This is a genomic window from Legionella lytica (assembly GCF_023921225.1).
GTDB classification, from domain to species: domain Bacteria; phylum Pseudomonadota; class Gammaproteobacteria; order Legionellales; family Legionellaceae; genus Legionella; species Legionella lytica.
In genome coordinates, this window is record NZ_CP071527.1 from 1,255,515 (window position 1) to 1,311,967 (window position 56,453).

The window sequence follows — 56,453 nt, forward strand, 5'->3', positions numbered from 1 at the left end:
TTAGGTTATGAGTATACGCCTGCTGCGATTGCTTTAGCTGGTCGCTAAGGTTTATCTCTGCTTATTTTTCGATGTGCCGCAGACAAGTACGGCACGTCGAAATTTTCTTATTGAGGATAATAAATTGAAGCCTCATCTGGCTTATGACTATCAGTTTTCTCGCTATTTGAGTTTTGCGCCGCTAATTCAGAGCTTTTCGTCTGATTGGCAGAGGGAAATAATATATGGCGCAATGAACGCGGAGGTTTAAACTCTTTTAGCATGGATGGTTCAGGTTTCTCGTCAACAACGCCATCATGGCAGACCATATACAGCGGCACACGACAAGGTTGTCCATTACTTAATAAGTACTCAGAATAGATTACATAACTTAAGGGATAAAGTATTCTCAGATCATCTGAAGTCATTTGTTCTGGTTTAGGTGGTTTTTTCCATGTAACCGTTTTTGTGTTGTTGAAGAAATTTAAATGGTTAAGTGTCAACACCATGGTGGTGTTAAGCTGCGCCTTGCTTAACCTCTGTAAGCGTGTAGCTGGCGTGTGATGGCCTAGAAATAAGTTATCTTCGTCACCTGGCTCCTCTTCATCTCTAAGCGGTTTCATTTTTAGTAACATGGTGGGTGCAAGAATTTCAGGATAATTTTGCCATTTAAAAACCTCAGTAATGAATGGTTTCTTGGTCCCATCAGCGTGAATAGTGCTCCAAGAAATTTCGATTTTTGGATCTTTCTCATCATAATAGATTATTTCATCAATAATAAATTTCATTAGTGCATACCAATTGATCAAAATAAGTCCAATTATAATAACGATAAGATTTAATGCAAATGGTTTTAAAACTTATTTTTAAATAGGGTAAACTACTTGTTTTTGATATTAAGGATAATAATGAAAAGATTTTTTTTACTCCTGATGGCTCTAAGTTTTAATCTTTCAGCAAATCAATTGCCAGTTAAAGATAAATTAATTGTCACAAACTGTATGTATCAGAAGTTAGCAAATTTAGCGATCTTAATTACAAGGACAGATAAATATACGCTAATTGAAATTGAAATGAATGATCAAGTGGTTAACGTGTTACGTGGTAGTCGACGTGCATGTGGAGGCTTTTTAAATATTGAGCCCTATAAAAAATTGATGCTTCAACAACAGATTAATGAAAATCAGTTATTAATTAATCTAACCAACTCTCGAACTACTTTTAGGCATGATGAATATCGTATAAGGCATGATGCTCAAGTTACGCCATTATTGAAGCAAATTGATAGGAGTAATCTTTGGGGATATATGCAGCATCTTACGAGCTATGTTAATCGTGCGGCAAACTCTCAAACAGGTGTTTTGGCTGCACAATGGTTTAAAGACCAAATCGATTCTATGGCAAAAGATTATCATCGCAACGATGTTCAAAGTTATTTGGTCGCAACAGGTAAAAAGTATAAGCAGCCTTCAGTGGTAACGGTTATTGGTAAGGAAAAACCTGGTGCTGCGGTAGTAATCGGTGCACACATAGATACGCTAAAGGGAAATATGCCAGGGGCAGATGATGATGCTAGCGGAATCGCAACCATTTTGGAAGTATCCAGAATGCTTTTATCTTCAGGAATTAATTTTGATCATCCCATTTATGTCATTGCTTATGCGGCAGAAGAGCAGGGTTTGGTTGGTTCTGGTTATGTTGTACAATCATTTTTAGATAAAAAAACACCTGTCAAAGCAGTTCTGCAATTTGATCAGGCGGGATTTAGAGCCAATCCAAAAGACAATACGATTTGGTTATTGGATGATTATGTGGATTCTAAGTTGACTAAATTTTTGGCTAATTTAACTACTCATTATGTAAATATTCCTGTTTCTTACACTCATTGTGGTTATGCTTGTAGTGATCATGCAAACTGGCATTTAAATGGATTTCCTGTGTGCTATCCATCGGCGGCTACCTTAGATGACGATAATGATAATGTTCATACATCTAATGATCGATTAGAGACAATCAGTCTGGATCATTTAGAAAATTTTGCCAAATTAGGTTTGGCTTTTGTTGTTGAGTTGGGCTTGAATTAAAAATTAGAGACTAAGATAGTAAAAGTAAAATTACCGTATTACGAACGTAGTAAAGCAATCCAGGGTTCAATGCTTCGAAATCCTGGTTTACTTCGCTACTATGTTTTGGCAATGATTGGGTTTTGAGTGCTATTCGTTTTGCACTATCATCAATTTAAATACGCATCTCGCAATTGCCCTGAATTAAAAGTTTTAAGCATTTTAATTGCTGCTTGGGGATTATAATTACCTTTTGAGATTCTTTATGGATAATAAATGCATCATGTTGCCGCGGGGTACGGTTTTTTCCCTGTGGGGTTTGATTTAGTGCTAAATCACGTAAAAACTCAGAACGTGGAGTTGTATTTTTAATAATTCAAAATCTGATTGATAAGTAAATCCAGGCATCTGATGGTCAAGACCAAATTTTATATTATAAACGTTGGTCAGTATTTTTGAGTCGCGCATCGTGTCATTGAAATGATGAATAAAGAGGTGTAATAACTCAAGCTCAGATAAATAAATTTGATTAATTGAGGCACCATCTAAATGAGTGCCGAAATGATAATAATCGGTACCACCTTCATTAGCTTAGTACACAGTAAACAAGTATCTTTTCCCTGTGTAGATGTGCAAGGAAACTTAAAACCGGAGTTTGCTGATAGCAACTATGCGCAATCGGGTATGGAGAATAAAATTGTTTGTACTCAAGATACGGAACAAGGCAATGTATTTGTGGTTCAAGCAGTTAAATCAGCAACATTCCAGTTAGAATGGGCGAGGAGGTAAATTATGACAAAAGAACTTCAAAAACGGCTTATTAAAGTACTTCCCTATGATAGTCACTGGTCAGGACAATTTACAGAAGAAGCCCAATTGATCCAAAAAGCCTTAGGACCTAATTGTATCGAAATTCACCATATTGGCTCTACTTCAGTACCAGGTTTAGCTGCTAAGCCTATTATCGATATGATTCCGGTTGTTTGGGATATTACGCAAGTTGATGCCATGAATCCCTTAATGATTGAATTGGGATATGAGGTCAAAGGCGAGTCAGGAATGCTTTTTCGCCGTTTTTTTCAAAAGGGAGGTACTCAACCCTCGTTCAATGTTCATGTATTTGAGCAAGAGAGTGCTGAAATTGAACGGCATGTAAAATTCCGTGATTGGATGCATAAGCATCCCAAAGACCGAGATGCTTATGCTCAGTTAAAACAAAATTTGGCCCAATTACATCCTGATGACATTAGTGCATATTGTTTTGGTAAAGAAGATTTTGTTTCCCAGATTGATAAACGAACCGGGTGTGTCGGTTTGAGGGTAGTAAACGCATTAACTCCTCGAGAATGGAATGCCATTCGTCATTTACGCCAATTTTATTTTTTTGACCGGGTGGGCCTTGCTGATCCTTATACCTGCACCTTTGAGCATGGTGCGCATCTGCATTTTGTTTTGTATCAAGGTACTGAAATCATTGGTTATGCTCATTTACAGCTCTGGCCTGATGCTCGAGTTGCGGTGCGAATTCTTGTTGTTGATGAAGCCCAAAGAAATCATCGTTATGGGCAGCACTTTTTGCTCTTATGTGAGCGTTGGCTTAAAGAACAAGGATATAAAAGTTTGCATGTGGAGGTTTCACCAAAAGCATTAGAGTTTTATCAAAAAAATGGGTACAGTAAGATGTCATTTAATGATCCAGATGGCTATGAAGGTGATCCTCAGGATACGGCTTTAGGGAAGATTCTAAACTAATTGTTTATTCAGAATGAATGAGATAATTGTAGAGGCAAACAGAGTTTGCGCTACTTCCGCTGTTGGCTTCACAGCCCAATCTAAATCAAGAAAAGTATGGATTTATAGTGAAGGAAAATTAATGATGAGAAAAAATGGATTTTTGCTTTTACTTATTTGCAGTGTTGTATTTAGCGTTCGCCTCTATGCTACAACCATACATATCAATAACCGTTTTATTTCTTATACAGAAACAGGCCAAGGAACGCCCTTGGTATTAATTCATGCTTTTCCCACAGATAAGCGTTTATGGGAACCTCAACATGAGGGACTTAAGCAACAATTTCGAGTAATCAGCTTAGATTTATGGGGGTTTGGTGAATCTTCTTTGGTTGACGGAAATGCAGTGGCCATGGCGGATTATGCTATGGAAGTTAAAGAATTATTAGATTATTTACACATTAAGAAAGCGATTATTGGTGGAGAGTCTATGGGGGGCTATATTGCACTCGCCTTCTTAGAACATTATCCGCATCACGTGGAAGGGTTAATTTTATCGAATACGCAAGCAATTGCCGACAGTGATGAAACAAAAGCTAATCGTGAAAAAAGTGCTGTCGACGTATTGGAAAATGGTACTGAGAAATTGGTTAAGGGGTTTATGGAAAAAGCGCTAGCCCCTACGGTATCAGAACAAACTAAAGCGGTTCTTTCTCACATTTTAACCATGCAAAAATCCACTGCCCTTGCTTCTGCTTTACGCGGTATGGCATTGCGCAACCCAATGCTCGAATTATTGGCAAAGACTGCAGTACCTGTTTTAATCATCACTAGTGAGCAAGATAAAATTATTTCCCCATCACAAAGTGAGCAGATGCGGCTTTTGGCCAGCAATAGCCAACTGGTTGTACTGGCAAATGCAGGGCATTTATCTAACTTAGAGCGGCCTCAGGAGTGGAATAGGGCAGTTAATGAGTGGTTCTCTCCTTAGGGGATGAGAACCATACTAAAAGGGTATTTGGCTAAATTTTAAGGTTATACATCTAAAAGGCACAGTTGTGTTTAAATTTTTTTCACAACGTGAAAAATTGTTCAATAATTTTATGATAATTAATTGGGTTGCATTGCGTTTTAAATATCAAAACAGGTTACTCCCCCAAAATGCATCACATAGTCCTTTTAGGCTTGCTCAAAACGTCGTTCATGGATAGTGAATAATATCGTGAAATCGAGCGATCTCTGTAGTGGTATTACGATAGCCATGCGGTTGGCTTGCTTCAAAACGCAGACCGTCCCCTTCATGGACTGTTTGCCATGTATTATCAATTAAAATGTCCATAACGCCCTCTAGAACGATAACATGTTCAACAACTCCATGCTTATGAGGTGGGGATAAATGTTCACAACCAGGTAATAATTCAATAACAAACAATTCAAAATTTAATTGGCTATCAAAAGGAAATAGAGTCAATACCCGAATTTTTTCATCACTAGGGAGAAGTTGCTGGGTTTTGCCTGCTCGATAAATGGGTTCATTGAAATGAGTTTGTAATTCCTCGATAAAAGAGGAGAACGAGGTTTGAAAACCACTGGCAATTTTCCATAAAGTGGCAATGGTTGGGCTGGATTCCTCTCGTTCTATCTGACCTAACATTGCCTTGCTTACCCCGGTGGCCGCTGCAGCTTTATCAAGGCTCCAACCACGTTCTTTACGTAAATTTTTTAAAGTTAGGGCAATGTGCTTGTATAAATGTTCCATAAAAATCATCGTGCGCTATAGCGCACATAGTTAACTTAGGTTATTATGCGTTAAAGCGCACAATTTGTGAAGCAACATGATCTGAGGAGTTTATAATGGCAGCAGAGCAATTTAAGAATAAATTGGTAGCCGTACTGAACAAAAGTATTGAGCCTGGCAAAGTGATGAATGCTTTGGCACATATGTGTATTGGACTGGGTTCGGCTATTGGTCAAGAGGAGTTGCGTCTTACAGATTATTGTGATGCTGATGGCGGCTCTCATCCCTTTATTTCCGAAATTCCCTTTATTATTTTGGCTGATAGTTCCAATAAAATTCGAAAGTTGCGTGCTGAAGCAAAAGCCCAGAATATTTTATGCAATGATTTTACCGATACAATGACTGTTGGTACTTATCAAGAGCAAATAGAACGCACTGCCCAAGCGAAAGAGGAGGGGTTAATCTATTACGGGATCGTATTGTTTGGCGATTGGGATAAGGTAAGTGAATTAACTCGAAAGTGTTCTCTTTGGCGGTAAGTCATATGAAAAAAATTTTTTGGGAAAACCCGTACCAACATTCTTTAGTAACCAAGATAGCATCAGTAGAAGGACAACGCATTTTATTAGATGAAACGATAGCATTTTCTTTTTCAGGAGGGCAAGAAAGTGACAAGGCGTGGATTCATGATTATCCTGTTCTTAACTCTGAGTTCGCGGAGAATCTGATTTATTATACTTTACCAAAAGAGCATAAGCTTGCTGTTGGTGATGCAGTAAGCATGCATATTGAGTGGTCACGACGATACCGATTGATGCGTTTGCATTTTGCCGCAGAATTAGTGCTTGAGTTGATAACGAGAAAATTAGATGCGCAAAAAATCGGCGCACACATTGCTGAATCAAAAGCACGAGTAGACTTTATTTTTAACCAAAATATATCATTTATTTTTTCTGAACTCTTGGCTGACTATAATCGAATAGTAGAGGAGGATCGGCTTATTAAAACTGGATTTTTTGATGTGACGAACCAACGACGTTATTGGGAAATAGAGGGATTTTCTCGCGTTGCTTGTGGGGGAACTCATGTAAAATCTACGGGGGAGGTTGGGGCTATTAATTTAAAAAGGATTAATATTGGCGGTGGAAAAGAGCGTATTGAGATAAGGCTTGCTGAGCCTGATTTGGGTTATAAAATGCGTCTAAGCTAATTAAATCGTTAAAATACAAAAGTGCTGCTGTAAGAAAAGGGACCAGCATTTGAAAATTGCCATTAATACATTAAATGCCGCTGTTTTATTTTGGATAGATACTCGCTGAGCGGTTTTGATACTTAAGTCATCGATCTGTTTCTCAAGACGATCTGCATGAAATTGCTCCCCACCCTCAATAGCTATTTCTTCTGCAAAATTACGAATGCCTAGCAGATTTGTTCTCAAAGAAAAAGAATTTGGGGTTACACAACCCGAATGTGCGGTGTTAGCTACCTGTACTGCATCAGGTATTCCTCATAGTCGGGTGGTGGCTATTCGAGAAATAAAAACGATAGCATTCTATTTTTTACACAAAAAGGAACGCGCAAAGTTAGCGAGTTGCTTGCTAATCCTGCGGCAACGCTGAACTTTTTATTTGCTATGCAGCAACGTCAGGTGAGTATTGAAGGAACTGAAAAACCAATTTCTCCAGAAGAAAATGAGCATTATTGGGCGAGTTTACCGAGAGAGCGACAATTGCGTTTTTCTGCTTATGCCCCTACATCAGGCCAAGTGGTTTCTGATTTGCATCAGTTGGATAAGCGAAAGCAGGAATTGGACGAGCAATTCCCTAATCAACCTATTCCGATATGTGATGACTATATGGGGTTTCGTTTTAAGCCTGAAGCTTTTGTTTTTTATACAGTAGAGCCAATTTCTTTTTCACAAGTGTTTCGATTTAGTAGAGTCGGGGAGGAATGGCGTAAGGAGTTATTATCGCCGTAGTCGGTTGTTTACCGCTTGATTGGGTTGTCGTTTAAGGAAAACCTGGTTGCGACCAACCAGGCTACATCATTTTAAATTTTAAAACCTTACTTGTGCTGCGTTTTTAATGGGGGATACTAATAAATTATCTTCTTCCTTCGCTTCTTCTTCAACTGGAGAAACTTCATCACAAAACAGTTCAATGTTTTGAACTAAGTCATTAAATCGTTCTGATACCGGATCTTTTTGTGAGGAGTAGACACCATAAGAAAATGCGCCGACACAAAGTGCTGGAATTCCTATGCTGGCAAGAGCAATTACAAGGTAATCGGCGATATAATTTGCAGAAAGAACACCAAAATATAGAGCCCCAAATGATCCACCTACGGTTAAAGCCACACTCAGTAAAAGGATGTACATACATATCAAAGAAAGTTTATAGTTTACGCTGGCAAGATTACTAGGGGTATGGATTGTCGTTGGAAAGCATAAAACATTAGTCTGTAGTTCTCTACATGCGTTTCCAATATCTTTATGGTTTTCCTTTGATGAAACTAAGGCGATAAGGCCTGTAGTATTATGAATTACTAAATTTAATTGTTGCTTGGTATAAGGATCATCAGTCATCGCGAGGATGTTTTGGCATTGGGTTATGATATTAGCACCTAGTTGTGAAATAGCTTTGCTATCTTGAGTTCTCTTTGTTTGCTCTTTAGATTTTAAAAACCAATATTTGGATAGCCGTAGTTCGACATCATGCATCATATTTTACTCCATATTTTTGATAAAAAATGAAAAATTATTTTTGAATCAATTGAACTTTATGAGTTTGTTTTTTCACTCATATAAATGACTGTATTTTGCGTAACATCATATCTTCTATCTTGGTTTTGTTCTATAGGATAGCTGGTTACTCCTAATGTTAATGTGTTTCTTATTCGGGAATGTAAGTTGACGCGATAATTCAGTTTGAATAAAAAGCGCGCAAAACGGAGATGAAAAGTATTTATTATGCTGAATTAAATAGAAAAAAATGCACAATTATTAGTTGAAAATAATAGCGAGTTAGAGAGCCTTTATGGACGTGCAAATGCTTATATTAAAAAAGAAGAATGGAATAATGCTCTAGGCCCAACCAATATAATCCTTAGTGGCAGACCGCGGAGTGCCAGCAAGATACAGTGGCTTGCAATCAGGCAAATTTATGCCTAACGAGCGAAGGATACACTAAAGTGGCTTTCCTGAAATACGATTGATGTAATAACGAATTGATGAGACCGTGCAGCCCAGCGCGCGAAATTGGCGGAAACCTAGCATTTCAGTAAAACATAACCACATTGCTTTGAATGAATCGCCTTTTTTTCTGTATTTGTTAAAGCTAATTGTATTTAAAAAAAGCACGGTTAAGGTTGCATAAGTAATAAATCCCCAGGCCATGAGTAGTAGCCACATCAACGCGGTGAAGTTTATTTGTTGAAGGAAGAGGGATATTACAAATAATATCAGGGTAAGAAATTCAATTACTGGCCCGTAAATGTCAAATAGAATATAAAAAGGGAATGTTAACATACCCACAATCCCATATCTTGGATTGCAAAACATTTCCAAATGGTTGTCCGCGCTTCGTAACATACCGCGTTGCCACTTGTCACGTTGTTTCCAAAAGGCTTTCCATGTGCGCGGCATTTCAGTCCAACAAAAGGCATCTGATGAGTGCTTCACCATGTAAGGATAGTTATTTTTTCGCATGTAATGATGGATTTTGATGGTTATCTCTGCATCATAACTAAAATTCTTTGTGTCAAAACCATTCATGTCATGTAAAAGTTGTGTCTCAAAAAAGGTAAATGCCCCTGGAAAGCATAATGCTCCTCCGAAACTGTTTAAGCCCGAACGGCTATAAAGAAAAGAACGCATATGTTCAAGCGCTTGTGATGCAGAAACAAACGGTTTAGGTAACTGACGAGTGAGCATTTTTCCTCGCTCAACTCGATTATCGTTTAAACAGTAAACGGTTCCACTGACCGCAACACAATGACGGTGTGATAAAAAGGTAAAGATTAATCGAGTTAATGCCTCAGGCTCTATAATGGTATCGGCGTCAATAGTCATCATGAGCGGCGTTTGGCATGCATTTAAGCCGGCATTAACTGAATCAGCTGCACAACCCCAAGGAGAATGTTCTTTATCAATAACCATTACATTTTTATATCGTTCGGATTGATAATAATGTTTTATTTTTGAAGTTTCGATCCATTGCTTACTGGTCACCGGTACTTCATAGAGTTGGAGCTCTTTTTTTAATAGTTCTAGGGTTCCATCGGTTGATCCATCATTAACTACAATAAAGTTAACATTTTTATAGTCACTGTTTAGCCCGCTGTATAACATATTTAAAATTCGATTTTCTTCATTAAAGGCAGGGGTAACAACGGTTACTGGCATTAAGTCGAGGTGATCAATGAATTGCTCAATACCGCCATAGGTTGCTTCTTTGAATTTTCTGATGATATCGGGGGCGCAACTAATTAAAAGTATAAAGCACCAAATATTTAAAAAGGCAAAATATATAAGGATAGCAATTGTTAAAAAAACAAGGATATTTAATATCATACGTGCTCCCTTGTTATTAATACCTTCTGGGCTGTTTCATAAGCAAATCTATCTTTATCGGGGGATTGATTATTTAAAACGTCTATGCCTTTTTCGCCTTGTTCGATTAATGCGTTTGCGGCATTTACGCGAACCCACCATTCGGGATCACATAATAATTTCTCTAGGAGTTGAATGCTCTTGTCTCCAGGAATTGTACCGATTGATTTTGCTATGATTGCACGGACCTCCCAATGTTCGTCCATGGCCAGAGCATAGATCAATTCATTTTTTTCACTATCCTGGCAATGCATGAAGTAGCGAATAATTGCTATCTTTAAATCAACCACATTAATGTTAAAGTCTTCTTTAGCGATGGGAGCAATTGTTTGTTGTGGAAACTCACAAAGCAGTCGATAGCAAAATGTTTTCACATAGGCATTTAATTCTATGTGTAATCTTTCGATGATAATTGGGGATAGATCACGAGAGCCTCTGGTAATCATCTTGGCTAATAAAGATTGTTGCAAACGCCTCCCTTGAGAGAAGGTTGTGATGATATTATTAATTTGCTCCGCATCACCAAATTGCACGATGCTAAGACCGGCATTCATGGAAATAAGAAGGGTAGCATCATTGAGTAATCGAAATATTCTCTTTCGATCGTCTGAATCCAGACCGTATAAGTAACACATTGCAGCTTGATTGCGTTTGAAACTACTATACGATGAGGACCATTTCACTGCTACGGGCTTTAATACCAAAGTAAATAATTGTTTTTTGAGCTCTTCAAAGTAATCATTAGGTTTTTCTGCCAAACGTTTCATGACAATTAGGACATTAGGGACGGATTTTTTTAGTTTTTTAGCTTGTGCAATGGAAATGGGTTCTTTATTTGCCATATGAGAATGGAGTAATTCAAAAATCCATTTTAAATTGTGGCTATTTTTTTTCTTATGCCAGCTAAAATAGCATTTCGCAAAAAAGGTGAGTAATACAAATAGGGTGATTAGGATTATTTCTATTATTGCTACAATTTTTACAATGTGCAGTATTGTTTCCATGAGTATCCTTTCAGAACCTATATTTAAAGGCGACTGAGCCGTCATAAAGATTACGCACTAGATTGCTTGGATATTTCCATCGTTGATAGCCCGCTCCTAATTCTGTAATGACATGATGGTTAAAAATAGGGAAACCATAACTCGCATTGATGTAATTATTTTGAATAACAATAAAATTAACTGTTAATAAATCAGCAAGGTCAGGGCTTTTTCCGCTACCAGCACCAATCCCAAAGTAGTGATCCAGGGTACCACCAAAATATTTTCTGGCCTTTACTGTATACAAAAGAGACGTGTTTTTATGACCTTTGGGAACAAAATAATAAGGTCGAAAATTGAACCAGTAACTTGAAGGATAAAAGCTGATTGAGCTGGTATAGGTTACAAAAAAGGTTTGAGCTATTTTGGCATATTTGGCACCGCCGGACAGTTCAAAAAATTTAGGGATGTTAACGTAAGCTTCACCAGATGTTGCAACATCAGGAAATATGGCAGGTTTACTTGCAAAGGCTACGCTTAAATCAGCATAAATATTTCTATTAAATCGCGGTGAAAAGTCGAGCTCATATTGAGGCGCTTTTTGCTGTAGTCTCGATGCATAGTTGACCTTTGCCGTAGCTACTCCATAGATGGTATCTCGACTGTAATAGATGCTTGACCAATCCCAAACAGAATGTAAGTCAGAGACATAAGCGTTATCAGAGGAGATACCGATTTCATTTAAACCATAGGCATAACGAGGGCTAATGCTATTAATGTCTGCTAATAAGCCACCGATTTTTTTATCTTTAGGTGAACTTTTCTTGGCTTGTTGATAGGAGCGTGCTGCTAAAGAGTATTGGCGAAGGGTGTCATGGATCATTCCTTGCTTGATTAACAAATCGGCATTATAGGGATTACTTTTGAGTCCGCGCCTAATCACACTCAAGGCTTTCATATCATTGTGTCGGTCAAGATAAAAATTAGCCAGTGCAATGTGATATTCACTGTTATTCGGGTATTGAGCGACTAAATTTTGTAGAATAATCTTAGCTTCATTATATTTCTTTTGTGCAATGTAACTTTTAGCTTGAGCTAATTTGTCTACTTTCGGGGCTTGGCGTGCTGAATAGGCTCTTTTTGCCTTTTGAGGGGTAGTTAAATACGCGAGTTGTTTTTTTAGTAATAGCAGGGGCTGATAATTGTGTGGATTAGTTGCCATGCCTTGCCTAATTAAATCGCCTGCTTCTTTAACTCTCTTTTGCACTAAATTTAATTTAATCAAACCAATACGTGCATCCAAATAGTCTGGCTTTTGGATTAAAACGGCCCTTAAGCGAACTCTTGCTTGAGGGTAATCCTTTAGTTGAAGGTAAATAAGCCCTAATAATAATTCACTATCTAAGTCTTTAGGATTAATTTTTAAATTCTGCAATGACTTTTCTTTGGCAATATTTAGTTTGCCTTGTGCTCTTAATGTTTTTATCTCTGCGAGGCTTGTTGCCGGTGGTTTTTTCACTTCTGCAACGCGTTTGGTTATTGCTACAGCGTGTTTTGTTACTCCTATTGGTTGCTTTGCTATTGCTACGGCGTGTTTTGTTACTGCTATTGGTTGCTTTGCTATTGCTACGGCGTGTTTTGTTACTGCTATTGGTTGCTTTGTTATCGCTACTGCGCGCCTTGCTGCTTCTCCTGGGTGTTTTTTTAATAGGCCTTTAGCCGATAAAATACTTACTTCCTGGATAATCGTTGCCTTTAGTTCAATGAGCTCTTGTTGTTTAGGATTTTGGTATAGTCCAACCACAATTAAATTTGATGCCTCTTGAAATTTTTTATTAAGAATTTTTATGCGTATTAAGGCAATTCGTGCATCCATGTAAGTTGGCGTTTTAGCTAAGACGCGACTAAAACAAGAGCTGGCTTCATTAAAGTTTCTTTCTTGATAATAAATTAACCCTAATACAAACAACATATCACCATCAGTAGGATGTTGTTGCAGATAGGCTTTCGCTAATGTTTTTGCTTGCGCCAGTTTACCTTCCCGTCGTAAGCGTTGCACTTGTTGAAAAGAATAGGGCGAGGCAGCTGATAGTTTTTTATTACTTGGATTTACTAAATGATGGGGTTGATTTATTTGGATAGCTTGAGGTGAGCTCGCCATGGCATCAAAAAACATAAAACAGGAGAGAATTATTATATGCCTTTGCATCTACAGGCACCTACTGAATAGAGATAAAAAGCAATAAATCAACACGGTACTCTCCTTGTAAATTGTGCAGAAAATTGAATTATGTATCACGATGCATTAGTGAAAACGTATACCCATTGCGCCATCCGCCTCCAAATATAATCGTGTTGGAGGGGATCGTCAACACTATGTTTAATTGCTGTTTTTAAATAAATTTTTATTTTAGGGGATTAATTTGATTTGCAATAAATGGGTTGGGCTTATTAAAGCGGTTTTCCTAAGATACGATTAATCAGATAACGGAGTGTTGATACCGTACAGTTTATGGCACGAAATTGACGAAAGCCTAACATTTCGGTAAAACACAACCAGATAGATCGAAATACATCACTTCTTTTCCGGTATTTGTTAAAACTAATTACATTCAGAAAAAGCACGGTTAATGTAGCATAGGTAATAAATCCCCACGCTAAAAGCAGTAACCACATCAACATGTACCAATTAATTTGCTGAATATAAACGCATATTAAAAATAATATTAGCGATACAAATTCGATTACTGGTCCGAAAATATCAAATACTATATACAGTGGAAAAGTTAATAAGCCCACAATCCCATATCTTGGGTTGAATAGCATTCCCAAATGTTTGTCTGCGCTTCGCAACATCCCGCGTTGCCATTTATCTCGCTGTTTCCAGAAGGCTTTCCATGTGGGGGGCATTTCAGTCCAGCAAAAAGCATCTGATGAATGCTTTACTAGATAAGGATATTTATGTTTACGCATGAAATGGTGTATTTTGATGGTAATTTCTGCATCATAACTAAAATTTTGTGTATCAAAGCCGTGCATCTGATGTAACAATTCTGTTTCAAACAGTGTAAATGCCCCTGGAAAGCATAATGCACCGCCAAAAGAGTTTAAACCCGAGCGGCTATAAAGAAAAGAACGCATATGCTCTAAAGCTTGTGATGCGGAAATAAAAGGTTTTGGTAATTGATGGGTTAGCATCTTTCCATGAACGACTCGATTACCATTTAAACAATAAACAGTACCACTCACAGCAACACAATGACGGTGGGATAAAAAGGTATAGATTAATCGAGTTAATGCTTCGGGCTCTACAATGGTGTCGGCATCTATGGTCATCATAATTGGAGTTTGGCATGCATTTAAACCGGCATTAATTGAATCTGCAGCACAATTCCAGGGTGAATGCTCCTTATCGATAACCATTAAATTTTTAAATCGTTCGGATTGATAATAATGCTTTATTTTTGATGTTTTTATTAACTGCTTGCTGGCCACAGGGATTTCATAGAGAAAAAACTCTTTTTTTAATAGTTCCATTGTTCCATCAGTAGAACCATCATTGACAACAATAAACTTGGTATTTTTATAGTCGCTGTTAAGTCCACTATATAGCATATTTAAAATGCGATGTTCTTCATTAAAGGCAGGAGTAACTACAGTAATAGGCATTAGGTCGAGATGGTCAATTAATTGATCGATGCCGCCATAAGTTGCTTCTTTGAATTTTTTGAGAATGTCGGGGGCACAGCTAATTAAAAGTATAAAACACCATATATTTAAAACGGCAAAATAAGCGAGAATAGCGAATGTTAAAATAACAATGATGTTAAGCATCATATATATAATATTTCCCTTGTAATTTATGCCCTCGGTGCTCTTTTCTAAGCAAATTTATCCTTATTCAGCAAAAATACAAACGATACTTGTTACCTTATATATTCACAATAGCTAATAACTCCTACAAAAGCATTAATTGTTTACTATATTTCTTCATTTTTTAGAAAATACTTAGGGCTGGTGTTTGAAAGTAAGGTAGTGTCATAAGATTGATAAATAAGGTTTTTTATCTATTTATCGATACGTTTATTGACAAGGAGGACAAGAATACATGAAAGGTTATAACTTAGTACGTGGCATTATAGGGAGCTCGGGATTGCTCTTTATGTTTGCGCCAAATTATGCCGGGGCTGCTGAGTCGCAATCTCCTGCACCCCAAAGGATTACATCTTCACACCCAAGCATGAAAGAACTTCAATCCTGGCGCTCAGCTATTATGCGTGTCTCCCGAGCAAAAAATGGATGTTTTTCTGCTAAATACCCTAAAGCTGAATGGAGTGAGGTTCCTTGTACTAAGGCGCCGACATGATCATCACTTGGCCACTGATTGCATTACCTGCAGCAAAAGCAGCAGTAGAAGAGAATAAAGCTACAGCAAGTATCGATTTTAAAAAGGTTTTTTTTGGTGTTTTCATAGCTGATATCATCTTTATAATTTATTAATTGAATGAAACCTAATTGAATAGTGGATTACACTGCAGCCCACTCTTGTCCAGTCTAGCATCTGATTTTTAACTTAGCAGTATTTTTTAAATCTATTTATTATTTATGAACTTAAGTACGGTTGGCCAAATTAGTAGCCGAAAATTTTTATATCTGCCATTGATTATATAAAGATTGAGCAGTATAACGTTGCAGACGGCTTACAGGAGTAGATAATGCCCAAAATTGCACAAACTCATGAGTCTAAAAATTTCTCGGAAGGCCAGGGGGGAGATGCATTAACCAATCAATCTTCGAATACTCTTTTAGCAGAACTCAATCAATTGCGCCGAGAGAAAATATACTATCAAAATCAGTTGGACATTTACGAAAAACTTCATGATAAAGATCGGAAAGAGTTGAAAAACGCGCTTCTGGAACGCATGCAAGTACAAACCGTTTTGCGCGAAAATAAATCCTGGTTGAATGGGCAAAAAGAAGCATTTCAAGCTGCGATGAGTGGTTTACCGTTGACCATATCACTTAAGGCATTGGTTGATACCATTGTCGTTCAGACTAATGGTGCAGCAAGAGCCGCTTTTTATCGAATGTCATCCGCGGGTACTGGGTTGTATCATATTGTTGGTATGTCTGAAGAGTATGCAAATGATATTAATGGATTTAAAGTGGGCCCTGATTCGTTGGCATGTGGTCTTGCGATGTATAAAGGAGAGCCCGTTATTACTCCTGATGTTGAGGAGGAACCATTATGGGGGCCCTTGAGAGATTTAGCTCGCAAGCATAGCTGTCGTGCCTGCTGGTCTTTTCCCATACGAACTAAGGATGGACCAATAGTTGGTACCTTAGGTATTTATTTCCATGAGCCACGTACACCCACTGCCCAAGAATTAGAATTAGCCGCTATTCTCACGCATGCAGCGGCAATCATTATTTCTCGTGAACAGGAGTTGGTGGAGCGCACACAAGTAGAAGAAGCGTTACGTGAAAGCGAAAAGAAGTTGAAGATGTTGCTGCGTTTGCGAGATGAGTTTATTGGTAATGCGAGCCATGAGCTAAATACACCGCTTACTAGTATGATGATTTATGCGCAAATACTTGAACAGCAATTCGAAGGAGCCGCTAATTCTCGTCATACGGAAATGGTAATAAAATTACGGGAGCAGGTTGAGCGATTACATGTATTGATTCGCGATATGTTGGATACTACGCGCTTGGCAGAAGGAAAATTGCAATTAAAGATCACCTCTTTTAATTTACATAATTTAATACAAGAGAAAACTGAAAATATCCAATTGAATACGAAAAAGCACCGATTGGAACTGCAGCTTAAATCAGTCGAGCAAATTGTAGCTGACGAAGAACGTATTGGGCAGGTTCTTATTAACCTTATTTCTAATGCCATAAAATATTCCCCGTTAGGGGGGAAGGTTGTAATTTCCAGTGAAACAATGGGTGATTTTGTAAAAGTAAGCGTTATTGATAATGGCATCGGTATTCCCAAAGGAGATTTTGAAAAGATTTTCGAACGTTTTTATCGTGTACTTTCCAATGAAGCAAAAACTTTTCCAGGAATGGGAATAGGGCTTGCGATTTGTAAAGATATCATTGAGATGCATCGAGGTAGGCTAGAGGTTGAAAGTCAAGAGCGAGTTGGTTCCACGCTTAGCTTTATTATCCCTATTAAATTTATCGAAGAGAGCGAATGAAAATAATATTATTAGTTGAGGATGATCCTTCGATACAAGATGCGATGCAATTAGTATTTCAAGAGCCGGAATACAAGCTGCTTCTTTGCAGTAAAGCTGAAGAAGTTCTCGCGGAAAATATGCCAGTACCAGATGTTTATTTGATTGATAAGCAATTATCGGGATTTGATGGTATTGAGCTGTGTCGTATCCTTAAGATGAATGAACGAACCAAAGCGGTACCGGTTATTATCCTTTCCGCTTCTCCTAATATTAAAGAATTAGCGTTAGAGCTTGGAGCCAATGATGTTTTGGAAAAACCGTTTAAAATTCAATCGTTAAAGGAAAAAATTTGTTGGATATAGGATACTCGCGAAAGGGTATCCATAAGCCCGGAGCGAGAGGCGAGATAAATCTGGGGCTCGCGTACACGCTGCGGGGCATAGGTCTTGTTAGAGCGCTACTTTTTATAAAAATGCATCACTAAAAATGAGTTTAGATGGAACCCCAGCGAGAAAAACCTGTTTTTTTAACTTGTCAGTCGTTTCTTTAGGGCCACAGATATAAACGCGTGTTTCTTTAGGTTGATTTAAATGAATTAATACACGTTTTTCTATAGATGCCTCAGTATAGCTGCCTTCACTTTTAAGCACGCAGGGATCGTAGATAAAAGAGCTAAATAATGCCGATAAGGTTTCTAATTCTTCTTGGTAATAAATATCCTCATCACAAAGGCCTCCGTGCACTAAAGTAATTGTTCCTTGATGATTTTGGCTGAGCGCACTTTTAATAATCGCTATAAGTGGGGCAAGTCCTGTTCCTGTTCCCGCCAATAACATATCAAAAGCTAATTGCTCAGGGTTGTAGTAATAACAACGGCCAAACGGGCCTCTTAATTTTACCTTAGTATTTGTGCTTGCTTTATGTAACAGCCATTGCCCAATTATACCGTGATGGTATGCTTTTATCTGTAATTCAATAAATCCTTCATCTTTGGGAATGTTGGCAATCGAGTAACTTCGAATAGTACCTTCTGGGCTAATTAAGCTAAGATATTGGCCTGGAATCCATTGCTCTAATTGCTCCACCTGTAGTTTTACTTGAATTACATTATGATTGAGCATTTTTAAGCCCATTATCTGCGCGCTAACCTCGCATTCCGCACTTTCAGGTGTCATGACGTTCAAGGGTGTTTCTGGTTGGGCAAGGCAGGCCAAAAAATAGCCTTGAGCTTTAAGTGTGTCAGGTAATCCTTCTTGCCAGGAGGAGGGAATTACTTCATCGTTTGTTTTAATCAAACAGGATTGGCAAATACCCGCCTGACAGGAGTTTGGGTAATCAACACCGTGACGAAGTAGGCACTGTAGTACATTTTCCTGGGGATCTAAGGTATAGGATTGGTTTTTAAATGCGATAGTACTCATATGCGCCCCAATACATCATTGCGGACACTATTGGCAATAGCTGCTACGTGCTCAATATCTTCATCTGTTGCCCCTAATTCTTTGAGCGTTGCACCTAAATGTTCAATAACAATGTCTACGTGCGTGTCATTTAAACCACGCTTAAGCAAATGAGCATGTCCTTCACGCATATTTTTTCCACTGTAATGATTCGGGCCGCCAAACACCATGGTCAAAAATCCTTTTTGCTTCAGAATTTGCTGGTCCATATCAATATCATCAAAAAAATAGCTAACCCGTTCATCGGTAAGCATTTTACGATAAAAAATATCAACAGCTGTATTTACTGCATTTTGACCACCAAGGCGGTTAAATAATGACTCTGACATAGAAACTCCTTAAAGGTGTATTTGCAATACATCTTATAAAGATAAATAATTAGAGTCAAGAACACAATGGGATTTAATTATGCAGCTTACGCAATTTACCGACTATTCATTACGCGCTTTGATTTATATCGCTCTTAGGAAAGGATCATGCACGATTAAAGACATTACCGATGCCTATGAAATTTCTAATAACCACATGGTGAAAATTATTCATAATTTAGGCAAACTTGGATTGATTAAGACGACTCGTGGAAAAAATGGGGGCATCTTAATGGCTGCTCAACCTGAATTTGTTAATTTAGGACAATTGGTTGTCCAATTGGAGCCACATTTTGATTTGGTACCTTGTTTTAATAAAACAAAAGCTAATTGTTGTATCGCCCCTGCATGTAAACTAAAGGGTATACTGCATGAGGCTCGGGCGGCTTTTATGGCGATACTGGGACAGTATACTTTAGCCGATGTATTACATAACCCAAGCCAGTTAGCCGCTTTTTTGAATATAAAGCAAGAAGAGCTCTAATGGGGCCTTAGGCATAAACCACCCGTTAAGAGGCATCAAATTATTTTTTGTGCGAGTAAGATACCGAATATACCCGATATTTGTTTTCCTGAAGCATCTTGCTTATGCAGGTGACCTATTGATTCTTTGTATTCGAGTATTGACCAGCCGCTGTCTTGATAGAGATGATAAAGCTCCTCTTTTTCGGGCAGAAACGTGAACGAGTCGGGTAGTGGGTAGAGCTCTGATTGAATAGGGAAGACTAAAAAATGATATCCATGCTTATTAGTTATCTCTTGAAGCTCAGTGAGTAAAGTGGGAACCCGCTGAGGGTTTAAAAATTGCAAGCTCACTGTAGAGATCACTAAATCATAATGGTCGGCTTCAAGGCCCAAAGGTTGATTTAAATCATGCACTTGAGTTAGTACCTCAGTCAGTGCTTCTTTTTGAGCGATATTTTGAATGGTTTCTATGGCTTCTTGGTTCTGATCAACGCCTTTTATACGATGCCCCATTTGTGCTAAATACAATAAATTTCTGCCGGACCCACAACCTACATCAAGGATGGATGCCCAGTGTAAGTGCTGCAAATAAGTCTGATAAACGTACATTAAATCACCGTGTACTGCAGCTAATCCGTATTTTTTATTAAAGTAACGTTGAGGCATGCAATAAAACTCAAGAGTTGCTTTAAATGATTCACTGGCAGGAATGATTTTATGCCAGGCAGCAGGGGGAATTAGCACATCGGGCTGTTCTTTATTGACTAGAATATGTGAGAGTTCTTCTCCCTGTCCATTTAAGAACACAAAATCAATAGCCCCTTCTTTTAGGGAAAGTTTAGCCCAGGTTCCTTCCTTCGTACTGTGTTTTTCCAGGAAAAATTTCAGTTTCCCATGATTGTCAATGTCCGTTTGCTTATAGCAGAGTAACTCATTATAGTTTGATGCCATGATTTCTCCTTATATTCAGCCAATTATACGTCAAGTTGAAGGAACTTGCTTTTAGACTGCCCTCATTTAAGTGACCATAAAAAACAACAATTGTATTAATGTTGACCAGTGCATCTGCTTTTGTTAAACTCCGCTTTTTTAAAATACTAAGGAATGATTCATGTTTCACCGACCCTCGCTACCTCAGGATCTTGGTTCTCTTTTATTCGTATTACGTACTTATTGGCAATCCGCAGCAAACAGCCCTTTTATGCTGCCGCGTGAAAAGGAGCGAGCGCAAAATATCGCTAATTTCATCATTTCCTGTACCTCGGATGAGTTGTTCCTTAAAAAACTAGCTAATCCAAAATTTTTGGGATTAATCGAATTATATACGCTTTGTAAATCAACGTATGCACTTACCGAAGAGCAAAAGGCTACTTACCAAAGCATGATTCAAATTATTGACACTCGAATCAATGCCATTTCAGAGCCAATTTCTATTTTTGAACAAGTACTTTCTTTAGTAAGAACTTTAAGTGCCCAAGATGCAAATATAGATGAGGCTGTGTTTTATGTAGATTTTTTAATAAAACTTCAAACTTGCGCTGACGATAAAGAATTTGCTGCGATGATTAACAATAATTTATTGTCTTCCTGGGAGTTAGAAGTGCTTCAGCGATTGGAATTTATCGCTGAAAGAGCCATTGATAAACAGGAGAGCGCACAGTTTCGCCAATTAATCGGTAGCAAAGCCTCTCCGCTGCCACTATTAAATAACTCCATAGGGTCACAGTTAGCTTCTAATTCCAGCGTCTTGAGCCAACTAAAACATCATATTGCGGTTCAATTGCAAAAAGAAGTACCTGATTATCAATTTGAAATGATTTTTGAGTTGGCCGCTGTTTTTTCCGAACTTCAGGACGATGCTGCGTTAATTAATTTTCTAAAAGGTAAAGCCACCGATGATGAGCGTTTTGTTCTCGGTAGCATTCCTATAGAGGGAAACTCTCCTGAGTTCTATGAGTTTAAAAACCTGGTGTTTCCAACAGTCCCACAAATGTCGGAGTTTAAAGAAGCAACCCCTGAAGACCATTTATCGATAGAGGATTCGTTTACCTCAATGGCAGTGAGAAAAGCGGAGGGTTTGATTGAGGAAATGAAAATAAATGCTTTACCAAGTGTTGAAATTGCCCCTAGTGAAACAAGAAAAAAAGTATCTCTAATTTATCTTTTCAGACAGTATTTAAAAATAGAACTCTCAGTTAAGATAAAGCTAGAAAGTATCGTCGAAGACAATCAGTTTTTTGATTTACTCTCAAAAAACACATTCAATCTTAGCCTTATAGAGCTAATGGAGCTGGATGCATGCATTCAAAAATACAAGACATTTTTAAGTGAAGAGCTGGTCACGGATTTTTCCAAAAATCTGGCTTCTGCGATGGATTTTGCAATAACATTGAATGCGGCAAGCTCATCGATATCCGGTAGTATACCGGTTTTTGAAGATCATGATGATGATTATTTTTGGTCAGAGGACGATATTGAATTATTAGACGATGATGTTGAAGAGGATGGCGAAGAATCGCTTTCTTGTAGTTCTTCGATGAAATGATTAGCCTTAAGTATTTCTTGTCAAATAATATGTCCGAATTACCGTAGTTTGCCACGGTAATTCGTTTTTTTAGTTAACTAATATTTTTAGCTCCCGGTTGCTTGTGCAACGTTCATGTAAATGAGACTAAGCTTATTAATAGGATAAGTTAAGTACAGGAGTACCCATGTATACTTCATTTACACTACATCCTATTGCTCCGTTTCGGCTGGATTATACGGTGATAGCATTACGTAGACGAAGTAAAAATCTTGTTGATTGCTGGGATGGCCAATACTACACACGTGTATTGAACCTTGAGAATCAACTCATTAAAGTAAGGGTTGAACAAGTAAACAATCTCAATAATCCAGAACTTTGTGTCTCGTTAGACAAAGCAATTCCTCATTTGCTGCAAGAAAAAATCACTCATCTTATCGAAATGTTATTAGGACTAAAACGAGATGTAGCTGGCTTTTATAAAATGGCCAAGCATGATCCCCGATTGAATTCACTAGTATCTCAATTCATGGGACTCAAACCACCACGTTTTCCTTCTCTTTTTGAAGCATTGATGAATGCGATTTCTTGTCAGCAAATATCTCTTGATGCGGGATTACAGATCCAAAATCGATTAATTCAACATATTGGTATGAGTGTGAATCATAATGATCACGTGTTTTATGCATTTCCAATTGTGGAAGAAGTCAGTCAGTGTTCTGTTGCTGAGTTAAAAACAATTGGTTATAGCACCCATAAAAGTGAAACGATTATGCGCCTAGTCTCTGCGCTAAAAGAAGATCCTGATGTTTTTACTCGTTTGGAGGATAAGCCCCGGGATGAGGTGACTCAATTTCTTTGCCAATTTAAAGGAATAGGGCGTTGGACTTCTGAATATGCCCTATTGCGTGGATTAGGGAGGATTGAGGTTTTTCCAGTGGATGATATTGGTGCTCAAAATAATCTGCGAAACTTGCTTCATCTTGAAGATAAGCTAGATTATAAAAAAACTGAGAAAATTACTGCATCGTGGCATCCTTATGCAGGATTTGTCTATTTCCATTTGTTATTGCAAAAACTCTCTGAGAAAGGAGTGATTTAAAATGGCAACGATTGAAATTAAAAGGATTTATGATGCCCCTGACAAAGCAGATGGATTTAGAATACTAATCGACAGATTATGGCCACGCGGCATTAAAAAAGTGGATGCTGCACTTGATTTATGGCTCAAAGAGATGGCACCGAGTAATACCTTACGCAAGTGGTTTAATCATGATGCTGAAAAATGGCCAGAATTTCAAAAGCGCTATGCAAAGGAGTTAGAGGATAAACAGGATTTAATTGATTTAATTAAAGAAAAAGCAAAGGCTCAAACAGTGACTTTATTATTTGGCTCTAAAGAGAGGGAGCATAATAATGCGGTGGCCTTGCTTAACATAATTCATCATCACACGGGGAATAAGAATACTTGCACTTAGCCTGTAGTCCCACAATAAGGCATCGAGTTCCACTGAACTTCCTGTTGGGCCATGCGCAAACCAGTCGATACCTCAGGCCATGGGCCTAACCTACTGGTTATTGCAAAATTTTAGTTTAAACATCCATTGCTAGTGCAAAAGCCAATTCTGCCCCAAGGCGTACATTATTTTTGATCAATGAAATATTGGCTTGTTGGCTTACACCGGCAGTTGCCTTTGTTACTTCGCTTAATAAAAAGGGGGTTATGTCTTTGCCAGAAATCTTCAATGCTTCAGCTTTTTTAACAGCTGCCTCAATCACTGGCTCAATCATTTCCATTGGAATTGAGTCCGCTTGAGGAATTGGATTCATGATCAATATGCCAGAGGCTAAATTAAGTTGATTTTGTATTTCTACTATCGTTTTTAGTGTTTTTACATTATCTGCTCGCATCGTCAATTTATAAGCAGTTTTGTCGGTGTAAAAGGCAGGAAGGGTATCTGTTTGATAGCCGATAACCGGTACACTGTAGGTTTCTAAAAACTCTAATGTTTTAGGCAAATCTAAAATTGCCTTTGCTCCTGCGCAAACAACGGCAATCGGGGTTTGCGATAACTCAATTAAATCAGCCGAAACGTCCATATCTAGCCCACGGTGAACACCACCAATACCTCCGGTTGCAAAAACCTTGATTCCTGCCGCGGCAGCACAAAACAAGGTAGCTGCAACGGTTGTACCTGCTGGACGTTTTTCACTGAGGACGAAAGCTAAGTCACGCTTGCTTGCTTTAAGAACGTCTTTGCTTTCTGCTAAACGCTCCAGTTCGTCGGTATTTAGGCCGATTTTTATTTTTCCATCCATAATCGCAATGGTTGCGGGAACTACCCGATGGCGGCGAGCAATTTCTTCTAAAGCAAAACCAGTGCTTAAATTATCGGGGAAGGGTAAACCGTGGGTAATTACTGTGGATTCCAAGGCAAGTACAGGTTTATTCGCACTAAGAGCTGCGCGGACTTCATCGGAGTATTCAAGAAAATGATGCATAATAAAAAGCTCTCTATACAGTTAATGAAAAACATTTCAGGTCGGAAAAACTAAAGTTACCTGCTACCGTTTTAGTCGATTGTAAAGTGAAGTAAGCGGCTGCAGCCCCCAGTTGACAAGATTCTTCTAGCGGCATTTTGCGTTGTAAACCAGCTAATAGAGCGGCAACAAAAGCATCGCCAGCTCCGCTCACATCGACAAGATGGGATAATGGAATAGCAGCGAAATATTTGGCTCCAGATGGATTGGCTAATATATAGCCTTCAGCACCTAGGGTAATCAAAAGATTGTTCATTCCTTGTTGCAATATTATCTTTGCCGCGTGGATGCCTTCTTCAAGCGAGTTGATAGGCATATTCGCTAACGCACTGGCTTCGTGTCTATCCGTTTTAAGTAGATACACTCCCTGCATGTCATAAGGTAGTTTGACTGATTTGCTGATGGAGACGGCATCGATGCACAAATATGGCGTTGCTCCTAATTTAATTGCATGCGTAATGAGATGCGCAGGAAGGTTGGTGTCCATAAAAACTAGATTGTTTTTGACTATGAGCATCGGTGTTACAGAACGTGCACTAGGTGCGCAAGAGGTGGGAGCGATCATGAAAAAGGCAGATGAAGCATTGTATAGAGCCAAGGAGGCGCGACGAAATCGGGTGGAAATGGAGATTCCCTGAGGCTCAGAATGGAGCTGTATTAGCACCGCGTAATACGAGGGATGCGCTGATGGGGGAGATATAAACAGATACACGTTGTTTGATATTGTTTTGTCCTGTGTGTATAATGAACTATCAACTAATATCATTTTAATTGGTCTAAACATGGCATTATTTATTCTAGATTTTGATGAAACAATCGCTTCTGAAAATACTCACAATGCAGTATCTCATCTTACTAAAATGGATGACATGTGGGAGGTTATTAAAGAAATTCAGCCAATAGGCGGTCCTGATGTTTGGCGGACTACTCTTTGCGATATTCTTGACAAAGGCCATAGCCTTGCAATTGCATCGTTTAATGCCTATGGAGGTAGCTTCATTCCAAAATATTTACGCGAAATCATTAAATTAGATGAAGATAAAATTCAAGCCATACATGTTGAATCCTGGCTTCCATACAATCCTAGTGAGGCAAATAAAAATGCACATATTGGGTTCATCATAAAGGACACTGGGTATACGGGGGCATCCGATACCATCGTTTTAGTAGATGATGATCTAAAAAATATAATAGCAGCTAGTGAAAAGAAATATAAAACAATCCATGCGTCAGGTAAGTATATAGACCACATCCAAAAACTTAGCAATGACTGGAATTACTCGGTTAGTTCTACGCATAAGTTGGGGATTTTTGCGAGCAAAAAATTACAAGATGATGATGAGGCAAGCCCAGATTCTTGTTGCGTAATCATGTAACTTTTGAAATTTAATAATTTGTTAATATTTACTCAATATAATTATATAAAAGGCACTTATTAATAGTGCTGCTTATATGATTGTATTTGGGAGAGCTTAATGGCTAAGGTTAGTGCTAAATTAGATGCTCAGATGAAAGCAAAACAAATGAAACAGCCACCACAAGAAGTTGTCGAGCAACTTTCACTAAAAGCTCTTGAGCAATTTGTTACATCTGATTCTATTAATATCGTTGAAGATGATGAAGGACAACTCAAAGTTGTGAGACTTTTTGATAAGGATCAGAATCCTATCTATTTTCTTGTTTCGCAAAAACTAGGTGCGGGTGCATTTGGAGAGGTGTCATATGGAATTCAACTTGATATTAAAAATGGCACGATAATTCCTGATACGGAAGTTGCCATAAAAATTACTGATTATAGCGAAGGCGGTACAATTGGAAGAAAAGATTTAGACAGTGCACGAGAAGAAACTGAACATGAATATGATATTCTCAGTAGAATCCAGCAGTCGAAAGGTTTTTCTTTAGGAGAGCGTGTTAAGAACGTTAAACTGGAATTTGCACACGGTCTTAGTGTAGAACGAGTAGTTACTGTTCATGAGGCTGTAGTTGCCATGCCTTTGCATCCTGGAAAAGATATTCAACATAACGCTCATAAAGATAAATACAGTTATGGTTCAATTACTTTTGCCCAATTAGCATCTACGTTGTGTACCAATCTAGAGTTATTGCACGACAATAATATTATTCATTCTGACTTAAAGCCTGCGAATATTATTTGGGATCCAGAAACAGCCCAAGCCAACATTGTTGACTTTAACAGGGCTAAATTAATTTCTGATAAGGATGCGTGTGTTTATACAAGTAACTCCTCAGATAAAGCATACATGGCTGCCGATTGTTTTACAGGCCGTGGATATAGATTTTCTAAAGCGAGCGATGTTTATTCCTTAGGAAAAATTCTTAGCGAAAAATTTGATATAAATTTTAACGACGGTAAAAAAGAAACACTAAGTAATAAGCATTATTTAAGCTATGACCAATTAATGACAAAACATTTTCTTGAGAAAATGACTGCTGCGGATGAAACTCAACGGCCAACGGTAAAGGAATGCACGCAGTTCTTTAATCAAATAGAAAATAAGATGCAACTTGATCTGGAACAGCCAAACAATAAGATGCGTTTAGAGTTAAGCAAAAAAATAATTAGTTTGGAAGTATATGCTAACCAACTCCGAGGTGAAATTGAAAATCAAAGCCAATTTGGCACACTGTTGACGGCAACTGGTTTAATTGCTGATAAAAGTAAGAAATATGAAGACGCACTCCGTGCCATAGAACTGTTAACTCAAGCTTTATCTACTCCTAATATTGATCGGGAATTGCTAAAAAATAATCAGCGCGAATTGAAAGAAATGGATGCCCGTGCAAGTGGTTTATTTAGTTTTAAAGGTAGATTCAATAAAATTATAGATGAGGTAGAACAATCTATAGCAAATGATGACGATGAAAATAAGATCAATCCAGTAATTTGATAACTAACCCTTTTCGAGTTCCCGCGTTGCGGGAATTTACTACCTTATTTTTAATCCACACTCTAAAAGACAGATTAAAAATAAGGTAGTCCTATGAGCGTAGGCTGTTAAGCCCAGCAAACATGCTAATCTCCACTGTCATTATAAAGAGCAGATATTTGCCCAGTAATTGAAATAAAAATACCAAATATGTATAATATTTGGGCTTAATCAAAACTTAAGTTTATATGCCTAAACCATTTCAAAACACTCTTTAATGTTAATTAGAGTGTATTTGTTAAAACAACCCATTTAATAAAAAGGTTATTGAATTATGTCTTATTTCTTTGCTCAATCAGCAGATAAACTTCATACTAATGAGGATTATGCAGAATATTCTTTCGAAGATGATATTAGTTCAGATGATGATTTTTATGACGATTTGTCTACACCAGTTAATGAGGAAAGAGCTGGGCGAAATCATTTTTTTGAGCCCGTAACGCAACTTGGTGCCCACTGTAAACTGGCAGCTATTGCTAATGTAGAGCAATATTTTGCAACTCAAATGAAATTTGAGCCACTTCCGTTATATAAAAAGGGTGAGGCTAAATACTCTATTCGCCAAATAGGAAAATCATTTGGCTCTAGTCAAGGTGAAGTGCTTGAAATAGCAGCCTTGTCACAAATTTTTGAAGTATTAGGATATCAAAACACAATACATCAGTTTTCTCCTACTGAATATGGAGCGTTTCTTGTACGCATTGATTTGGAGTTAATAAAAGGTAACTTACCAGTAATTGCCTTTCCTGTAACTCGAGACATAGATGATGTGGAACAAAGAGGCCAGCCTAACCTTAGGCCTAATCCGCCTGAAGAAACTGAACATGCTGCGGTAATTATCGCGTGCGATATAGCCGAAGAAACCTTAACTCTGGTTCATTGGGGAGCCTATTATACAGTGAGTGCGCAGGAATTGTTCATAGCTAATCAGCAATTAGCTGAAACACGGAGCGTTGAATACTATTCGCAAACCCCTGATGTGCATATTAGGTATGATCGACCTGATAAATATATGCCTTTATTTAGCCCATCCGTCACTCCAGCTAAAACAAGTATTACGCCAAGTCCCCTATCAGGATTTAAAGGGAAATTATTAATTGCTCAAAAGCCATTGGATCTAGAGTTGTTGGATGCACAACGGCTTTCTTTATTTTCGTCTTTAAACGGGGGAGACGTGAACATGGAAGAATCATCATCTTCTTTCACTTGTAGGTAGTTTGTAGGTTAGGTCTGTGGCTTGATAAGGCATCGAGCCACACCAAAGCTCAATGTTGGGCCATGGGGCTGAGGTATCGACTCGTTTTTAAAAATCTGGACTTGCATCGTATAACGTGATCTCATTGATTCCGACCAAAGACTCATTGAGGCCATACGATGCAAGTAAGCACTATTTTACATGAACTATTCTCTTCATCAATTCATAAAACACGATTAAAAAGCTTAATTACGATAGTAAACGGTGTAATAAAGAGTAAGAAGCTTCAATTAAGTCAATTAGGCCGATGTTTGAATGGGCAAGCGAAAGAGCGCTCCGGTATTCGTTTAATAGACCGTTTTCTAAGTAATCAGTTTTATCAGCGTGAATCGCTCCTAATTTATCGAAGTATATGTAGTCGAGTTCTTAAACATACCGCAACTCCTGATATAGTTGTGGATTGGTCAAGTATTCCAAATAGCCAATATTATTGTGAGGGTAAAGAGCAGTGCCTACTGCGCGCGGTATTTCCTGCACCAGGTCGAGGTATTACTCTTTATGAAGAAATTCATCCTAAATCGAAAGAAAACAATCCGCACATCCATCGCAATTTCTTAAACAATCTAAAATCGGTATTGCCTCCAGAAAGCAAGCCCTGCCTTATTACTGATGCCGGATTTAAAAACCCGTGGTTTAAATCGGTATTAGCTATGGGGTGGGATTATGTAGGACGTGTACGAGGAATCACTCAGTATGATGCAGGAGGTGGATTTTATGCGATTAAAACGGTGTTCTCCCAGGCCACGAATAAAGCACGTTACTTAGGATTTTGGGCTATCGCGAAAACCAATGTCCTCCTTCATCATGTGGTCCTTTACAAAGGAACGCCTAAAGGGCGTCATCAAATGACCAAAACGAAAAAACCTGCCCAAGGCAAGGACTCTAGGAAATACAGTGCCTCATGGAGAGAACCTTGGTTCCTTGTGACGTCTTTAGAGGAAGTTAAAGAACACCCTAATCTCGCTCGCATTAAATACAAACGAAGAATGACCATTGAAGAAAACTTTAGAGATACTAAGTCGACTCGGTATGGCTTTAGCTTCGATAACAACATCACCTTCAAACCAGAACGGTATACAGTTTGGTTACTACTCGCGGCCATTGCTAGCCTCATTGCCTGGATTACGGGGGCTTCGGCGGAGAAATTAAAATTACATTATGATTTTCAAGCAAACTCTTATAAACATCGGAGGGTCTTGTCTTTCTTTTATCTAGGATGCCAACTGATTAGGAAAAAAATAAACGTTGAGACTCATTGGGAGATAATTTTAGAGGAGCATAATACATGCTCCTCTTAATTAAAACGAGTCGATCCCTCAGGCCATGGGGCCCAACTTAGGTTACAGACTGGGCTGAGCTTGATCTTCGGCTATTTGTAATGCCTGATTTATTTTCTCTTTAAATGCAGGTAAACCCAAATTTAAAACCGTTTTGAGATCGCAATCATTGAGCATTGTCAGGCGATGTACGGCAAACATTTTCAACTTACTCCAACTCACAATTGACGCCTAATATTCAATTTATTAAAAAATTGCCTATTAATGGGCATTAGCCAATTGCTACAGGGTGGGATTTAAGGTATCGAATTGCGGTGTAAAGGGTGAGGCAGGGTGGTTGTTGGGCTCGGCTAACACTGGAACAGACCAGTCTATTTTAATTTTGATTCCTTTTATCTTAAGTCGCAGTTGTATTTCCTGTTCTATGCTATTTGATTTGTTGCCGTTTAGGGATGTCCTGGTTGCAAGCAACCAGGCTACATCTAAGTTTTAAGCTGCAAATACGTTTTGCAATTTTTCTTTGATGACATCAATCTTATAAGGTTTAAGAATATAGGCATTAATATGATATTTTTTGGATTCGATAACCAAATCCGCATCATCTTCTGCAGTGAGTAAAATAAAGGGGAGTTTTGATAAAGCATCGTCTTTGCGAACTTGTGATAAAAGCTCTATACCATTCATCTCAGGCATATTGTAGTCACTAATCACCAGATCAAAATGATCTTTTTGCAAGAGTTCCCAGGCTTTGGGAGCACTTTCAACTTCAATCACGTTATTAAATCCTAGTTTGGTTAACATGCTCATCAGTAGTTTTCTCATAGTCGCAAAATCATCGACGATCAAAATTTTTTTATTAGTGTCCATATTTTCTCCTTGCATCCGATGGCATTGGTTTACTTATTTTTATCCGATTTAGTTAACTTAAAAGCTGATGCGAGTTCATCATAATTAAATTGCTTAAATGTAACGTTCTCGCCAAGTTTTAACTCTATTTTATATTGCTGATAAATCTGCTCTAAAATCTTTAGTGCTTGATTTATCGTTTGGCGCATATCTTTCTTTTCTAAACGAATTTGCTCAATTAAGTCTAAATATTGAGTTGATTCTTCCTCTCGCGTTTTATTTTCTTCAAAAACAAGCTCTATTTTTTCTCTACAATCACTAATCGTTTTTGTTATGGCCTCGGGATCTTCAAGTGTTTTTTCATCGACGTCAAGATTGCATAAATGGGCCATTTTTAAAATCATCGCCTCGATTTCTTGTTCAATAGATTGGTGATGAATTGCTGGCGGTTGGTGCTGTGGTTGATTGGTTAATGAGTGGTGATGCTGGGATGCCTCATAAAATGTATTCACATAGGCTTGATCCAGTAGTTCCAATGTATTAGTTAAGCGATTGGCAATATTGGATTTGCATTCCATCATTAATAGAATTAATTGGTTTAAAATGAGCTGGTTTTGCTTCTTTATGTTTTTTAAATAATGCTCACTTTGGTCGCCATAGAAATTAATGAGTATTGGGGTAAGTTCGGATGCATTATTTTCTATATATTCTTCAGCCTTAGTTTTTGCATCAGATAATATTTTTATTTTGGCACGATTTGCTAATGTCTTATGAATGAAGAAGACGATTAATGAACAGGTTAATAGTGTAATAACCAGTATTACTGGTAATAAAGCCTCAGATGTCATCATTGCCCCTTAGTTCATCCATTTTTTCTTTATAAAGCTTTTTGTTCTTCTTATAGAAATAGCCACAAATTATTGATACAAAAATTAATACAAGTAAGCCAATCAGGGAAACAATATTGATTGATAACAGGGGATGTCTTTTATTCATGTGTTTTGTTTTATTAACTGTTGGAGCAGGAGCACTTCGTTCTATTTTATTTAAGGGTAGAGGCGCAATATAGCTGCTTATTTGTATTGGTGCGGTATTACAGGTAATTTTTTCTTGAGGTAAGAGCAATGCTAATGGGCGTCCACTTGGCGATTTTGCTGTAATTTCTGCTTGCAGCGATAAAGTAGGTAACTCTTGTAAATTACACAGAGTTTCAATATTGGTTTGCCAAAAACCATTATGTGGAGTAAGAGTTAATAAGGCAGTTCGTTCTTGGTTTACCAGTTTGATTTCTACTGAGTCTCGTTCAATGTGTGGGTTAATTAATTCGACTTTAAATGCATTATTGTTAATGCTTTGTTGAAACGGTGTTGGCATTATTTTAAATAAAGATTGCTCTTCCCGCACAAAAGAATCATTTTTTGCTGTCACTACACTCTTGGTTATCCCGGGCTCCATATCTAAGATAAATTCTTTTTCAAACTGCATATTTTTGACTAAGGGTATAGGGGTGGAAAAGTTATCCTTTTCATTTTTTAGTTTCAGTGTTACGGCGGTATTCGTTAGTAACTGAGGGAGGTCGTTATTGGTTTTTTCTGACTCCAATCTTGCGTTTATAGTAATTAGCTCTCTATTAAAGTACTCGCCACTTAATTTATTCGTTATTAATTCTAAATTAGTTAAAATAATGGCACGTTCTTCTTGTTGTTCATCTCCTTTGATTTTCCATGCACCTGCAGCTGGATGTTTTACATCGATGAAAATAAATTTATTGAGCGAGGGTAATTTTGATTCAAGCACGCTTCCATCGGGTTGGTATAAAGCAACAGGCGTTTTTTGATCTTTTTTCTCAATAATTACCGACAAGTGTTTTACATTGGCATCCACTGGAATTTTTCGTTCATTATGGTCTGCTTTTTCTAGTGGAATACCTTGCGCCGGGATAGCGGAGGTAAAGGTATTGTATAAGGATTTTTCTGCATCTGACATGGAGTTGATAAACTGGTAAATTCCATTGGTTTGGCTTGCTAAGGATTTAAGTAGTTCTTCATCTATATTTGAGCCGATACCGATGGTATAGAGTTTGATGTGATTCTTTTTCAATTCTGGAATTAACGAATTATTAATGATTTGCTTGTCGTCACTATCTTGCTGTTTGGAACCGCGATCGATTTTTCCATCGGTAAGTAAAACAATAAATCGAGACTTGCTGTCTTTCCATGAGCTATTTGCTGCTTTGAGTGCAGCAAGAATATTAGTAAATTGACCTCTAGAGTCTATTTGCTTTTCTTTTGCATGAAATTGATTCACATAGTCGTCAGAGGCTTCTTCCGTTGGCACTAATAATTTAGTATTTGTAGAAAAAGTAAAGACAGTCAGCTTGGCTCTATCTTTAAGAAGATTAATCAATAAATTTGTTGCCGGAATTCGTAAGTTTTGGGGATCGTTTTGTTTCATGCTCCCCGAAGTATCAATTAAAAGAACCACCTCAGTATTTTCTTGCGCGAGTACAGATGTTGAAAAGCCACAAGTAATACAAAAAATGAACAATAGAAATAAACGAATGCTAGATGTGCTCACCGACAAGTCCTTTTAATTTTTATTCTCTTCGCCAATAAAATATAGGTAGTATTTCGAGTTATTTCAAATTACTTAGCTTTAAATCGAGCCGATAAGCCTCGTGACACGATAATTTGTCTATTTTTTTATGGATTTTTTAGCGTAACCCTCAGATTTCATACAAAAAAAAAATATGCTGCTATACTCAAATAGAGTCGTTCGTTGTCCGATAGATTTCCAGCTTATTTCTGATAGGGATATATAAATAATGCTTGTTTCTTAAAGTTTTATATTTATGTTGAAGCTCCATTGTCTTAAATAATAAGAATGTGACGTGTAATTAAGAATATGAAGTGAGTCATATGGATAGAGAAAACAACATAAATCATCATTATCGTTCGTGTAATGAATTGCGTCGATTAGCATTAAAAATGCAGCGAACCATTGGCAGCGTAGAAGATATTTCTGTGAATGCATCTATTGTTGCAAGCCAGACAGGTAATAAGGCACGTGTGTTTTTTGAAATAGCCAGTCAGATTGAAAAGACATCGCGCAAGATGCATACCAAAATCAACACCATAATTCAGGTTACTAGCCGATTAATTGAAACAGTTCTAGCTTCGAAAATAGCACTTTATCATATCGATAGTTATTTACTGGTACAAATCTCAGACAATTACGCTACAAATCTTGAGCTGACAAACGACGTTACCTACCGATTGCAAAAACAAGTAGCTCTTGGCTTTATTCAATTTAGAAATGGTATTAAAGCACTTGAGGTTCAGTTCAATGTTTTTGAGTTTTTAATTAATCGCATTTTTGTTGCCCTTACTGCTTTGAGAATCGAAGAAGAACTTTTTCGCAGCGAACTGGGTATGGCTGCTGTAGGTTCATTAATTAAATCATTTGAAGAATTACTCAGTGTATTGTCACATGATTATGATGTGTTTCGAGATTATTTTATGATTTTTAAACACACAAACAAATTACCGTGGAATAGTGAGGGATAGGATGAAAAAAGTAGTTCTCTATGACGATGGCAATATTCAGTGGACTGTTTTAGCACGCGATCCTAATAAACCTAAATCGGTTATCGATACGAATGAGTATATTATTCAGGCCGGTGGCGAATCTATGTTGCTTGACCCTGGTGGCATGGAAATATTTCCTAGCGTTTTGTCGATGGTTTCAGAAGTAATTGATCTAAACTCCATCAAGGCCTATATGTGCTCCCACCAAGACCCGGATATTATGTCTTCTTTGCCTATGTGGATGGAATTAACACCCAATGCCACTGTTTATGTATCGTGGTTATGGAGTAGTTTCATTTCTCACTTCGGCTATAAATTTGCTCATAATTTATATTCTGTACCCGATGAGGGCATGCAAATAAAATTAGGTGATCGTCATTTTCAACTTGTTCCCGCTCATTATTTGCATTCATCAGGCAATTTCCACTTATTTGATCCAGTATCCAAGATTTTATTTAGTGGCGATGTGGGGGCAGCGTTACTACCTCAGGAAGCGGATTTGTTTGTTACTGATTTTGCTACTCATGCACCCTATATGAAAAAATTCCACCAACGCTGGATGCCTTCCAACACGGCTAAAGATGCTTGGTTATCACGGGTTAGAAAGCTAGGGGTTGAAATGATATGCCCACAACACGGGGCTATTTTCCGCGGAGATGATGTAAACCGCTTTTTTGATTGGTTCGATGATTTGGAAGTAGGGAAAACCCAACGTTTAACATAAGTCAGGCAGGAGTAAAGATTATGAGTCTTTTAATGGATCAAGAGGGTGAACGAGTTGATTCAGCGGTTAGCACGCAAAAACATAGCACAGGAGAGATGGGGGATATTAATAGCCATTTTAGCGATATTCGCAAAGTATTTAGTGAGCTCATATCATCTGTGGAAGCCATTAATAAAATGGTGGGCGTAGTGCGTGATTTATCTGGGAAAACCGATCTTCTCGCGCTGAATGCATCGATTGAAGCTGCTCGAGCAGGCCAGGAGGGACGAGGATTTGCAATTGTTGCTCATGAAGTAGCTCGTCTTGCTGAAAAATCTCAGGAGTCTATTGGTAAAGTGGAATTGGCAAGTGATTCGCTACAAGAGAAAGTTCTTTTACTCTCTGAACGCTTGGATGATATCCAAAAGTTATTAAATAAGATTATTTAAATTTTCGCATTGCAAATGGATTTAACACTATGGATGATGATGAAATAATACTCATGTTTTTCGAAGAAGCTAAAGCCGTTCTCGAAGAGCTCTATGATTTGCTAAAAGCTTATGATGAAGAACAGTCTGCTGACGAGAAAATTGAACACGTCAATGCAATTTATCGTGGCGTTCATACCATCAAAGGTGGCTCAGCAATGTTTCAAATGGATGAGTTGACTAAGGTGGCTCATGAACTTGAAAGCTATTTGAGTACAAAGAAAAAAGCACCAGATAATCTGGATGTAGCTTTGATAACTCACCAAGTCGACCAAATTGAAACACTGTTGCAGGCAGAGGCGCAAAAGCGAGAAGGAGCATCTTCTGTTGCAGTATCAGGGGACGTAGCAGTCGAGCCAAAAATTGAAGAGGTGCAGGAGGTTTTAACACCAAGTGTTAGTCTTGATGATGCTTCTTATCAACCGCCAGAAGAGCAAGTGGGTGCGGCTAAAAACTTAGCTAAAAAAGAAACTGCAAATTTAATTCGTGTACCCTTAGATCGCATTCAGCGCAGCTATGATATTACCTCTGAGATTTTTTTATTGAGAAACCAAATTGCTCATTTAGTGGAAACGGGTTTTGAAAATACAGCGATTCAAAATGATTTATTTCTCAAATGGGAAGTCCTTGATAATTCATTACGACAACGTATTGTTGAGCTTGAAAGCGCTGTATTAAGTATGCGTATGACGGCTGTTAAAAGTCTGTTTTCGCGAATGGAAAAAACCATTCGTACTTATATTGAGAGTAGTGACAAATTAATTCAGGTTAAAGTGAGTGGGCAAGAAACTGAAATTGATAAACGTATTCTTGATTCTTTAGGTGATCCTTTAATTCATTTGGTGCGAAATGCAATGGATCATGGAATTGAAGCACCAGAAGTCCGTGAACAACAGAATAAACCGCGTCAGGGCACGATTTGCATGGATGCAAAAATTATTGGCAGTGAAGTGGTTTTGAAAATTAGTGACGACGGTAAGGGAATTGATGCCCAGAGCATTTTACAATCCGCACGTTCTAAAGGGCTCGATGTTTCCGGAGTGTCGAGTGAGCAGGATGCACTACAGCTTATTTTTGCTCCAGGTTTTTCTACTGCTCAGCAAGTTAGCGAAATTTCAGGCCGCGGTGTGGGAATGGATGTGGTGAAAACCTATGTTGATAAATCGGGTGGTAGAATTCACATCGATACTAAAGTAGGCGAGGGGACCACCTTCAGTTTGTATTTACCTATTGGATTATCCATTATTCCATTAATTGTTGTTAGTGTTGGTAATCATGTCTATGGTATTCCTACTCACGATATTATGCAGACTTACACTTTGCGTCGAAGTGACATTACATTTAATCAAAATCAATATCTGTTAAATATTGATAATCAATTTGTCCCATGCATTTTTTTGTCTAAATATTTTGATAATACAGGTGCTGACGATTCACTTATGCGACGTGAAATGTTTGTTTGTCTTACCAAAATTAATGGGGAACGATGTGCATTTATTGCCGATAAGTTGATTGCAAATACGGAATTTATTGTCAAAGCATTACCTATGGGGATACCTGTTTTAAATTATCTTCAAGGAGTTTCTATTTTAACTACAGGGGTTTCTGCATTCATTTTGTCACTTGAAAAATTATATAAACATATTATGAGTAGGCATGAGGTGAGTATCAATGCGATTTGAAAATATCATAAAGCAATTTCAGTTTGAAGAGTCTGAAGTTACTGACGAGAAGAAAACCTTTATCCAGTTTGTTATGTGTGACTCACATTATGCTTTAGATATTCATTATGTTAGTGAGATTGTCGAAGTGCCTGTAATTACTCCTTATCCGGAGATCGTATCGGGATACTTAGGAATTGTGAATTTGGGCGGGCAGATTATACCGGTGGTCGATTTTACAGGTAAATATACTAACGGGATTGAAACCTATAGGGTACAAAAGACTCATTTGTTATTAGTCGCCGATTTTAATGGAAATAGCCCTTTTGGTCTTATTATTGAGCGTCCACGACGTGTAGATGTATCCCTCAAAATGCTTGTGTCCGCTACGGCAAATATTAACAATTTACCCGTACGTTTATTGGATGAAGGGGACTTTCATTTTAAGGAGAGTGAATGATGGCTGCACAGGAACATTCTACAGAGAATGAAAATTTTCTTATGGTCCCCTGCCTTATCATTGCGGATTCTCAGGCGATGTTAGTAGGTATCAATGCACAAAAGATTATTGGAGTTGTGGATTATGAGCGAATCTCATGCCTTCCTGCATCTCATTTACCATTTATTGGCTTATACGAACATCATCACGAGGCCGTACCGGTCATGGATTTATCTTTAGTATTAAAACAACCGGATATGAATTTTTCTCAATTAGCTTCAAGCCAGCCAGCAAATACCTTGCTTGATTCCGAGTTTGCCAAGCATGTTGAACAAATGAAACGCTATAATCAGACTAAAATAATCATTTGCCAATTGCTCAACATGGTCGTTGGTATCTTGGTTCATGCTACCTACCGTATCGAATCGCTTAAAAATAGCCAAATTTTAAGTGTTCCCTCAATTCTGGAGAATTCTGCATTTTGTATGCTCAATGGCTTGTTTCCGTATAAAAATCAGTTTTTATATTTGCTTGATTTAGAGGGGATATTGGCACATTTAGGTTTACTCAACTTACCTAAAAATGAGCCGGTACCTGTTTCTTCATCATCCAGTTCTATTGCCGGTAAAACAGCGCTTGTTGTTGATGACGCAAAAATTTTTCGTCATCAAGTATCAAAACTTTTATCAGCACAAGGCATGCATTGCATTGAAGCAGTAGATGGACAAGATGGGTATGAAAAATTCATGCAACAACCTGAAAAATTTGATTTAATCTTTACTGATTTTGAAATGCCTCGCATGGGCGGGTTGGAAATGGCAAGAAAAATTCGCGGAGAGACGAGCGCTATTCCGGTGATTTTCAATTCCAGTATTTCTAATCCTACGCTTATTGCTGAGGTGGCTGCAGAATACGGGTGCTTTCTCGTGAAATTTCAGCCCGAAGAGATTATAAAAAAATTACATGAGTTATTTGGGGAAGCGCACTAAACATGCGCCATTCCCCAATGCTCTATGTCTATGCGATCTCAGGGAGTGGCTCAACAGCAAGAATATTGTGATTGACCATCGTTTGAATAAACGAAAGTGCATCATCCGCGGCTTTTAGCCATTCCATATGGTATTCTTGCATTAAAAATTGAATCACTTCCTCCATCGATTTCCCTGGTTTATCGAATAGAGGCCACAGCTTTGCACCAACTGGATTTAAGTTAAAATAAGCTTGGCTAGTCGGCTCTAAAACAACGATTTCATTATCTAATTCGACATGCGTAACATTGTGCTTTTTGGAAATGAGGCACGTAGTGGCTAATTGATTCATGAACACTCCATTGTTAGTTTGTCTTATGCAAGTAAGCTTATTTTTGCATTATTTCTCTATGCTTATCAATGCGGTATCCATGAGTTCGAAGTGCAAAGCGACAAAGTTACTGTATAGGATGCAAGTAGGATAAATTATAATCTCTTGTTTTAGTGGTAAACCGGAACGATTTGAAGATAAAGAGTCAGTAAAAAGTTTACTTGCACAGGCAAAGGGCAGTTCTGTTGATATCTGCTATGAGTTACATCGCAAATTTAATCATACGGTTGAGATGAATCTTCCTGCGAACAAAGATAAACGGAGGGAAGCTCAATTGTTTAAAGAGGCGCAGCTAATTGATGCTCCTCAGCATGACAATGGAGGGTATGCGTATCCGCCATCTGAGGAAGCTGTTCGTAATTATTTAAATTTTTTCAAACCTGCTCAAGAACAAGCAGAGGTTGTCGATTCTCTAAGTTTCTCTCATGGATAATCTGTAGGATAGCCGTAGTTATATAGCCAGGTACTCATGAATTACTGTGACTTGGCTGCTATCAGTTTTTGATTTCCCCAATGACCGCGATAAGTTAAGGATTATTTAGAAGTTGTCAGTTGAACCCATGCCCAACAAGGGTTTCAAGCCACACTAGAAGGCCATGTTGGGCTATAGACCCAAAAATCACCGTGGAAAGCCTGCCTATATTGCAAGAGAGGGGGATAAGATATATTGGCTTGCAATTAGGCTACATTTTTTAGTTTCTTTTCAAAACAATCATTTTTTCCTGTGACATATCCTTCATGGTCCAGGGGATCCCACCTGTGCCATACCCCGATTGTTTTAATCCAGCAAATGGCATCCAATCCGTGCGGAAGGCGGTGTGGTCATTAATGAGTATGGCTGAGGCATTAAGGTTTTCTGCTGCTTTTAGTGCAGGTTCTAGGTTTTCTGAAAAAACGCTGGCTTGAAAGGCGAAGGGTAATGAATTGGCAATTTTTATTGTTTGATCAAGATCTTCATATGTGTAAACACAGGTAACTGGACCAAAAATTTCCAACTGCGATACTTTAGCATCAGAAGGAGGATTGAATAATACTGCTGGAATCAGTGTGGTTTCAGAAAGACGTCCCCCACCATATAGCTTTGTACCTTGGGTTACTGCTTCATCAACCCAGGATATGACGCGCTCTGCCTCTCGTGGATGAATAAGCGGTCCTACTTGAGTTTCCTTTAGTAGGGGGTCGCCAACACGAAGAGATTCGACTTGCTTAACGAATTGCTCCATAAACAATCCGCTAACTTCTTGATGGACAAAAATTCGTTGTACAGAAACGCAAACTTGTCCTGCATGGTAATATCCGCCTTTAACGAGAGAGGGAATGGCTTTTGCCAAATTCGCGCTGCGATCCACAATTACAGGTGCTGCTCCGCCATGCTCTAAGGCGCAACGAGCTCCAGGGGCGAGTTTACTGCGCAGGTACCAACCTACTTTGGCTGAACCAATAAAACTTAAGAATGCGATGCGTTTATCGGTTGCTAATTGTTCTGCCAAGTTATTATCATCTGTAATAAAGGTTTGACACCATTGTTCGCCAAGACTGGCCTCGCGTAACAATTTAACAAGAGCTCAGAACCTTTGATCATATTGTGTCCCTTAATATTAAGATCTCGTGCTTTGACATATTGTCTTACATAGTATAACTAACATTGTATCTTTGTGATTTTATATTTTTCAGCTCATTGAACGTATTGAAATTAAATTCGTGTTAGAGAGATCTTAGGGTAACTAACTATGGCTTTTTAGTTCATTCATGTGAAAAAAAATTGTACATTTTTAGTCTGAAATAGTAAAATTCAACATGATCTTTACTGGAGTTGTCTTCTAAATCCGGGTGTATGCATCGTTATAAATAGAACAAAAATGAATTTGAAATTAAAAACAGAGGGATTTGTAGTAGGCCAAATAGAATGGCTTGAGGAATTTTGTCGACAGGGTGTTTTTTGTCCATTGATGTTTTTGCTTCTAGTCCTGCCTGGTTATTTGATAACTGTAGTCGTTTATTTTTGCTCAAACCATATGAGATGAATGCTAATGAATACACCAAACTCTTCCCCATCACTTGCGCCTCTTCGTCCTGACAGTCCCGTACCAACGCTAAACATAGGTCCTATTCCCGATATTATTGAGTATTTTCTGCCGCTACCTGCTTTTTCTCCTCAGAAAAGACCAGAAAATAGCCAAGAGGCCCTTGAACTGCTTTTTTCTGAGAACAATATTAATGCCCGATTTGAGGAGCGGTGCAGCAGTCACCAATATTTTAATAATCAGGCATTTGGTAAACCCGCTATAGAGGAGTTGGTTGATGAGCAAATTGATAATCCTCTTTTTCCTGACTTTAAACGCCTTAGCTTAACTGACTTACCTAATGTTCGCGCAGAGGGAAGGCGCTCCGATTTTCGTTTTGCGGTAATCAGCCAAAATGATGAAGTAAATATTTTATTTTCTAAATGGTCAGGTCAGCTGGTAAAAGGGGATGGCATGTCTCATAGTCAGCTTGCTTGTGGTAAAGAAAAAGCTTCTACAAGCATCGCAGCCGGTGAAATCGAGTTTATCGATGAAGGAGGCACATGGAAAATCAAGAGATTATCCAACGAAACTGGACATTTTCAATGTCCAGCGGAAACACTTATTACTCCCTTAGTCCTTTTAATGGAACAAGAGCTCTTTCCTTTTGCTTCGCAATTTACATTAGTCTTAGAATATGGAAATGATTCTCGAGAGATTGAAATAAATTTTGCTGACTTACGTAAGATCTATGATGCAAAAATCTTAGCGAAAGAAACTAATAACACGATAGAAAACTCGGAAAAACTAGTACAAATAGAATCAGTAACTAATCAAGAAAAAGAAGTTACCGAAACGCTGCTACTAACTACTACAAATGGTTTCTTTGGTAGCCGAGCACGACGCCCCTTAATATCAATAGACCCTCAACAGGATGAGGAGTACAAAGAAGAGTCAGGCAGTATATTTCACCCACGTTCGAAACATTAAGTTTTTATTTAGAGGAATTTAGAAATCTTTTTCTTTATTTATTTCATTGTATGTCACGTTACGTAGGAATTTTATTTTTATGAAACTAAAATTTGCGTGTTTATTCTTTATATTTGCTTTTATTACAGAGTGTTACGCCGTTGAACCCTTACCAGATAATTTAATTGATATTTCGAGTAAACCTGGGATGGTTCTTTTTAGCAAAAATATAAATCAGAATTTATTAAAGCTTCTGGAGCATTTTACTACTCAAAAAACAATGACTTATTGTGGGGTTGCTAGTGCGGTTATGGTGTTAAATTCTTCAGGCCTGGCAGCACCAATCGATTTTCAGCATGCACCTTATCATTATTTTACACAGGAAGATTTTTTTAATGAGCAGGTTCAGCAGATTATTAAGGTAGAGGAAGTTCAAAAAGTTGGGATTAATCTATTAACATTGAACCGAGTAATTCAAAGTTTTGGATTAAAAAGTGAAGTATTCTTTGCTAATGAGCTTTCGCTGGATGAGTTTCGGTCTTTATTGAAAAATACATTATTAAATCAGCAATTTATTATTGTTAATTTCCTAAGAACAGAGCTGCAGCAGCAGGGGAATGGGCATCATTCGCCAATAGCTGCTTATGATGAAAAAACCGATCGATTCTTAATCCTTGACGTAGCACGATATAAATATCCTGCGTACTGGGTCAAGGCAGAAGATTTATGGAACGCGGTTAATACAAAAGATAACGAGACGTATCGAGGTTTCATTATCATTCGCACATAGAGTGTTAAATTTCTCGCAAAAGATTAATTAAAAGGTCAAGAGAGTTTGCAATAACATGTTGCTCTTGTTCGGTTAAAGCCTGAAGATTTTCATTTAGCCGATTATGTAAAAGATAGGGAGCTTCTTGCACAAACTCCTGACCTTTGGGCGTGATATCAATATAGATGCTACGTCTATCTTTAATATCTCGAGTCCGGCTAACCAGGTTTTTTTCTTCTAGGCGATCAATAACACCGACTAAAGTGCTCATTGATAAATAGACTCGCTTGGAAAGAGAAGAGATGGTCATCATTCCATTTTCGTAAATTTCATACAAGCAAATAACTTGGGGTACTGTTAGGCCATAATGCTTATTCAATTTTCTTGAGTGATAATCCATTTGCTGCATAATTTTTCGCACAGCAAGAATAATGGTTTTCGAACGGTGATCGAGTTGATTTGTAACTTTATCAACTCTTGGGAGAGTATCACTCATAAATTGTAATTGCCTGGATATTAAGGCCCTCTATTATATCCAAGTGATCAAGCAAACTATAGCTGCCTTAACAAAAATAGTTTGTCTCTTTAGGCATTAAATAAACCGTTTTCATGTTTGCATCAAATTCATAAAGGTTGAAAAAAAATAGCTTAGCCTTTACTATAAAAAATGATTTGAATACGAATTATATCAACAGAAATAAAAATAAGAGTGTTATTTACAGTATCTAAGTGTTCAATATCGCGATGGGAATATCCTCAAAAAGTAGTAACTCAATTACTAGCACTCTCTTAAAAATAAAACAAAGGAGGGTTATCGGATGGATAATCAAATTAATAATTTTTTAAATGCTTCGCAATTGACGTGCACCTCGGATAAGGATGAAATTTATTTTAAAAGTAATGGTGTTTTAACGTTAGGAGTAGAAATTGAACTGCAGATAATCAATGCAGAAGATTATAATTTATGCTCACGAGCTACTGAGGTACTTAATGCCACAAAACATCTTGAAAAAATTAAACCAGAATTTTATTTAAGTACGATTGAAGTAAATACGGATAAATGCAACTCTGCCCAGCAAGTTGAAGATGATCTTTATAAAACACTGCTATCGTTACAACATGCAACAAAAGATTTAGGCGTTTTATTTTCAACAACAGGTTCTCACCCATTTTCTAAATATTCTGATTGGGTGGTTTCTCCTACAACTCGTTACCAAGAGTTAATTGATCGTAATCAATGGCTTACACGCCGCATGAGCGTGTATGGTTTGCATGTTCATCTGGGTATGTCCAGTGGGGAAGAATGCATCCGATTTAATAATTTTTTTATGTATTTTTTACCCCATTTATTAGCTCTTTCTTCAAGTTCGCCTTTTTGGCAAGGAATTGATACTGGTCTTGCTGCGTGTAGACCGACCACATATGAAGCTTTACCTACAGCAGGACAGCCTTATCATGTACGTAGCTGGCAGGATTTTGAAAGCTTATATAGAACATTAAAGCTATGTGGGTCAATTAAGTCCCTGAAGGATTTGTGGTGGGATTTAAGGCCAAGCCCTGGCTTTGGAACTTTAGAAATTCGTGTCTGTGATGGAGCGGCGACTCTTGCAGAAACGCTTGCCTTAGTTGCTTTGATCCATACACTTGCTCATTGGTTTGCTGATAATGGGAGTTGGTTGGAGTCGGTCGCATGCCCTCCTTATTGGCTTTCTCGTGAAAATAAATGGCGAGCTATTCGTTATGGCTTGGATGCTGAATTATTAATGAATACGGAGGGAAAAACTAAGTTAATGCGTGAAGATATCAATGAATGGATTGAAAAATTAAATCCCTATATCAAACGCTTTAATTATCAAACATACTTTTCTACACTGCAAATGATTATGGATGCGGGGACTAGTTCTGAACGACAACGTAAAGTATTTGCTCATAATGAGAGTCTTACTGACATTGTAAAGCACAACATCAGTGAGTTTTTATTACAGACTCCTCTATATCGACGTGAAACGGTGCTTACCGCTTTGTAAGTGATGTTTATTGAATCAAATAAATTGAGGAAGATATGCATGAAAGTAACTTATACATCAAAAAAACTGGGTAATGTACTTATTAGTAATGAATTAAATCAGTATACAATTTCTTCGAGTCGAGTGGAGGCTAGATCCCTTAACCAAGAGGAGGAGGCTGATTTAATTGAGAAATATACTCGTCTTTTAGGCAATTCTAAAAATGTAAAGTTATTTGGTGCTGGCAAGGCATGGACTCCCTCCGAAGTAACAGAATTCGTTCAAGCACAAATAAAAATTTGGAATTCTGGCAATAAGTTTTCGGTGTTTTCAATTTATCATTCGGGTACTCAAGCGTTTATGGGCTTTCTTCAAGTACGACACGCCATAGACGATTTTTCCCAAATAGGTAGTGGCCATACAAATGTCAGTGAAATTGCGTACGTTCTTGATGAGGATTTTTGGGGACAAGGTTATGGGACTGAACTGGCAATTTTGGGAAAGAAGTTTATTAAACATATTATTTCTGAAAGTGGGGAAGAAACTTTAGAAAAGGGCATTAAAGAAATTGTTGCTACAGTTCACCCTGAAAATGAAGGTTCAAAAAGGATTTTAGAAAAAACACTGAAACATCAGGAAGAAGAAGAGTTTATTAAATTTGGTGGGCAACCGCGCTTATTGTTTTTTAAGACTCTAAAAGGCAAGGCGGTGGTTTTGCAAGAGCCGTGTGAGTTTTTGGTTTCAAAATTATAAATGAAGTAGGGTACTGGATGCGTGTATGTTCAATACGTTTTTCAGGCCATTATCCCGTATTACGCTGCGCTAATACGGGCTAGGCTTAATGATTGGAATAATAAAAAAAATCTTTTTTACGTGCGCAGCCTAATTTGTTTTTTATAATTTCAATGTAATATTCTACGGTTCGCACAGATAACCTCATAATAGACGCGATTTCTTTAATCGTTTTTCCCTGAACTGTATAACTAAAAATAGCTTTTTGTTGTAAAGAGAGCTGAGATACTAAAGAGGAGGGGCTTTTAGGGGATTCAAGCAATCCAAAGTGAGACGCGGTCATCAATAAAAGTGATTTTAAAAGTGGTTGATCATCCCATTGTTCCAGATTTTTTAGCTCTTCAGGAAAAAAACTAATTCCAATGACACCGATTACTTTTCCAGTGTTTGAATAATAAGGGGACTTATAGCTTAAACCACCTCTAACTTTACCTGGTTCAAATGAACCATATTCCAAAAAAATCTGAGGTTTGCCCGAGCTTAAAGTTGATTGGTCATTTTCTTGCAATTTGTATGCATCATTGGGATCCAATACAAGATCCCTATCTTGTGCACCGATGATCTCTGAGGGATTAGCAAAACCAGCACTAATAGCCTGCATCTCATTACACTCCCAAAGGACTCCTTTCGGGCTTTTGATATAAAGATGACATGGCCTATGATAAAAGTCATCAACATTAATGAAGTTCACAGCTCTATTCTCCCAGATGCAAGCATCATGCTTGTATCGCACATATAGAGCTAATTATAACAGATTGCTGGCCATATAATATACAATATTTAATTGGGAGCATTCATAAGTAGGATAAGGCTAGGACTAGTTTGGGGGCGTAGTTTTAGGGAGAGAGGTTTTTTGCATTACCCTAAGAAATAATTCTGAATCTAAAAAAGAATGGAGCCAGGTTTGTAAATGCGTGTATTCGCTTTGTGCAAACCAGGCCTGGTCCACCATACCAAATTGCCTAATGAAGGGAAAAAGCGCAACGTCTGCCAAACTTATATGTTCGGAAAGCAAGTAAGGACGGGAGGCTAGCAGGGAATCTAACTCTTGCAGATAACGATGGGCTTGCTCGCGGTAATTGCTGGCAACTTCCGGGTCTTGGGAATATTTATAGCGGTCTAGAATAGGTTTAAATTGCGTATCATTTTGACTAATTAATTCATCACTAGTTGCTTGTAGCTTTGGATTCAACCAACCTTCAGGATCAGATTGTTTTAATGCCCACATCATAATATCAATACTTTGATCAATCACGAGATTATTTGGCAAAACCAACACCGGAACAGTACCTTTGGGAGAGTGCTGTAGTAATTCTATGGGCTTATTTTTTAAGTCCACCTCATATTGAGTTACGGGTATTTGAGCATAGGCAAGCGTCATCCGTGCTCTAATCGCATAGGGACAACGTCTAAATGTATAGAGTACTGGGATATCCATAATAGAAACTACAGGGTAATTATTTGTTTGCATAAGCCTGGATTTATAGCATAAATCATAGATAGTGCATACTCAATTCAATACCGTAAAAATACGGTATTGATAGTTAAATCAAAATCTTATAATAAATACATCATCATGTTTAATTGTATTTAACTAGAATAAATATAATGATTGTGCTTACTCAGAGAGATAAAGCTTATGGCCGATTGTCTAGATTAGCTAAACTGAAAGTTGATTTAGATGAAGCGACTACCATCGAAAATAAATTTCGCGCAGCGATTGTTCATGGATATTTACCATTAATTCAGCATTTTCTGCAAAATGAATTAACGCCAGAAACATCAATATGCAGGAATTTATCCGCAATTAATTTGGCAATAAACTATTGTGGCCAAAGTCTTGATACCATGCATTTGTTTTTAAAAAAAGGATTTCTTATTAATCACAAAGATGGGGATAGCAACAACTCTTTGCATTGGATTCTCGAGAAAATACAAGCTCATATTTATTGTTTCTTATCTGATTTAGATATGAAAATTGAATTATTTAAAATTTTATTAGCGTCAGGATGTAACTTAGAACAAGTAAATAGTCATGGTAAAACACCTTTACAGCTTGTAGAGGAAAACGACTTCTTGGAAATTGAAAATGGGCAAAAAGAGAAAATACTAACCCAACTTCATGAGGCAATTAAAGAGGTTAGAGTAGGACAGTTTCAATACACTAATCCTTTATCCGAAATAATTTCTATTTCTCCTGAACAATTGAACTTAAGCTGAGGAACTCATGGAGTGGCTCAAAGCGGTGGATTAAAATCAGAGGATTTAACTTATTAGCTTTGGTTATTAATAAGGTGAAGTTTGTAGATGGCGTGCAAGTTAGCAAGCAGAGTTACCACCGGGCATACACCAGATTGACAATAATTTCACAACGGAGGTACAATTCCTGATCAATTTATTATAAATACACTAATATTTATGTCACAAACTTTCTTTAAAAATACTGAACTAGCAGCAATAATTTCTTGTTTACCAACCATACTTACTTATGGAATTTTATTTGATGATGGTGAACGCGGAGGTGATGATTTTGGTAAAAAATATTTAGAAAATTATTGGCTTAGACACCAGCCTACTGTTCTCAAGCCTCTTAGCTATCTTGGTGCTGGCATTTTGCTATTGTTAACAACTCCAGTTTCTTTGTTTTTTTTAACGATAAGCCTGCCTATAGCACTGATACGTGATGCAGTAGTTGGTATTTCTACGTTAATTAACAGCTGGGGTGAAAGGGAACCAGATATTGAACCTACATTAAGGACTCTTCGCTGAGAAGCCACTGGAACGCACTTTTTAAACTGGCAAGTTCCTTATTTTACTATCCTAAACGTGCTGTTTCATTCAGCACGCTAAAGCAATCACTTGTTCATCACATAAAGGGATCTCCCGCATTACAGAGGCAGGTTTTAGAGAAGAGGAGCGCACAAAACGAGGGCGGCATCAGGTAATTTATCATGTTTATTTAAAGGGTAATTATAAGACTTTATATTTTTTAAATCTCTATTCCACTAACTATAATCAAGTCAGTTTTCTTATTTCTCAACTTAATAATTACATGGTTTCAGGCACAAGCCCAGATTATGAGATCCCTAGATTTAAGAACTTTGTTTTCCTTGAGTTACTAACTATCTCTCTTTTTATCTTATCTCTCATGCTGATTGTTTTGGGGGGCAACTTTGGAAAACTCATTCAAAAAATAATGTAGCCGGGTTGCTTGCAACTGTATCTTATGACAGACCGTGGATATAAGATACAGTTGAGGTAAGCTGTAGGGGAGATAAGCGATACGGTGCCTGAGGAGGTTGTCATTCCTAAACCGGCACCTACTTGTCCCGTTGGGGACATTGGTAATAAATTACCATACATGTAACTCGCTCTGCGGCTCATCGCGTTACCTGCCATCACGTTTTCCGCTACAGCACTTTCTGTAAATCCAACTGGAGCTACGATTTTTACTTTGCCAGCTTTAACATCCTCCTGGCTTCTTTGGGGGATTCTGTTGCATAGGATGTATTTAAAAAAATGCTGGCGATGCAGCCAAAATGCTTAAAGCTAATTTTTTTATTTCATATCAATCCGTTGATTTATATTTATTTACTAGCTCTCATATTAGCTTTCATACTAGCGAAGGAGCGTATAAATTTCTATCTAATAATTAAATTATTTTATAAGCATTAATACTCAGCTACATACAGGAATACCAATAAAGTAATGATGGTTAATTGCGCTAAGGTAATCCATTATCATTGATGATTTTTACTTTTTAAGTAAATAAAAATCAATTAATTAGTGCTTGAATCCCCATTATTTTTTACCAGGACATATACTTAATATATCAGAGGAGAAATAAGGGGGTTCTATGCTAGCTAGATTAATCGGAGTTGTGCGTGGACCTGAATTACCAGCTAAAAGACCAATGGCATTAATTGTTCCGTTTAATGCAGGCCAGTTGCCCGCGGACGAAATGAATCAATTTACAAAATCTGTAAATGCGCTAATAAATAAATACAATAAAGACATACCCGATCCTGAAAAGAAAGAAATTTTGAAGCAAATACAAGATAAGGTACAAGAGGTCGAATATAAATATAATCCGAAGGATTTTGCTCGATCTCCTGGCTATCAAGAGATGCACGCGGCGCTTTTTAGTGACATAAAATACCAATATGCCAGTTTAGGTATTCCTTCGTTAATTAAAGAGCCAAGGGACTCTTCTCCACTGTCAGAAGTTATCGCCAATATGGCACCGGATAAAGCGGATAAACTTATGGGGATTTTGATCAAGGGTCGAAATCCTAATTTAGCTGCCGAACTTAATCGCTTATATGACGCAGGCGATGTAAGTGCCGAAGCAAAAAGCTTTCGTAAGTTTTTACGTGAGCATGAGATTAGCTACTTAGGTGGCGGAAATTCTAAAAACTTTAAAGTCGTAAACCGCGATAATGGTAATGAGGCGGTTTTAAAAATCGATTGCCGCCTTGATATGCCTCGAAATGTTGAGGCACATCTTCGTGACAAGATGCCTGATCGCTTTGCACCCATTGCAGCCGAAAGACAAGTGTGTTGCCGCGATACGAAGGGTGAATTAATATCACGAACGATGTTGGTTACTGATTTTTGTAAGGGTGGGAGTGTTAATGAGCATCGTGGTACTTTGTTAACCCAACAAGATCTATTAACAAACACAGGTAAGATTTTTGAACAAATGGCGGGCACGTTACTAAATATTCAAGAAGCTGGATGCATGTTTCCTGACGCCAAAATTACGAACTGGCTAGTTGATGCGCGTGGAAAAGTTCAGCTTGCTGATACTAAAAGTTTTCTTTTTACCGATGCAAACAAACAATATACAGAGGGCCTACCTGGAAATAAATATTGTTCAATGCTGCGAACTGGCGGTTTTACTCCCCCTGAACTTCATGATTCGACAATGAGTGCTGATGCAGTACATGCATATATACTGGGTAAAAATTTATATTACTATGCTTCAGGAAAACTGGGTAAAGGAGATGATGCTGCAAATTTTACGTTTGATGGAGTTGGATTTTCAGGGCCTGTTGGTCAAGAATATAAAGCAATTATTGAAGGCTTAGTAAAACCCGAACCCCACGAACGCATGAAAATAAGAGAAGCTCTTGACCGCCTCTTTATTGTAAATAATCCTGAGTTTAAACAGGTATTCGCCGATCTCAATGCATTGAAATTTGGTGAAAATGATGAAAAAATGAACGAGTTTATTCGTAGTAAACAACAGCAAATTAATAATGCAGCTCCCGAAGCTCGCGCAGCGATTCTAACTGAGTTACAACAAACAGTGGTTGCATTAAAAGCAGATAAAGCTGTAGAAGGTGTAAGGAGCGTAATTAAAGAGTTTAGAGATAGCGCTGGTATTTTTACTGTAGGAATGAACGCTAAAGCCGAGAGAATTGAGTCTGCCATGGCGAAGGTGTCTATTGAGGACCGTTGTAAATTTTTAACATCATCTAATTCAGAACCGGTTATGCAAGCGCTTGCATCTCATCGCCATTGGGGTAAAGGAGGACAAGTCAACTTAACCCAGGATGGAAAGATTGATGCTCAAAATGCAGCGCAAAGCTTTAAAGACTTCAAAGCTAAATTTGTAGATCAAGTTGGCGAAGCAAAAGCACCTAAACAGGAAGCACCAGACCATGAAGAAGCCCGTGGAATGAAACTTTAACTATAGGAAGTGAAAAATGAATTTTAATACACTATGTGGCGAGTTAGGAATTAATGACCATCAACCCATAAATGAAAAGCTAAGGTTGTTGAAAGCATGGTTTCAAAACACCGTATCTACTGATGTACAATTCTCAGGGGATGATAGTGAGCAATATCAGCAATATGAAGACGCTACGGAAGTTTATTTAACACGCATTCTTCCTAAAATAGGCTCTGATATTGAAAAGCCACATCCAGACCTTGAGGGTGAAAGTTTACTTGCGGCTGTAGTTATAATGGGTTTTGATCAAGTTTTACGTTCATTAAATCCCACTAAAAACATGATCAATACTCCTAATAAAAATAACATAACTCTGCTTCATTCTGCGGCGAGTAATGGGTATTTAAGTATGACCCAAGCATTACTCAACCTTGGGGCGGATACTTGCGCGCTAAATAATCAGAAACAATACCCCATTTTCAGCGCTTTATTCATGCCTATATTTGATAATGATTTGGAAAAACTAAAAGCGAATAAAATAGCTATTTTTAATTTGTTGAATGATAAAGGAAATCAACTATTAGAACATCAAGATAGTAATGGCGAAACGGTATTGCATCGTATGGCTTTGCATGGTTTTAGCACCTTAATTGATGAAACATTAATTAGCAATCCACGACTTGCCTTTATGAAGAATGCTCATACTCATTATCCAATACATACTGCTATTTTAAATAATCAAGAAGCTGCTGTTTCTTCTTTATTGAATGAAAATAGTGCGGATCTGGCTGATAGTAATGGCTGGAAGCCACTTCATTTTGCTGCTCGCCAAACCAATAACATGATATTGGAGCAATGCTTGCAATACCCAAGTCATATAGATGAGCCTGATATGATGGGGAGAACTCCATTGATGTTGGCTGCAGAGCTTGGAAATATAGATGCAGTGGCCACACTTATTCGCCATGGTGCGAAAACGGAGCTAGTTGATCATCAAGGGTTTACTGTTCTGCACCATGCAGTTAAGGCGGGTAATCCAGAGTTAGTTCGCTGGTTACTTGAAAATGCAAAGCTTGATGTTAATGCAAAGGATGAACATAATCATACCCCGTTGTCACTTAGTGAGACGGTTGTCACTGAAACAGAGCATATGAAAGACATCAGTAACTTATTATTGCAGCACGGGGCAACTGCAGAATCAATGAGATACCATTAATTGAGGATTATATTGGGGGGCTTTGTATTTGCCCCTTTATCCTGATCTTCCAACAAGCTATCAACCCTCAATGTTGTGCCTAGGACCTGACCTATTAAAAATCACTATACAGATTTCATCTTATATGTTGATTGCATTGGGCAGAATAATTGAATAATCGGACTATATTCTTTCTTTTCCGAGAATATGCGGAACTCGTGATCATCACTAAGTAGAGCAATGGTTTCCTGTGAAATGTTTTCTCTATTCATAGCATACAACAATTGTTGAAACGTCAATTGCTGAAACGGTGGTTTTTCGTGGAAAAAGTTTATTTTAGATGGCATGCGCTCTTTAATTTTTTTCGCCAAGAAATCAAAAATTTCAATGACATGCTGCACATGTTGATTTTGAGTTTCACTTAACGACGAAGTTGTGGTGGTCGTATGGGGTATATAAGTAGGAGGAGATAATATTAAGTCTAGGAACTCATTTGTTAATAGATGAATATTTTGCGTAGTTATTAATGAAATATGCCCCACAATCGATGTGAAATCGTATCCAACCATTTCTCCATAATTAATTATATTTTGCCAATTCTGCTCAGAAAAACGGAAGTTGTTTGTTTTAAAATGGGATAAAAACATAAAAAATGTAGGGCTGCTAAAGAGGGGCTGAAATGGTTCTAAATAAGTTCGTACCGGCTTTCCTGGGTTGCTTGTTATATCAGCTTTACTTAAAAGGATAGGTATTATTTCCTCAATAATTCGATCAAGATTTTTTTTAGGGATCATCTTTTTAATGGAGCGGTTAATGAGAGCGTGGGTTTGTTCGATCAAATAGGCTGTTCTTATGTACTCTGGAATAGAGGGTTCCTCAACGTTTGGATCGTCTTCTATTTTTTCCCGGATATCTGCAATAGATGGCTGCAAAAAATCAGCGCCACATTGAGTAACAAGATTGCTCAAGATCTTAGTTAAGGGGCGGTGACTTTGTTGCACAAGTAATAAAATCATTTCTGTAGATATTTTTATTTTTTTATCTAATAAAAAATTAATCGCGGAAATTGATTCATATACAGCATAGTTAGCTGAGTGTGTTGCGACTAAATTTAATAGGTTAGGTAGGCTGATAACATCTTTAGGGGGGAGCTTAATGTTTAGCCTCTCAACCATTTGCTGCAATAATGTATCTACGTCTATTTGATAATGCGTTTTGATAAATACATGCTTAGATTTAAGGGAATGAATCGCCATGATTAATAAATCAATCATTCGATTGTTTCGATAGCGTTCTGGTTCTGATTTTCCGAAGTAATTAGGTATTCTACTGTTGATGTATGACCATACATTTTCTTTTTCAGTAGTATTGGGAGTTATAGCAAAGTCGTTTATTTTTTCGAAAAGAGATGAAAGTATCGCGCTGCTATTAATCGCAAGGTTTTTATCATTAGTTAAATTTTTTAATGCAGGACACAATTCGTTTGTTACGAATTCAAGGCTTTGGGATTCAAACTGACATAATGCTATATAATGGTAATAGGCATCGTGCATAAACACACTAAGTTTTGATCCTTTCATATCATGGACTAATAATAAATTATCCTGTACCCATGTTGAATAGAGGCTAACTGGATGGCACTGGTGTTGATGGAAATCCCTATGGAGCGTGTCTACATTAATTTGGCCAAAAATGGGCTCCATTGTAATTTGATGGGTTGGGTTGCATTCTTGGGCTAATGCATGGATAAAACCAATGGAGGGTACTATTTGGGCATGGTTAAATGGTGTTGCTGAACTCGCATTAATAAGTCCACCTGGTTTCATAATGGTATAGAGCAGCTGGTCTTCTTCGCGGACAGTGGATATGCTAAAAAAAATGCTATTGATACCTGAAAGTGAGCCAATTATTTGCCTCAACCTATCTTTCGGTACCATGGGAAAGTCTTTTTGCAGTTGTTTAATATATTCTCGAAGTCGAGCTTTGTTTTCTGGCAAGCTTGCATTAAAGAGTTTTATTTTATCGGGGTAGCTCTGTAAGGCAGAATGAATAAGATAGCTTTGTAAAAAATCATTTTTATCAAGTAAGGGCAGGCTATACTCTTCTTGTTCCCTGATTTTTATGTTGCTTAAAAATCCAGATAAATCAACTTCTACACCGGGGTAGGTTAATTGCTTATTCAGATAGAGATAGGAGAGATGCGCGTAAGTTAAATACAGCTCATATTGATTGTGTGGTTCCGCAGTATGGTTTTCTGCTTGAAAAAATGGATGTTCCAGGTCTGCTAGGTTTAACGAGTGAATTAGATCGATTATGTCTGGGTGTTTAGCAGCATCTAATTCATTGAGTTTTGTGGTAAGAAGGCTTTTTTTAATATATCTAACTAGCATTTTTACATCCTGAGAATCACTTTTTTATTTATTCAGCTTTATTTTCTGTATTTAGATATGCCATCGTATAATATTTGGACAGGCTCTACAAGGGGGCTGCTTTATTTCTAAGTATTTAGGCGCCTCAGTTCATCCTTAACCAATGACGATATTTAGAGCTGATAATTTGAATAGCGCAGAATTGTATCTCCTAAGTATTTGTGATATATAACTTTTTACCTTATTTATATAGGACGATTTAAATGCAAGGAAAAAATGAATTACCTCTAAATCCAAGCTCTACTCCAACTCCCTCAGTGCTTCCAGATACCCCAACAAATAATACGGTGGCACAACCGAAAATGACCACAGGGCCTAAATTAATCCGCCCAGATGAGATGGGTCTTTATATGAGGCCAGGTGGCAACGAATTCTTTAAAGTACCCTTTGAGCTAAGATCCGATAATGATGGGTTAGGCAGTGACTCTGAGCTTGATTTCACTATCTAATTACCTTTGTAAAAAAGGCAATATTCCCAGTTAAGTAGCTAAGCTGATTTTCTGTGCTTGGTTACTTTTTTAAGAACCACATTCTCCATTTTATAAAAAGCATTTTTGCACTCTACAGCCGTTTGTATGAGTTAATCAGTCATTAAGTTTTCACTTACACTATACTTAAATAAAACAAAGAGAGAGCTAAATGAAACAAAAGACAGAGCCAGAGTGGGCTTTTTTAGGGGAAGGCAATTACAACCAAGTGTATAAAAGCGCAGATAGCAAGCGTATACTTAAAGTTCAAAAGAATGCTGATGCAACAACCGATACCCCTGAGCGCTCCGCGCGGTTATGGAATCTAATTAATCCCAATTTACACCCATCAGCAACTATAATTGACTCAGAACATGGTATTGGTTGGGTTTGTCCCTATGTTGAGGGGGAACAAGCATCCGATGCAGAAATAAGTTTAGGAGTTCTCGATGTCTATAATAAATCGGGGCGTATCGTTGTTGATGCGACAGCACCTAAAAATTTTGTTACAACCCCAGCAGGCGATATTATATGTATTGATATTGGCATGGCATTCGTATAGAGGATAGCGATCCTCAATCATCTCCTCAACGATTGATGGAGCCGCAGTATAGTATCATTAGTGCGGAGGCATGGAACAAATACAAAGGAGCCTATGATAAGTTTTTTCAAGGCCAACAATTTGGTTATCCTCAGGCAACCAATACAGTAAAGGCATTGTTGTATATTAAAGAACACCGCCCCGATATAGTCGATGTGAGCTTTTTAAAAGAAAAACCTGATGAGATTGCCCAATTAGCAAAAGCATTTGATGAGCAAAAAGAAGAGGAGTCCTTTGCGCGACGCTTAGGAGGCAATGCCCATTTAGTAGTCGACTTTGCTCAGAAGGAACAAAGGGAAAAAGCGGATGCCTTTTTAAGTGCTGAAAAAT

At 37.8% G+C, this 56,453-nt stretch carries 61 protein-coding genes (2 of these 61 cut by a window edge); 38 read left to right on the top strand and 23 right to left on the bottom strand.

Going from position 1 to position 56,453, the window contains the following annotated elements; genetic code table 11:
* Positions 1-48: the 3' end of an alanine dehydrogenase gene (gene ald, locus J2N86_RS05575; RefSeq protein WP_252581537.1), read on the top strand. It extends 1,074 nt beyond the left edge of the window; the window shows 48 of its 1,122 coding nt (coding positions 1,075-1,122); its start codon lies beyond the left edge, outside the window; it ends in the stop codon at positions 46-48.
* 59 nt (positions 49-107) lie between these two features.
* Here the strand turns inward: ald and J2N86_RS05580 are convergent, their stop codons facing one another.
* Entirely contained in the window at positions 108-767 is a 660-nt protein-coding gene (locus J2N86_RS05580; protein WP_252581540.1) for a hypothetical protein, read from the bottom strand.
* A 120-nt stretch (positions 768-887) separates the two neighbouring features.
* Here J2N86_RS05580 and J2N86_RS05585 point away from each other — a divergent pair, with 120 nt between their 5' ends.
* From J2N86_RS05585 to J2N86_RS05600, 4 genes are all read left to right on the top strand, one after another.
* A complete protein-coding gene (locus tag J2N86_RS05585) occupies positions 888-2,063 on the top strand; it encodes a M20/M25/M40 family metallo-hydrolase (protein WP_252581543.1) in 1,176 nt (391 codons plus the stop codon).
* Positions 2,064-2,603: 540 nt separating this feature from the next.
* Positions 2,604-2,831 carry a hypothetical protein gene (locus tag J2N86_RS05590; RefSeq protein WP_252581545.1) on the top strand — a complete coding sequence of 76 codons (228 nt, stop codon included), beginning with the start codon at positions 2,604-2,606 and terminating at the stop codon, positions 2,829-2,831.
* A 3-nt stretch (positions 2,832-2,834) separates the two neighbouring features.
* Positions 2,835-3,794, top strand: a complete 960-nt coding sequence (locus tag J2N86_RS05595; protein ID WP_252581548.1) for a bifunctional GrpB family protein/GNAT family N-acetyltransferase — start codon at positions 2,835-2,837, stop codon at positions 3,792-3,794.
* A 121-nt stretch (positions 3,795-3,915) separates the two neighbouring features.
* Positions 3,916-4,764: an alpha/beta fold hydrolase gene (locus tag J2N86_RS05600; protein ID WP_252581550.1), complete on the top strand. Its 849-nt coding sequence runs from the start codon at positions 3,916-3,918 to the stop codon at positions 4,762-4,764.
* 210 nt (positions 4,765-4,974) lie between these two features.
* Here the strand turns inward: J2N86_RS05600 and J2N86_RS05605 are convergent, their stop codons facing one another.
* Entirely contained in the window at positions 4,975-5,532 is a 558-nt protein-coding gene (locus J2N86_RS05605) for a helix-turn-helix domain-containing protein (protein WP_252581552.1), read from the bottom strand.
* Positions 5,533-5,627: 95 nt separating this feature from the next.
* Here J2N86_RS05605 and J2N86_RS05610 point away from each other — a divergent pair, with 95 nt between their 5' ends.
* Both J2N86_RS05610 and J2N86_RS05615 read left to right on the top strand, forming a co-directional pair.
* Positions 5,628-6,050, top strand: coding sequence for a DUF2000 domain-containing protein (locus J2N86_RS05610; RefSeq protein ID WP_252581553.1), 423 nt, complete (start codon positions 5,628-5,630; stop codon positions 6,048-6,050).
* Positions 6,051-6,055: 5 nt separating this feature from the next.
* Positions 6,056-6,721: an alanyl-tRNA editing protein gene (locus J2N86_RS05615; protein ID WP_252581554.1), complete on the top strand. Its 666-nt coding sequence runs from the start codon at positions 6,056-6,058 to the stop codon at positions 6,719-6,721.
* Here the strand turns inward: J2N86_RS05615 and J2N86_RS05620 are convergent, their stop codons facing one another.
* Complete coding sequence (locus tag J2N86_RS05620; RefSeq protein ID WP_252581555.1) at positions 6,722-6,949, bottom strand: hypothetical protein; 228 nt, start codon at positions 6,947-6,949, stop codon at positions 6,722-6,724. It lies immediately after the preceding gene.
* A 153-nt stretch (positions 6,950-7,102) separates the two neighbouring features.
* On the opposite strand from J2N86_RS05620, the gene J2N86_RS05625 reads away from it, so the two are divergent.
* Positions 7,103-7,489: a hypothetical protein gene (locus J2N86_RS05625; RefSeq protein ID WP_252581556.1), complete on the top strand. Its 387-nt coding sequence runs from the start codon at positions 7,103-7,105 to the stop codon at positions 7,487-7,489.
* A 78-nt stretch (positions 7,490-7,567) separates the two neighbouring features.
* Here the strand turns inward: J2N86_RS05625 and J2N86_RS05630 are convergent, their stop codons facing one another.
* The 5 genes from J2N86_RS05630 to J2N86_RS05650 form a co-directional block, all read right to left on the bottom strand.
* Positions 7,568-8,233, bottom strand: a complete 666-nt coding sequence (locus tag J2N86_RS05630; protein ID WP_252581559.1) for a hypothetical protein — start codon at positions 8,231-8,233, stop codon at positions 7,568-7,570.
* 462 nt (positions 8,234-8,695) lie between these two features.
* The gene (locus J2N86_RS05635; protein WP_252581562.1) at positions 8,696-10,081 is read right to left on the bottom strand and encodes a glycosyltransferase; all 1,386 of its coding nucleotides are present in this window, start codon (positions 10,079-10,081) and stop codon (positions 8,696-8,698) included.
* Complete coding sequence (locus J2N86_RS05640) at positions 10,078-11,124, bottom strand: HEAT repeat domain-containing protein (RefSeq protein ID WP_252581565.1); 1,047 nt, start codon at positions 11,122-11,124, stop codon at positions 10,078-10,080. The genes J2N86_RS05635 and J2N86_RS05640 overlap by 4 nt, the downstream gene beginning before the upstream one ends.
* A 10-nt stretch (positions 11,125-11,134) precedes the next feature.
* Positions 11,135-13,312 (bottom strand): tetratricopeptide repeat protein, encoded by a 2,178-nt coding sequence (locus tag J2N86_RS05645; RefSeq protein WP_252581568.1) that lies wholly within the window; start codon positions 13,310-13,312, stop codon positions 11,135-11,137.
* Positions 13,313-13,554: 242 nt separating this feature from the next.
* Positions 13,555-14,940, bottom strand: coding sequence for a glycosyltransferase (locus J2N86_RS05650; protein ID WP_252581571.1), 1,386 nt, complete (start codon positions 14,938-14,940; stop codon positions 13,555-13,557).
* A gap of 271 nt (positions 14,941-15,211) precedes the next feature.
* Here J2N86_RS05650 and J2N86_RS05655 point away from each other — a divergent pair, with 271 nt between their 5' ends.
* The 4 genes from J2N86_RS05655 (at position 15,212) to J2N86_RS05670 (ending at position 17,653) form a co-directional block, all read left to right on the top strand.
* Complete coding sequence (locus J2N86_RS05655; RefSeq protein ID WP_252581573.1) at positions 15,212-15,469, top strand: hypothetical protein; 258 nt, start codon at positions 15,212-15,214, stop codon at positions 15,467-15,469.
* Entirely contained in the window at positions 15,466-15,603 is a 138-nt protein-coding gene (locus J2N86_RS05660) for a hypothetical protein (protein WP_252581575.1), read from the top strand. Before J2N86_RS05655 ends, J2N86_RS05660 begins: the two co-directional genes overlap by 4 nt.
* A gap of 215 nt (positions 15,604-15,818) precedes the next feature.
* Positions 15,819-17,309 carry a GAF domain-containing sensor histidine kinase gene (locus tag J2N86_RS05665; RefSeq protein ID WP_252581578.1) on the top strand — a complete coding sequence of 497 codons (1,491 nt, stop codon included), beginning with the start codon at positions 15,819-15,821 and terminating at the stop codon, positions 17,307-17,309.
* Entirely contained in the window at positions 17,306-17,653 is a 348-nt protein-coding gene (locus J2N86_RS05670; protein ID WP_252581580.1) for a response regulator, read from the top strand. The genes J2N86_RS05665 and J2N86_RS05670 overlap by 4 nt, the downstream gene beginning before the upstream one ends.
* A gap of 102 nt (positions 17,654-17,755) precedes the next feature.
* Here J2N86_RS05670 and J2N86_RS05675 read toward each other — a convergent pair whose 3' ends face one another.
* Positions 17,756-18,712, bottom strand: coding sequence for an FAD-binding oxidoreductase (locus tag J2N86_RS05675; RefSeq protein ID WP_252581583.1), 957 nt, complete (start codon positions 18,710-18,712; stop codon positions 17,756-17,758).
* Positions 18,709-19,080: a group I truncated hemoglobin gene (locus tag J2N86_RS05680; protein WP_252581586.1), complete on the bottom strand. Its 372-nt coding sequence runs from the start codon at positions 19,078-19,080 to the stop codon at positions 18,709-18,711. The genes J2N86_RS05675 and J2N86_RS05680 overlap by 4 nt, the downstream gene beginning before the upstream one ends.
* 79 nt (positions 19,081-19,159) lie before the next feature.
* Here J2N86_RS05680 and J2N86_RS05685 point away from each other — a divergent pair, with 79 nt between their 5' ends.
* Positions 19,160-19,603, top strand: a complete 444-nt coding sequence (locus J2N86_RS05685; protein ID WP_252581589.1) for an Rrf2 family transcriptional regulator — start codon at positions 19,160-19,162, stop codon at positions 19,601-19,603.
* 35 nt (positions 19,604-19,638) lie between these two features.
* Here J2N86_RS05685 and tehB read toward each other — a convergent pair whose 3' ends face one another.
* Positions 19,639-20,535, bottom strand: a complete 897-nt coding sequence (tehB, locus tag J2N86_RS05690; protein ID WP_252581591.1) for an SAM-dependent methyltransferase TehB — start codon at positions 20,533-20,535, stop codon at positions 19,639-19,641.
* Between the two features lie 160 nt (positions 20,536-20,695).
* Here tehB and J2N86_RS05695 point away from each other — a divergent pair, with 160 nt between their 5' ends.
* From J2N86_RS05695 to J2N86_RS05705, 3 genes are all read left to right on the top strand, one after another.
* Entirely contained in the window at positions 20,696-22,129 is a 1,434-nt protein-coding gene (locus J2N86_RS05695; protein WP_252581594.1) for a hypothetical protein, read from the top strand.
* 166 nt (positions 22,130-22,295) lie between these two features.
* Positions 22,296-23,210 (top strand): DNA-3-methyladenine glycosylase family protein, encoded by a 915-nt coding sequence (locus tag J2N86_RS05700; protein WP_252581597.1) that lies wholly within the window; start codon positions 22,296-22,298, stop codon positions 23,208-23,210.
* Position 23,211: 1 nt separating this feature from the next.
* Complete coding sequence (locus tag J2N86_RS05705) at positions 23,212-23,586, top strand: DUF488 domain-containing protein (protein WP_252581600.1); 375 nt, start codon at positions 23,212-23,214, stop codon at positions 23,584-23,586.
* Between the two features lie 115 nt (positions 23,587-23,701).
* On the opposite strand, the gene J2N86_RS05710 is transcribed toward J2N86_RS05705, so the two are convergent.
* The gene (locus J2N86_RS05710; protein ID WP_322790919.1) at positions 23,702-24,613 is read right to left on the bottom strand and encodes a pseudouridine-5'-phosphate glycosidase; all 912 of its coding nucleotides are present in this window, start codon (positions 24,611-24,613) and stop codon (positions 23,702-23,704) included.
* Between the two features lie 10 nt (positions 24,614-24,623).
* Entirely contained in the window at positions 24,624-25,313 is a 690-nt protein-coding gene (locus J2N86_RS05715; protein ID WP_252581606.1) for a PfkB family carbohydrate kinase, read from the bottom strand.
* Between the two features lie 118 nt (positions 25,314-25,431).
* Between J2N86_RS05715 and J2N86_RS05720 the strand changes: the two genes are divergently transcribed.
* The 4 genes from J2N86_RS05720 (at position 25,432) to J2N86_RS05735 (ending at position 30,153) form a co-directional block, all read left to right on the top strand.
* Positions 25,432-26,025 carry a hypothetical protein gene (locus J2N86_RS05720; RefSeq protein WP_252581609.1) on the top strand — a complete coding sequence of 198 codons (594 nt, stop codon included), beginning with the start codon at positions 25,432-25,434 and terminating at the stop codon, positions 26,023-26,025.
* 99 nt (positions 26,026-26,124) lie between these two features.
* Positions 26,125-27,561 carry a protein kinase domain-containing protein gene (locus J2N86_RS05725; RefSeq protein WP_252581612.1) on the top strand — a complete coding sequence of 479 codons (1,437 nt, stop codon included), beginning with the start codon at positions 26,125-26,127 and terminating at the stop codon, positions 27,559-27,561.
* 313 nt (positions 27,562-27,874) lie between these two features.
* Entirely contained in the window at positions 27,875-28,816 is a 942-nt protein-coding gene (locus tag J2N86_RS05730) for a hypothetical protein (RefSeq protein WP_252581615.1), read from the top strand.
* Between the two features lie 158 nt (positions 28,817-28,974).
* Complete coding sequence (locus J2N86_RS05735) at positions 28,975-30,153, top strand: IS4 family transposase (RefSeq protein ID WP_252581618.1); 1,179 nt, start codon at positions 28,975-28,977, stop codon at positions 30,151-30,153.
* Positions 30,154-30,195: 42 nt separating this feature from the next.
* On the opposite strand, the gene J2N86_RS05740 is transcribed toward J2N86_RS05735, so the two are convergent.
* The 4 genes from J2N86_RS05740 to J2N86_RS05755 all read right to left on the bottom strand — a co-directional run bounded on the left by J2N86_RS05740 (position 30,196) and on the right by J2N86_RS05755 (position 33,555).
* Complete coding sequence (locus J2N86_RS05740; RefSeq protein WP_252581621.1) at positions 30,196-30,354, bottom strand: hypothetical protein; 159 nt, start codon at positions 30,352-30,354, stop codon at positions 30,196-30,198.
* Between the two features lie 267 nt (positions 30,355-30,621).
* Positions 30,622-30,999: a response regulator gene (locus tag J2N86_RS05745; RefSeq protein ID WP_252581624.1), complete on the bottom strand. Its 378-nt coding sequence runs from the start codon at positions 30,997-30,999 to the stop codon at positions 30,622-30,624.
* Between the two features lie 29 nt (positions 31,000-31,028).
* Positions 31,029-31,829 carry a hypothetical protein gene (locus J2N86_RS05750; RefSeq protein ID WP_252581627.1) on the bottom strand — a complete coding sequence of 267 codons (801 nt, stop codon included), beginning with the start codon at positions 31,827-31,829 and terminating at the stop codon, positions 31,029-31,031.
* Positions 31,816-33,555, bottom strand: coding sequence for a vWA domain-containing protein (locus tag J2N86_RS05755; protein WP_252581630.1), 1,740 nt, complete (start codon positions 33,553-33,555; stop codon positions 31,816-31,818). Before J2N86_RS05755 ends, J2N86_RS05750 begins: the two co-directional genes overlap by 14 nt.
* Positions 33,556-33,896: 341 nt before the next feature.
* On the opposite strand from J2N86_RS05755, the gene J2N86_RS05760 reads away from it, so the two are divergent.
* Genes J2N86_RS05760 through J2N86_RS05785 form a run of 6 tightly spaced genes read left to right on the top strand, consistent with a single transcriptional unit; the run spans position 33,897 to position 38,845 of the window.
* Positions 33,897-34,544 (top strand): hypothetical protein, encoded by a 648-nt coding sequence (locus J2N86_RS05760; protein WP_252581632.1) that lies wholly within the window; start codon positions 33,897-33,899, stop codon positions 34,542-34,544.
* A 1-nt stretch (position 34,545) separates the two neighbouring features.
* Positions 34,546-35,289, top strand: coding sequence for an oxygen-binding di-iron domain-containing protein (locus J2N86_RS05765; RefSeq protein WP_252581635.1), 744 nt, complete (start codon positions 34,546-34,548; stop codon positions 35,287-35,289).
* 20 nt (positions 35,290-35,309) lie between these two features.
* Positions 35,310-35,717, top strand: a complete 408-nt coding sequence (locus tag J2N86_RS05770; RefSeq protein ID WP_252581638.1) for a methyl-accepting chemotaxis protein — start codon at positions 35,310-35,312, stop codon at positions 35,715-35,717.
* A gap of 29 nt (positions 35,718-35,746) precedes the next feature.
* On the top strand, positions 35,747-37,438 hold the full coding sequence (locus J2N86_RS05775) for a chemotaxis protein CheA (protein WP_252581641.1): 1,692 nt from the start codon (positions 35,747-35,749) through the stop codon (positions 37,436-37,438).
* Positions 37,428-37,877: a chemotaxis protein CheW gene (locus J2N86_RS05780; protein ID WP_252581643.1), complete on the top strand. Its 450-nt coding sequence runs from the start codon at positions 37,428-37,430 to the stop codon at positions 37,875-37,877. Before J2N86_RS05775 ends, J2N86_RS05780 begins: the two co-directional genes overlap by 11 nt.
* Complete coding sequence (locus J2N86_RS05785) at positions 37,874-38,845, top strand: chemotaxis protein CheV (protein WP_252581645.1); 972 nt, start codon at positions 37,874-37,876, stop codon at positions 38,843-38,845. Before J2N86_RS05780 ends, J2N86_RS05785 begins: the two co-directional genes overlap by 4 nt.
* 28 nt (positions 38,846-38,873) lie before the next feature.
* Here the strand turns inward: J2N86_RS05785 and J2N86_RS05790 are convergent, their stop codons facing one another.
* Positions 38,874-39,176, bottom strand: coding sequence for a PqqD family protein (locus J2N86_RS05790; protein WP_252581646.1), 303 nt, complete (start codon positions 39,174-39,176; stop codon positions 38,874-38,876).
* A gap of 271 nt (positions 39,177-39,447) precedes the next feature.
* On the opposite strand from J2N86_RS05790, the gene J2N86_RS05795 reads away from it, so the two are divergent.
* Complete coding sequence (locus tag J2N86_RS05795) at positions 39,448-39,648, top strand: hypothetical protein (RefSeq protein WP_252581648.1); 201 nt, start codon at positions 39,448-39,450, stop codon at positions 39,646-39,648.
* Between the two features lie 259 nt (positions 39,649-39,907).
* Here J2N86_RS05795 and J2N86_RS05800 read toward each other — a convergent pair whose 3' ends face one another.
* Positions 39,908-40,768 carry an aldehyde dehydrogenase family protein gene (locus tag J2N86_RS05800; RefSeq protein WP_252581651.1) on the bottom strand — a complete coding sequence of 287 codons (861 nt, stop codon included), beginning with the start codon at positions 40,766-40,768 and terminating at the stop codon, positions 39,908-39,910.
* 477 nt (positions 40,769-41,245) lie between these two features.
* Between J2N86_RS05800 and J2N86_RS05805 the strand changes: the two genes are divergently transcribed.
* Positions 41,246-42,208, top strand: a complete 963-nt coding sequence (locus J2N86_RS05805; RefSeq protein WP_252581654.1) for a hypothetical protein — start codon at positions 41,246-41,248, stop codon at positions 42,206-42,208.
* A 79-nt stretch (positions 42,209-42,287) separates the two neighbouring features.
* Positions 42,288-42,977 carry a phytochelatin synthase family protein gene (locus tag J2N86_RS05810; RefSeq protein ID WP_252581655.1) on the top strand — a complete coding sequence of 230 codons (690 nt, stop codon included), beginning with the start codon at positions 42,288-42,290 and terminating at the stop codon, positions 42,975-42,977.
* Positions 42,978-42,981: 4 nt separating this feature from the next.
* On the opposite strand, the gene J2N86_RS05815 is transcribed toward J2N86_RS05810, so the two are convergent.
* On the bottom strand, positions 42,982-43,452 hold the full coding sequence (locus J2N86_RS05815) for a MarR family winged helix-turn-helix transcriptional regulator (protein ID WP_252581658.1): 471 nt from the start codon (positions 43,450-43,452) through the stop codon (positions 42,982-42,984).
* A gap of 322 nt (positions 43,453-43,774) precedes the next feature.
* Between J2N86_RS05815 and J2N86_RS05820 the strand changes: the two genes are divergently transcribed.
* Positions 43,775-44,983 (top strand): carboxylate-amine ligase, encoded by a 1,209-nt coding sequence (locus J2N86_RS05820; RefSeq protein WP_252581661.1) that lies wholly within the window; start codon positions 43,775-43,777, stop codon positions 44,981-44,983.
* A gap of 39 nt (positions 44,984-45,022) precedes the next feature.
* Positions 45,023-45,715 carry a GNAT family N-acetyltransferase gene (locus tag J2N86_RS05825; RefSeq protein ID WP_252581663.1) on the top strand — a complete coding sequence of 231 codons (693 nt, stop codon included), beginning with the start codon at positions 45,023-45,025 and terminating at the stop codon, positions 45,713-45,715.
* Between the two features lie 85 nt (positions 45,716-45,800).
* On the opposite strand, the gene J2N86_RS05830 is transcribed toward J2N86_RS05825, so the two are convergent.
* Both J2N86_RS05830 and J2N86_RS05835 read right to left on the bottom strand, forming a co-directional pair.
* Positions 45,801-46,355: a LuxR C-terminal-related transcriptional regulator gene (locus tag J2N86_RS05830; RefSeq protein WP_252581666.1), complete on the bottom strand. Its 555-nt coding sequence runs from the start codon at positions 46,353-46,355 to the stop codon at positions 45,801-45,803.
* A gap of 216 nt (positions 46,356-46,571) precedes the next feature.
* Positions 46,572-47,225, bottom strand: coding sequence for a glutathione S-transferase (locus tag J2N86_RS05835; RefSeq protein ID WP_252581669.1), 654 nt, complete (start codon positions 47,223-47,225; stop codon positions 46,572-46,574).
* 137 nt (positions 47,226-47,362) lie between these two features.
* On the opposite strand from J2N86_RS05835, the gene J2N86_RS05840 reads away from it, so the two are divergent.
* The 4 genes from J2N86_RS05840 to J2N86_RS05855 all read left to right on the top strand — a co-directional run bounded on the left by J2N86_RS05840 (position 47,363) and on the right by J2N86_RS05855 (position 52,647).
* Positions 47,363-47,974 carry an ankyrin repeat domain-containing protein gene (locus tag J2N86_RS05840; protein ID WP_252581672.1) on the top strand — a complete coding sequence of 204 codons (612 nt, stop codon included), beginning with the start codon at positions 47,363-47,365 and terminating at the stop codon, positions 47,972-47,974.
* Between the two features lie 198 nt (positions 47,975-48,172).
* The gene (locus J2N86_RS05845) at positions 48,173-48,523 is read left to right on the top strand and encodes a hypothetical protein (protein ID WP_252581675.1); all 351 of its coding nucleotides are present in this window, start codon (positions 48,173-48,175) and stop codon (positions 48,521-48,523) included.
* Positions 48,524-49,610: 1,087 nt separating this feature from the next.
* Positions 49,611-51,449, top strand: a complete 1,839-nt coding sequence (locus tag J2N86_RS05850) for a hypothetical protein (RefSeq protein ID WP_252581677.1) — start codon at positions 49,611-49,613, stop codon at positions 51,447-51,449.
* A 16-nt stretch (positions 51,450-51,465) separates the two neighbouring features.
* Positions 51,466-52,647 (top strand): ankyrin repeat domain-containing protein, encoded by a 1,182-nt coding sequence (locus J2N86_RS05855; protein WP_252581680.1) that lies wholly within the window; start codon positions 51,466-51,468, stop codon positions 52,645-52,647.
* 104 nt (positions 52,648-52,751) lie between these two features.
* Here J2N86_RS05855 and J2N86_RS05860 read toward each other — a convergent pair whose 3' ends face one another.
* Entirely contained in the window at positions 52,752-55,016 is a 2,265-nt protein-coding gene (locus tag J2N86_RS05860; RefSeq protein WP_252581683.1) for a hypothetical protein, read from the bottom strand.
* 242 nt (positions 55,017-55,258) lie between these two features.
* Here J2N86_RS05860 and J2N86_RS05865 point away from each other — a divergent pair, with 242 nt between their 5' ends.
* The 3 genes from J2N86_RS05865 to J2N86_RS05875 form a co-directional block, all read left to right on the top strand.
* Entirely contained in the window at positions 55,259-55,504 is a 246-nt protein-coding gene (locus tag J2N86_RS05865; RefSeq protein WP_252581686.1) for a hypothetical protein, read from the top strand.
* Positions 55,505-55,694: 190 nt separating this feature from the next.
* Positions 55,695-56,084, top strand: coding sequence for a hypothetical protein (locus J2N86_RS05870; protein WP_252581688.1), 390 nt, complete (start codon positions 55,695-55,697; stop codon positions 56,082-56,084).
* A 35-nt stretch (positions 56,085-56,119) separates the two neighbouring features.
* Positions 56,120-56,453, top strand: the 5' portion of a protein-coding gene (locus tag J2N86_RS05875) for a hypothetical protein (RefSeq protein ID WP_252581691.1). 362 nt of this gene lie beyond the right edge of the window; the window shows 334 of its 696 coding nt (coding positions 1-334); the start codon lies at positions 56,120-56,122; its stop codon lies off the right edge, out of view.

What these genes read in the sequence shown, in the direction of transcription:
- J2N86_RS05580 (WP_252581540.1), bottom strand. Translation starts at nt 767, where the DNA reads ATGAAATTTATTATTGATGAAATAATCTATTATGATGAGAAAGATCCA.
- J2N86_RS05585 (WP_252581543.1), top strand. Translation starts at nt 888, where the DNA reads ATGAAAAGATTTTTTTTACTCCTGATGGCTCTAAGTTTTAATCTTTCA.
- J2N86_RS05590 (WP_252581545.1), top strand. Translation starts at nt 2,604, where the DNA reads ATGATAATAATCGGTACCACCTTCATTAGCTTAGTACACAGTAAACAA.
- J2N86_RS05595 (WP_252581548.1), top strand. Translation starts at nt 2,835, where the DNA reads ATGACAAAAGAACTTCAAAAACGGCTTATTAAAGTACTTCCCTATGAT.
- J2N86_RS05600 (WP_252581550.1), top strand. Translation starts at nt 3,916, where the DNA reads ATGATGAGAAAAAATGGATTTTTGCTTTTACTTATTTGCAGTGTTGTA.
- J2N86_RS05605 (WP_252581552.1), bottom strand. Translation starts at nt 5,532, where the DNA reads ATGGAACATTTATACAAGCACATTGCCCTAACTTTAAAAAATTTACGT.
- J2N86_RS05610 (WP_252581553.1), top strand. Translation starts at nt 5,628, where the DNA reads ATGGCAGCAGAGCAATTTAAGAATAAATTGGTAGCCGTACTGAACAAA.
- J2N86_RS05615 (WP_252581554.1), top strand. Translation starts at nt 6,056, where the DNA reads ATGAAAAAAATTTTTTGGGAAAACCCGTACCAACATTCTTTAGTAACC.
- J2N86_RS05630 (WP_252581559.1), bottom strand. Translation starts at nt 8,233, where the DNA reads ATGATGCATGATGTCGAACTACGGCTATCCAAATATTGGTTTTTAAAA.
- J2N86_RS05635 (WP_252581562.1), bottom strand. Translation starts at nt 10,081, where the DNA reads ATGATATTAAATATCCTTGTTTTTTTAACAATTGCTATCCTTATATAT.
- J2N86_RS05640 (WP_252581565.1), bottom strand. Translation starts at nt 11,124, where the DNA reads ATGGAAACAATACTGCACATTGTAAAAATTGTAGCAATAATAGAAATA.
- J2N86_RS05645 (WP_252581568.1), bottom strand. Translation starts at nt 13,312, where the DNA reads ATGCAAAGGCATATAATAATTCTCTCCTGTTTTATGTTTTTTGATGCC.
- J2N86_RS05650 (WP_252581571.1), bottom strand. Translation starts at nt 14,940, where the DNA reads ATGATGCTTAACATCATTGTTATTTTAACATTCGCTATTCTCGCTTAT.
- J2N86_RS05655 (WP_252581573.1), top strand. Translation starts at nt 15,212, where the DNA reads ATGAAAGGTTATAACTTAGTACGTGGCATTATAGGGAGCTCGGGATTG.
- J2N86_RS05660 (WP_252581575.1), top strand. Translation starts at nt 15,466, where the DNA reads ATGATCATCACTTGGCCACTGATTGCATTACCTGCAGCAAAAGCAGCA.
- J2N86_RS05665 (WP_252581578.1), top strand. Translation starts at nt 15,819, where the DNA reads ATGCCCAAAATTGCACAAACTCATGAGTCTAAAAATTTCTCGGAAGGC.
- J2N86_RS05670 (WP_252581580.1), top strand. Translation starts at nt 17,306, where the DNA reads ATGAAAATAATATTATTAGTTGAGGATGATCCTTCGATACAAGATGCG.
- J2N86_RS05675 (WP_252581583.1), bottom strand. Translation starts at nt 18,712, where the DNA reads ATGAGTACTATCGCATTTAAAAACCAATCCTATACCTTAGATCCCCAG.
- J2N86_RS05680 (WP_252581586.1), bottom strand. Translation starts at nt 19,080, where the DNA reads ATGTCAGAGTCATTATTTAACCGCCTTGGTGGTCAAAATGCAGTAAAT.
- J2N86_RS05685 (WP_252581589.1), top strand. Translation starts at nt 19,160, where the DNA reads ATGCAGCTTACGCAATTTACCGACTATTCATTACGCGCTTTGATTTAT.
- tehB (WP_252581591.1), bottom strand. Translation starts at nt 20,535, where the DNA reads ATGGCATCAAACTATAATGAGTTACTCTGCTATAAGCAAACGGACATT.
- J2N86_RS05695 (WP_252581594.1), top strand. Translation starts at nt 20,696, where the DNA reads ATGTTTCACCGACCCTCGCTACCTCAGGATCTTGGTTCTCTTTTATTC.
- J2N86_RS05700 (WP_252581597.1), top strand. Translation starts at nt 22,296, where the DNA reads ATGTATACTTCATTTACACTACATCCTATTGCTCCGTTTCGGCTGGAT.
- J2N86_RS05705 (WP_252581600.1), top strand. Translation starts at nt 23,212, where the DNA reads ATGGCAACGATTGAAATTAAAAGGATTTATGATGCCCCTGACAAAGCA.
- J2N86_RS05720 (WP_252581609.1), top strand. Translation starts at nt 25,432, where the DNA reads ATGGCATTATTTATTCTAGATTTTGATGAAACAATCGCTTCTGAAAAT.
- J2N86_RS05725 (WP_252581612.1), top strand. Translation starts at nt 26,125, where the DNA reads ATGGCTAAGGTTAGTGCTAAATTAGATGCTCAGATGAAAGCAAAACAA.
- J2N86_RS05730 (WP_252581615.1), top strand. Translation starts at nt 27,875, where the DNA reads ATGTCTTATTTCTTTGCTCAATCAGCAGATAAACTTCATACTAATGAG.
- J2N86_RS05735 (WP_252581618.1), top strand. Translation starts at nt 28,975, where the DNA reads ATGCAAGTAAGCACTATTTTACATGAACTATTCTCTTCATCAATTCAT.
- J2N86_RS05745 (WP_252581624.1), bottom strand. Translation starts at nt 30,999, where the DNA reads ATGGACACTAATAAAAAAATTTTGATCGTCGATGATTTTGCGACTATG.
- J2N86_RS05750 (WP_252581627.1), bottom strand. Translation starts at nt 31,829, where the DNA reads ATGATGACATCTGAGGCTTTATTACCAGTAATACTGGTTATTACACTA.
- J2N86_RS05760 (WP_252581632.1), top strand. Translation starts at nt 33,897, where the DNA reads ATGGATAGAGAAAACAACATAAATCATCATTATCGTTCGTGTAATGAA.
- J2N86_RS05765 (WP_252581635.1), top strand. Translation starts at nt 34,546, where the DNA reads ATGAAAAAAGTAGTTCTCTATGACGATGGCAATATTCAGTGGACTGTT.
- J2N86_RS05770 (WP_252581638.1), top strand. Translation starts at nt 35,310, where the DNA reads ATGAGTCTTTTAATGGATCAAGAGGGTGAACGAGTTGATTCAGCGGTT.
- J2N86_RS05775 (WP_252581641.1), top strand. Translation starts at nt 35,747, where the DNA reads ATGGATGATGATGAAATAATACTCATGTTTTTCGAAGAAGCTAAAGCC.
- J2N86_RS05780 (WP_252581643.1), top strand. Translation starts at nt 37,428, where the DNA reads ATGCGATTTGAAAATATCATAAAGCAATTTCAGTTTGAAGAGTCTGAA.
- J2N86_RS05785 (WP_252581645.1), top strand. Translation starts at nt 37,874, where the DNA reads ATGATGGCTGCACAGGAACATTCTACAGAGAATGAAAATTTTCTTATG.
- J2N86_RS05790 (WP_252581646.1), bottom strand. Translation starts at nt 39,176, where the DNA reads ATGAATCAATTAGCCACTACGTGCCTCATTTCCAAAAAGCACAATGTT.
- J2N86_RS05795 (WP_252581648.1), top strand. Translation starts at nt 39,448, where the DNA reads ATGAATCTTCCTGCGAACAAAGATAAACGGAGGGAAGCTCAATTGTTT.
- J2N86_RS05805 (WP_252581654.1), top strand. Translation starts at nt 41,246, where the DNA reads ATGAATACACCAAACTCTTCCCCATCACTTGCGCCTCTTCGTCCTGAC.
- J2N86_RS05810 (WP_252581655.1), top strand. Translation starts at nt 42,288, where the DNA reads ATGAAACTAAAATTTGCGTGTTTATTCTTTATATTTGCTTTTATTACA.
- J2N86_RS05815 (WP_252581658.1), bottom strand. Translation starts at nt 43,452, where the DNA reads ATGAGTGATACTCTCCCAAGAGTTGATAAAGTTACAAATCAACTCGAT.
- J2N86_RS05820 (WP_252581661.1), top strand. Translation starts at nt 43,775, where the DNA reads ATGGATAATCAAATTAATAATTTTTTAAATGCTTCGCAATTGACGTGC.
- J2N86_RS05825 (WP_252581663.1), top strand. Translation starts at nt 45,023, where the DNA reads ATGAAAGTAACTTATACATCAAAAAAACTGGGTAATGTACTTATTAGT.
- J2N86_RS05830 (WP_252581666.1), bottom strand. Translation starts at nt 46,355, where the DNA reads ATGCAGGCTATTAGTGCTGGTTTTGCTAATCCCTCAGAGATCATCGGT.
- J2N86_RS05835 (WP_252581669.1), bottom strand. Translation starts at nt 47,225, where the DNA reads ATGCAAACAAATAATTACCCTGTAGTTTCTATTATGGATATCCCAGTA.
- J2N86_RS05840 (WP_252581672.1), top strand. Translation starts at nt 47,363, where the DNA reads ATGATTGTGCTTACTCAGAGAGATAAAGCTTATGGCCGATTGTCTAGA.
- J2N86_RS05845 (WP_252581675.1), top strand. Translation starts at nt 48,173, where the DNA reads ATGTCACAAACTTTCTTTAAAAATACTGAACTAGCAGCAATAATTTCT.
- J2N86_RS05850 (WP_252581677.1), top strand. Translation starts at nt 49,611, where the DNA reads ATGCTAGCTAGATTAATCGGAGTTGTGCGTGGACCTGAATTACCAGCT.
- J2N86_RS05855 (WP_252581680.1), top strand. Translation starts at nt 51,466, where the DNA reads ATGAATTTTAATACACTATGTGGCGAGTTAGGAATTAATGACCATCAA.
- J2N86_RS05860 (WP_252581683.1), bottom strand. Translation starts at nt 55,016, where the DNA reads ATGCTAGTTAGATATATTAAAAAAAGCCTTCTTACCACAAAACTCAAT.
- J2N86_RS05865 (WP_252581686.1), top strand. Translation starts at nt 55,259, where the DNA reads ATGCAAGGAAAAAATGAATTACCTCTAAATCCAAGCTCTACTCCAACT.
- J2N86_RS05870 (WP_252581688.1), top strand. Translation starts at nt 55,695, where the DNA reads ATGAAACAAAAGACAGAGCCAGAGTGGGCTTTTTTAGGGGAAGGCAAT.